At 70.6% G+C, this 57,671-nt stretch carries 47 protein-coding genes (2 of these 47 running past the window's edge); 10 read left to right on the top strand and 37 right to left on the bottom strand.

The window, feature by feature from the left end; all coding sequences use genetic code 11:
* From KB893_RS01195 to KB893_RS01165, 7 genes are all read right to left on the bottom strand, one after another.
* Nucleotides 1-464 carry the 5' portion of a cupin domain-containing protein gene (locus tag KB893_RS01195; protein WP_211925883.1) on the bottom strand. Its footprint begins 46 nt before the window's first position, so only the first 464 of its 510 coding nucleotides appear in the window; it begins with the start codon at nt 462-464; its stop codon lies beyond the left edge, outside the window.
* A gap of 97 nt (nt 465-561) precedes the next feature.
* The gene (locus tag KB893_RS01190) at nt 562-2,559 is read right to left on the bottom strand and encodes a protein-L-isoaspartate(D-aspartate) O-methyltransferase (RefSeq protein ID WP_211925884.1); all 1,998 of its coding nucleotides are present in this window, start codon (nt 2,557-2,559) and stop codon (nt 562-564) included.
* Between the two features lie 173 nt (nt 2,560-2,732).
* Nucleotides 2,733-5,705, bottom strand: coding sequence for an FAD-binding and (Fe-S)-binding domain-containing protein (locus KB893_RS01185; RefSeq protein ID WP_213173327.1), 2,973 nt, complete (start codon nt 5,703-5,705; stop codon nt 2,733-2,735).
* On the bottom strand, nt 5,702-6,802 hold the full coding sequence (locus KB893_RS01180) for an enolase C-terminal domain-like protein (protein ID WP_211925886.1): 1,101 nt from the start codon (nt 6,800-6,802) through the stop codon (nt 5,702-5,704). The genes KB893_RS01185 and KB893_RS01180 overlap by 4 nt, the downstream gene beginning before the upstream one ends.
* A gap of 11 nt (nt 6,803-6,813) precedes the next feature.
* The gene (locus KB893_RS01175; protein WP_211925887.1) at nt 6,814-8,586 is read right to left on the bottom strand and encodes a thiamine pyrophosphate-requiring protein; all 1,773 of its coding nucleotides are present in this window, start codon (nt 8,584-8,586) and stop codon (nt 6,814-6,816) included.
* Nucleotides 8,587-8,705: 119 nt separating this feature from the next.
* Entirely contained in the window at nt 8,706-9,797 is a 1,092-nt protein-coding gene (locus tag KB893_RS01170; RefSeq protein WP_211925888.1) for a catalase family protein, read from the bottom strand.
* Nucleotides 9,798-9,870: 73 nt separating this feature from the next.
* Nucleotides 9,871-10,221 carry a hypothetical protein gene (locus KB893_RS01165; RefSeq protein ID WP_211925889.1) on the bottom strand — a complete coding sequence of 117 codons (351 nt, stop codon included), beginning with the start codon at nt 10,219-10,221 and terminating at the stop codon, nt 9,871-9,873.
* A 318-nt stretch (nt 10,222-10,539) separates the two neighbouring features.
* Between KB893_RS01165 and KB893_RS01160 the strand changes: the two genes are divergently transcribed.
* Entirely contained in the window at nt 10,540-11,028 is a 489-nt protein-coding gene (locus tag KB893_RS01160; protein WP_211925890.1) for a hypothetical protein, read from the top strand.
* 120 nt (nt 11,029-11,148) lie between these two features.
* Here KB893_RS01160 and KB893_RS01155 read toward each other — a convergent pair whose 3' ends face one another.
* The 3 genes from KB893_RS01155 to KB893_RS01145 all read right to left on the bottom strand — a co-directional run bounded on the left by KB893_RS01155 (nt 11,149) and on the right by KB893_RS01145 (nt 13,112).
* On the bottom strand, nt 11,149-11,313 hold the full coding sequence (locus KB893_RS01155) for a hypothetical protein (RefSeq protein WP_211925891.1): 165 nt from the start codon (nt 11,311-11,313) through the stop codon (nt 11,149-11,151).
* Between the two features lie 133 nt (nt 11,314-11,446).
* Complete coding sequence (locus KB893_RS01150; protein ID WP_211925892.1) at nt 11,447-12,049, bottom strand: cyclodeaminase/cyclohydrolase family protein; 603 nt, start codon at nt 12,047-12,049, stop codon at nt 11,447-11,449.
* Between the two features lie 241 nt (nt 12,050-12,290).
* Nucleotides 12,291-13,112, bottom strand: a complete 822-nt coding sequence (locus tag KB893_RS01145) for an alpha/beta fold hydrolase (protein WP_211925902.1) — start codon at nt 13,110-13,112, stop codon at nt 12,291-12,293.
* 422 nt (nt 13,113-13,534) lie between these two features.
* On the opposite strand from KB893_RS01145, the gene KB893_RS01140 reads away from it, so the two are divergent.
* Together KB893_RS01140 and KB893_RS01135 are read left to right on the top strand one after the other, a co-directional pair.
* The gene (locus KB893_RS01140; RefSeq protein WP_211925893.1) at nt 13,535-15,238 is read left to right on the top strand and encodes an FAD-dependent oxidoreductase; all 1,704 of its coding nucleotides are present in this window, start codon (nt 13,535-13,537) and stop codon (nt 15,236-15,238) included.
* Nucleotides 15,235-15,543 carry a UBP-type zinc finger domain-containing protein gene (locus KB893_RS01135; protein WP_211925894.1) on the top strand — a complete coding sequence of 103 codons (309 nt, stop codon included), beginning with the start codon at nt 15,235-15,237 and terminating at the stop codon, nt 15,541-15,543. Before KB893_RS01140 ends, KB893_RS01135 begins: the two co-directional genes overlap by 4 nt.
* Nucleotides 15,544-15,856: 313 nt before the next feature.
* Here KB893_RS01135 and KB893_RS01130 read toward each other — a convergent pair whose 3' ends face one another.
* Nucleotides 15,857-17,548, bottom strand: a complete 1,692-nt coding sequence (locus KB893_RS01130) for an alpha-amylase family glycosyl hydrolase (RefSeq protein ID WP_211925895.1) — start codon at nt 17,546-17,548, stop codon at nt 15,857-15,859.
* 319 nt (nt 17,549-17,867) lie between these two features.
* On the opposite strand from KB893_RS01130, the gene KB893_RS01125 reads away from it, so the two are divergent.
* From KB893_RS01125 to KB893_RS01115, 3 genes are all read left to right on the top strand, one after another.
* On the top strand, nt 17,868-18,317 hold the full coding sequence (locus KB893_RS01125; protein ID WP_211925896.1) for a YkgJ family cysteine cluster protein: 450 nt from the start codon (nt 17,868-17,870) through the stop codon (nt 18,315-18,317).
* A 121-nt stretch (nt 18,318-18,438) separates the two neighbouring features.
* Nucleotides 18,439-19,206 carry a HipA family kinase gene (locus KB893_RS01120; RefSeq protein WP_211925903.1) on the top strand — a complete coding sequence of 256 codons (768 nt, stop codon included), beginning with the start codon at nt 18,439-18,441 and terminating at the stop codon, nt 19,204-19,206.
* Complete coding sequence (locus KB893_RS01115; RefSeq protein ID WP_211925897.1) at nt 19,193-19,585, top strand: DUF3037 domain-containing protein; 393 nt, start codon at nt 19,193-19,195, stop codon at nt 19,583-19,585. The genes KB893_RS01120 and KB893_RS01115 overlap by 14 nt, the downstream gene beginning before the upstream one ends.
* A gap of 204 nt (nt 19,586-19,789) precedes the next feature.
* On the opposite strand, the gene KB893_RS01110 is transcribed toward KB893_RS01115, so the two are convergent.
* The 5 genes from KB893_RS01110 to KB893_RS01090 all read right to left on the bottom strand — a co-directional run bounded on the left by KB893_RS01110 (nt 19,790) and on the right by KB893_RS01090 (nt 25,240).
* Nucleotides 19,790-20,638, bottom strand: coding sequence for a DUF4431 domain-containing protein (locus KB893_RS01110; RefSeq protein WP_211925898.1), 849 nt, complete (start codon nt 20,636-20,638; stop codon nt 19,790-19,792).
* 175 nt (nt 20,639-20,813) lie between these two features.
* Nucleotides 20,814-22,379, bottom strand: coding sequence for a TIGR02594 family protein (locus KB893_RS01105; RefSeq protein WP_211925899.1), 1,566 nt, complete (start codon nt 22,377-22,379; stop codon nt 20,814-20,816).
* A gap of 188 nt (nt 22,380-22,567) precedes the next feature.
* Nucleotides 22,568-23,221 carry a glutathione S-transferase family protein gene (locus KB893_RS01100; protein ID WP_211925900.1) on the bottom strand — a complete coding sequence of 218 codons (654 nt, stop codon included), beginning with the start codon at nt 23,219-23,221 and terminating at the stop codon, nt 22,568-22,570.
* Between the two features lie 524 nt (nt 23,222-23,745).
* Nucleotides 23,746-24,732: an aldo/keto reductase gene (locus tag KB893_RS01095; RefSeq protein ID WP_211927316.1), complete on the bottom strand. Its 987-nt coding sequence runs from the start codon at nt 24,730-24,732 to the stop codon at nt 23,746-23,748.
* 163 nt (nt 24,733-24,895) lie between these two features.
* Nucleotides 24,896-25,240: a winged helix-turn-helix transcriptional regulator gene (locus tag KB893_RS01090; protein ID WP_211927317.1), complete on the bottom strand. Its 345-nt coding sequence runs from the start codon at nt 25,238-25,240 to the stop codon at nt 24,896-24,898.
* A gap of 75 nt (nt 25,241-25,315) precedes the next feature.
* Here KB893_RS01090 and KB893_RS01085 point away from each other — a divergent pair, with 75 nt between their 5' ends.
* From KB893_RS01085 to KB893_RS01070, 4 genes are all read left to right on the top strand, one after another.
* Nucleotides 25,316-25,642: a nuclear transport factor 2 family protein gene (locus KB893_RS01085; RefSeq protein WP_211927318.1), complete on the top strand. Its 327-nt coding sequence runs from the start codon at nt 25,316-25,318 to the stop codon at nt 25,640-25,642.
* 4 nt (nt 25,643-25,646) lie between these two features.
* The gene (locus tag KB893_RS01080) at nt 25,647-26,420 is read left to right on the top strand and encodes an SDR family oxidoreductase (protein ID WP_211927319.1); all 774 of its coding nucleotides are present in this window, start codon (nt 25,647-25,649) and stop codon (nt 26,418-26,420) included.
* A gap of 761 nt (nt 26,421-27,181) precedes the next feature.
* The gene (locus KB893_RS01075; protein WP_211927320.1) at nt 27,182-28,435 is read left to right on the top strand and encodes a YCF48-related protein; all 1,254 of its coding nucleotides are present in this window, start codon (nt 27,182-27,184) and stop codon (nt 28,433-28,435) included.
* A gap of 43 nt (nt 28,436-28,478) precedes the next feature.
* Nucleotides 28,479-29,615 (top strand): YncE family protein, encoded by a 1,137-nt coding sequence (locus KB893_RS01070; protein WP_211927321.1) that lies wholly within the window; start codon nt 28,479-28,481, stop codon nt 29,613-29,615.
* A gap of 731 nt (nt 29,616-30,346) precedes the next feature.
* Here the strand turns inward: KB893_RS01070 and KB893_RS01065 are convergent.
* From KB893_RS01065 to KB893_RS00965, 21 genes are all read right to left on the bottom strand, one after another.
* On the bottom strand, nt 30,347-30,643 hold the full coding sequence (locus tag KB893_RS01065; protein ID WP_211927322.1) for a type II toxin-antitoxin system RelE/ParE family toxin: 297 nt from the start codon (nt 30,641-30,643) through the stop codon (nt 30,347-30,349).
* A 1-nt stretch (nt 30,644) separates the two neighbouring features.
* Nucleotides 30,645-30,929, bottom strand: a complete 285-nt coding sequence (locus tag KB893_RS01060) for a type II toxin -antitoxin system TacA 1-like antitoxin (RefSeq protein WP_211927323.1) — start codon at nt 30,927-30,929, stop codon at nt 30,645-30,647.
* 546 nt (nt 30,930-31,475) lie between these two features.
* Entirely contained in the window at nt 31,476-32,069 is a 594-nt protein-coding gene (locus tag KB893_RS01055; protein WP_211927324.1) for a DUF6933 domain-containing protein, read from the bottom strand.
* Between the two features lie 91 nt (nt 32,070-32,160).
* Nucleotides 32,161-32,691 (bottom strand): RES family NAD+ phosphorylase, encoded by a 531-nt coding sequence (locus KB893_RS01050; RefSeq protein WP_211927325.1) that lies wholly within the window; start codon nt 32,689-32,691, stop codon nt 32,161-32,163.
* On the bottom strand, nt 32,688-33,074 hold the full coding sequence (locus tag KB893_RS01045) for a DUF2384 domain-containing protein (protein WP_211927326.1): 387 nt from the start codon (nt 33,072-33,074) through the stop codon (nt 32,688-32,690). Before KB893_RS01045 ends, KB893_RS01050 begins: the two co-directional genes overlap by 4 nt.
* A gap of 705 nt (nt 33,075-33,779) precedes the next feature.
* On the bottom strand, nt 33,780-34,427 hold the full coding sequence (locus tag KB893_RS01040) for an XAC0095 family protein (RefSeq protein ID WP_211927450.1): 648 nt from the start codon (nt 34,425-34,427) through the stop codon (nt 33,780-33,782).
* A 281-nt stretch (nt 34,428-34,708) separates the two neighbouring features.
* Complete coding sequence (locus KB893_RS01035; protein ID WP_338026826.1) at nt 34,709-35,539, bottom strand: DUF429 domain-containing protein; 831 nt, start codon at nt 35,537-35,539, stop codon at nt 34,709-34,711.
* Between the two features lie 346 nt (nt 35,540-35,885).
* Nucleotides 35,886-38,336, bottom strand: a complete 2,451-nt coding sequence (locus KB893_RS01030; protein WP_211927451.1) for a hypothetical protein — start codon at nt 38,334-38,336, stop codon at nt 35,886-35,888.
* Between the two features lie 100 nt (nt 38,337-38,436).
* On the bottom strand, nt 38,437-41,565 hold the full coding sequence (locus KB893_RS01025) for a type I restriction endonuclease subunit R (protein WP_213173326.1): 3,129 nt from the start codon (nt 41,563-41,565) through the stop codon (nt 38,437-38,439).
* 2 nt (nt 41,566-41,567) lie between these two features.
* Nucleotides 41,568-42,746, bottom strand: coding sequence for a Fic family protein (locus KB893_RS01020; RefSeq protein ID WP_213173325.1), 1,179 nt, complete (start codon nt 42,744-42,746; stop codon nt 41,568-41,570).
* Nucleotides 42,747-43,003: 257 nt separating this feature from the next.
* Nucleotides 43,004-43,681: a hypothetical protein gene (locus tag KB893_RS01015; RefSeq protein ID WP_213173324.1), complete on the bottom strand. Its 678-nt coding sequence runs from the start codon at nt 43,679-43,681 to the stop codon at nt 43,004-43,006.
* Nucleotides 43,678-44,325 (bottom strand): hypothetical protein, encoded by a 648-nt coding sequence (locus KB893_RS01010; protein WP_211928188.1) that lies wholly within the window; start codon nt 44,323-44,325, stop codon nt 43,678-43,680. The genes KB893_RS01015 and KB893_RS01010 overlap by 4 nt, the downstream gene beginning before the upstream one ends.
* A 49-nt stretch (nt 44,326-44,374) precedes the next feature.
* Nucleotides 44,375-45,277, bottom strand: coding sequence for a GIY-YIG nuclease family protein (locus KB893_RS18640; protein WP_211928189.1), 903 nt, complete (start codon nt 45,275-45,277; stop codon nt 44,375-44,377).
* A gap of 55 nt (nt 45,278-45,332) precedes the next feature.
* A complete protein-coding gene (locus tag KB893_RS01000) occupies nt 45,333-47,186 on the bottom strand; it encodes a GmrSD restriction endonuclease domain-containing protein (RefSeq protein ID WP_213173323.1) in 1,854 nt (617 codons plus the stop codon).
* 70 nt (nt 47,187-47,256) lie between these two features.
* Entirely contained in the window at nt 47,257-48,015 is a 759-nt protein-coding gene (locus tag KB893_RS00995) for a hypothetical protein (RefSeq protein ID WP_211927935.1), read from the bottom strand.
* Nucleotides 48,012-48,776 carry a hypothetical protein gene (locus KB893_RS00990; protein WP_211927936.1) on the bottom strand — a complete coding sequence of 255 codons (765 nt, stop codon included), beginning with the start codon at nt 48,774-48,776 and terminating at the stop codon, nt 48,012-48,014. Before KB893_RS00990 ends, KB893_RS00995 begins: the two co-directional genes overlap by 4 nt.
* Nucleotides 48,773-50,128 carry a restriction endonuclease subunit S gene (locus KB893_RS00985; RefSeq protein WP_211927937.1) on the bottom strand — a complete coding sequence of 452 codons (1,356 nt, stop codon included), beginning with the start codon at nt 50,126-50,128 and terminating at the stop codon, nt 48,773-48,775. Before KB893_RS00985 ends, KB893_RS00990 begins: the two co-directional genes overlap by 4 nt.
* The gene (locus KB893_RS00980; protein WP_213173322.1) at nt 50,125-51,972 is read right to left on the bottom strand and encodes a type I restriction-modification system subunit M; all 1,848 of its coding nucleotides are present in this window, start codon (nt 51,970-51,972) and stop codon (nt 50,125-50,127) included. The genes KB893_RS00985 and KB893_RS00980 overlap by 4 nt, the downstream gene beginning before the upstream one ends.
* Nucleotides 51,973-52,118: 146 nt before the next feature.
* Nucleotides 52,119-55,421 carry a DEAD/DEAH box helicase gene (locus KB893_RS18515; protein ID WP_338026825.1) on the bottom strand — a complete coding sequence of 1,101 codons (3,303 nt, stop codon included), beginning with the start codon at nt 55,419-55,421 and terminating at the stop codon, nt 52,119-52,121.
* On the bottom strand, nt 55,337-56,980 hold the full coding sequence (locus KB893_RS00970; protein ID WP_213173321.1) for an EH signature domain-containing protein: 1,644 nt from the start codon (nt 56,978-56,980) through the stop codon (nt 55,337-55,339). The genes KB893_RS18515 and KB893_RS00970 overlap by 85 nt, the downstream gene beginning before the upstream one ends.
* An 11-nt stretch (nt 56,981-56,991) precedes the next feature.
* Nucleotides 56,992-57,671, bottom strand: partial view of a flagellar motor protein MotB gene (locus KB893_RS00965; protein WP_246505152.1) — the 3' portion only. The gene runs 25 nt beyond the window's last position; only the last 680 of its 705 coding nucleotides appear in the window; its start codon lies beyond the right edge, outside the window; its stop codon occupies nt 56,992-56,994.

Raw genomic sequence — 57,671 nt, 5'->3', positions numbered from 1 at the left:
GGGTCGCTGTCGGGGAAGTCCAGCGCGGCGATCCGCGCGCGCATCGCCGGATCGGGCGCCTGCCTGCAGATGTCGAAGTCCTGGCCCGGCGGATAGGCGCCGACGACGAGGAAATCCGCGGTCGCGTCCACGCGGCAGTGCCCGGTGCCGGCCGGCAGCACGACGACGTCGCCCGCGGCCAGCGCGACCTCCTCGCCGCCGGGGCCGCCGAGCACGACCCGCGCCGATCCCGCGGCGATGCCCAGGACCTCGTGCGCGGTCGAGTGGTAGTGGTGGTAGTCGAAGATGCCGTCGCGCCATTGCGGCGGCCAGCCGTTCGCGGCGAAGCGCTCCTCGCAGGCCCGTGCGCAGGCCTCGCCCGGCGGCGCGCCGACGGCGCCGCGGTACAGCAGCACCGGCAGCGACGGATGGTTGGGCACCCAGTCGTGCGGCGCCAGGCGCAGGGTCTCGGGCTCGTCGCTCATGGCGCAACTCCGCTGGCAGGGCGGCGGTCAGCCTGGCCGACGCGGCGTCCAGGCCGCATGAGGCGACGGCCGCCGCCAGGGCCCTCGCGCGCCGCGCTCACAGCCCGAACGGCCAGGTCTCGGGCGCGCCTTCGCCGGCGTGCTGCGGGCCGAGCGGCGTCACCGCCCGGGTCTCGTCGAACCAGACCCAGGCGTCGAACTGCTGCGGCAGCGAGGCTTCCGCATAGTGGCTGTGGAGCTCGGTGGCCGGCCGATAGATCACGCCGATGAAGCGCTCGAGCCGCGATTCCAGCAGGCGCCGGCGCAGCGGCTCGTGCACGTCGCGGCGCAGGTCGAGCAGGCCGAGGGCGATGCCCGCATCGTGGAACAGGCGCTCGACGCTGTCCGCCCGCGACGGCCGCACGCGCATGACCTCCATCTCGCCGTCCCAGTCGCTCGCCGCGGCGACCGTGCCGGCGTGGGTGCCGAAGCCGATCAGCGCGGCCTCCTCGCCGAAGTGTTCGCGGCAGAGCTGGCCGATGTTGAGCTCGCCGCGCATCGAGCCCATCTCGGTGTGGCGCGCATCGCCGATGTGCGAGTTGTGCGCCCAAACGATCGCCTTCGACTGCGGGCCGTGCGCGTCGAGCAGATGCTCGAGCGTCTCGAACATGTGCGTGTCGCGCAGGTTCCAGCTCTCGGCGCCGCCGTAGTACATGACCCGGTAGTAGCGCTCGGCGGATGCGACGAGACGCGCGTTCTGCGCGGCGTCCAGGAAGCGCTCGCCGTCCTCGCCGGCGTAGTCCAGCTGCCGGGCCAGGAGCTCCTGGCACTGGCGCACGACGTCCCGCTCGCACTTCTCGTAGCCGCCGCGCAGCACCGCCCGGCCGTAGGTCGAGGGCTCCTTCTGCCAGGGCGTCAGGCAGCCGTAGCGCTCGCGCGCGACCTTCGCGGCTTCCGGATCGACGCTGTCCAGGTACTCCAGCACCGCGCCGATCGACGCGGCTATGCTGTACATGTCGAGGCCGTAGAACCCGGCCTGGCGCTCGCGCCCGCGGCCGGCGTTGTGCGCGTGCAGCCAGCCGATGAGGCCGAGCACGTCGGTGTTGCGCCACATCCAGGTCGGGAAGCGCTGGAACACCGGCCCGGTCGCGCGGCGCGGCGGCAGGTGGCGGACGTGGCGGTTGAGCGCGGCGGCGTCCGGCCAGTCCGCCTCCACCGCGACGATGGTGAAGCCGTGGTGCTCGACCAGGTGGCGGGTGATCGCCGCCCGCGCCTGGTAGAACTCGGAGGTGCCGTGGCTGGCCTCGCCCAGCAGCACCACGCGGCGTCCGGCGAAGCGTTCGAACATGCGCCCGAATGCGGGATCGTCCGGGTCCGGCAGCGGCTCCATGGCCTCGGCGACGAGCGCGGACAGACTGCGTCCGCGCGACTGCCCGGGGACGTGGCTGCTGGCCGCGCGGCTGCCGTCCTCGGCCCAGCCGTGCTCGCCGACCAGCGGCACGAACATGACGCCGCCCAGGTCCTCCTCCTCGTACTCGTCCTCGCCGCGGCGGGTGATGCGCAGCAGGCGCTGCGAGCGCTCCTCGTCGCCGACAGGGATGACCAGGCGGCCGCCGATGGCCAGCTGCGCGCGCAGCGCCGCAGGCGTGGCCGGTGCGCCGGCGGCCACCAGGATCGCGTCGAACGGCGCCGCCTCGGCCCAGCCGCGCGTGCCGTCGCCGACGCGCAGTTCGATGTTGCGGTAGCCCAGCCGCCCGAAGCGCCCGCGTGCGGCCTCGCCGAGCGAGGCGTGGCGCTCGATCGCGTGGACCGTGCCCGCGATGCGGCTCATCACCGCCGCGGCATAGCCGGAGCCGGCGCCGACCTCCAGCACCCGCGTGCCCGGCTCGAGCCTGCCGGCCTCGATCATCAGCGCGACGATGTAGGGCTGCGAGATGGTCTGCTGCTCGCCGATCGGCAGCGGCGTGTCGTCGTAGGCGAACTCCTCGAAGCCGGGGTCGACGAAGGCATCGCGGGGCACCGTGCGCATCGCCTCGAGCACCCTGCCGTCGCGCACGCCGCGCGCCGCGAGCTGGCTCTCCACCATGCGTCGGCGCGCCTCTGCGGGATGGATCATCGCGGAGCTCCTGGACGGGGATCGCCGCTGCTTGTTTCCATGCGTCCGCGCCGGGGGCGACGACGGTCGCGGGAGCCGCCGCGCACCGGGGACGCGCCGCCGGGGGCGGCGGACCAGACTCGGGCGCATGCGGTCGAGACCGCGTCAAGCGGGCGCGGAGGCGCCCGGACGGCTCACCCGTCGCGGTTCCGCTCGCGCTCCGGATTGCGGCGGGGGCCGGCGATGGCCATGTCCAGGACCTCGGCCAGCGTCAGCGGCAGGCCGCCGGTCGCCTGCCGGATCTGTTCGCGGCAGGAGAAGCCGTTGGTGATCACCAGCGTGTCCGCATCGGCCCCGCGCAGCGCGGGCAGCAGCTGGAGCTCGGCGATCTTCTGCGACACCGGGTAGCTCCCGGCGCGGAAGCCGTAGGTCCCGGCCATGCCGCAGCAGCCGGCGTCGAGCAGCTCCGCCTCGATCCCGGCCCGCGCCAGCACGCGCATCTGCGCACCGGTGCCGATCACCGCGTGGTGATAGCAGTGCGCATGCACCAGGGCGCGCCGCGCCAGGCGCGACGGCTGGAAGCCGTCGCGGTCGAGCAGCTCGCCGAGCAGCAGGCTGGCGCCGGCGAGACGGTGCGCGCGCTCGTCGCCGGGAAACAGCGCGGGCAGTTCGTCGCGGAAGCTGGTGACGCAGGCCGGCTCCAGGCCGACCAGGTCGGCGCCCTCGCGCAGATCGTCCTCCAGCGTGTCGAGCACGTCGCCGAGCTGGCGCCGGGCGAGCTCGAGCATCCCCTCCGCGTACAGCGGCCGGCCGCAGCACAGCGAACGCGCCGGCAGGCGCACCGCGTAGCCGGCCGCCTCCAGCACCCGGGTCGCCGCCTGCAGTCCCGCGGGCTGGAAGAAGTTGCCGAAGGTGTCCGGCCACAGCACCACCGGCCGCCCTCCGGGATTGCGCGTACCGCGGCGGCGGAACCAGGCGACGAAGGTCTCCTCGGCATAGGCCGGCATCTCGCGCTCGGTGGCGATGCCGCCGATGCGCTTGATCAGGGTGCCGGTCGCGCGCCCGCGCAGCAGGCCGTTGGCAAGCCGCGGCATGCGTGCGGCCAGGCGGCTCCAGTACCAGATCAACCCCATCGAGTAGGCCGAGCGCGGACGCAGCCGGTGGCGGTAGTGGCGGGCCATGAACTCGGCCTTGTAGGTGGCCATGTCCACGTCGACCGGGCAGTCGCGCTTGCAGCCCTTGCAGGCCAGGCACAGGTCGAGCGCCTCGTGCACCGCCTCGCTGCGGAAGCCGTCGGCGATCGGGCCGCCCTTGACCATCTCGAACAGCAGCCGCGCGCGGCCGCGGGTCGAATGCTTCTCCTCGCGGGTGGCGCGGAAGCTCGGGCACATCACTCCGCCGCTGTCGTTGCGGCAGTTGCCGATGCCGACGCAGCGGTTCACCGCCCCGGCGAAGCTGTGCCCGTCCTCGGGATAGTCGAAGTAGGTGCGCAGCAGCGGCGGGTGGTGGTCGGGCCCGCTGCGCAGGTTCATGGTCATCGGGAAGGGATCGATCACCTTGCCCGGGTTCATGCGCCCATCCGGGTCCCAGATCGACTTGAACTCGCGGAAGGCCTCGACCAGCTCGGGCCCGTACATCCGCCCCAGCAGCTCCGCGCGCACCTGGCCGTCGCCGTGCTCGCCGGAGAGCGAGCCGCCGTGGCGCACCACCAGGTCGGCCGCTTCCTGCATGAAGGCGTGCCACTTGCGCACCCCGTCCTCGGTGTCGACCTGGAAGTCGATGCGGCAATGGATGCAGCCGTCGCCGAAGTGGCCGTAGACCGCGGCGTCGTAGCCGAACTGGTCGAGCAGCGCGCGGAAGTCGCGCAGGTAGGCGCCGACATGGTCGGGCGGCACCGCGGCGTCCTCCCAGCCCGGATGCGAGGGGCGTTCGCCGGGCACGTGGGCGGTGGCGCCGAGGCCGGATTCGCGCAGCAGCCACAGATCCTGCTGCGCGTCGGGATCGACGAAGAGCTTCATCGACGGCGCGTCGTCGGCGCCCTCCAGCGTGGTCATCAACCGGCGCGCGTGGGCCTCGGCCTCCTCCGGGGTGCCGCCGCCGAACTCCACCAGCAGCCAGCCGTCGCCCGCCGGCAGCAGCGCCCGCTCCTCGGTGTGCATGCCCTTCTTGCGCATGCCGGCGACGAGATGGCGGTCGATGCCCTCCAGGCCCACCGGCCGCGCGGCGAGCACCTGCGGCACGTGGTCGCCGGCATGGAAGACGTCCGGGTAGCCCAGCACCAGCAGCACGCGCGCCGGCGGGCTCGGCACCAGCTCGAGCTCGGCGGCGAGGATGGTGACGCAGGTGCCCTCGCTGCCGACCAGGGCGCGGGCGACGTTGAAGCCGTTCTCGGGCAGGAGCTGGTCGAGGTTGAAGCCGGACACGCGCCGCGGGATCTGCGGGACGCGCTCGCGCACGAGCCCGGCATAGCGGTCGCGCAGGTCGCGCAGGCGCGCGTAGATCTCGCCGCGGCGGCCGCCCGCGGCGACGATCCGCTGCAGCTCGTCCTCCGGCGTCGGCCCGACCCGCATGCGCAGGCCGTCGTAGGTGAGGATCTCCAGCGCGTGCACGTTGTCCGCGGTGCGCCCGCCCATCACCGAATGCACGCCGCAGGAGTTGTTGCCGAGCATCCCGCCGATGGTGTTGTGCGCGTGCGTCGCCGGGTCGGGGGCGAAGGTCAGGTGGTGTTCCTCCGCCGCCTCGCGCAGCCAGTCGAGCACGCAGCCCGGCTGCACCCGGGCGCGGCGTGCCCCGGCGTCGACGCCGAGCACGCGGTTGAGGTGGCGCGAGAAGTCGACCACCACCGCCACGTTGCAGCACTGCCCGGCGAGGCTGGTGCCGCCGCCACGCGGCAGCAGCGGCGCGCCCGCCTCGCGGCAGGCGGCGACCAGTTCCACCACCTCGGCGTCGGACTCTGGCCAGGCCACCGCGATCGGCACCTGGCGGTAGAGCGAGCCGTCGGTCGCGTAGAGCGCGCGCGCGCCGGCGTCGAAGCGCACCCGGCCCGGCAGGCGCGAGTCCAGGCGCTCGCGCAGGCGCTGCACCACGGCCGCCGGCACGAACGGCGGCCCGGTACGCAGGCGCTGGGCGCCGGTGGGGTCGGTGGCGACGGGGGCGACCCGGGTCATGGGGTGATCCGGTAGCGATCGGCGGCGTCCGTACGCAGCGCCAGCCCGTGCCCGGGGCGGCCGCGGTCGACGCACAGAACCCCGTCGACGGGCGCGGCGACGCCCTCGAGGAGCATGGACTCGATGCGCACGTGGTCGTGGAAGTACTCCAGGTGCGCCAGCCGCGGCGCGGCCGCGCAGACCGGCACGTGCACCGCCGGTGCGCAGTGCGCCGACAGCGCGATGCCATGCGCCTCGCACAGCGCCGCCGCCTGCAGGAAGCCGGTGTAGCCGCAGCGCGTGGCGTCGGCCTGCAGCACGTCGACCGCACCGGCCTGGAGCATGCCGCGGAAGTAGCGCGCGTCCCAGCCGTATTCGCCGGCGGCCACCCGCATTCCGGCCGGCATGCGATCGCGCAGCCACGCCAGTCCCGCGGGATCGTCGGAGGTCACCGGCTCCTCGAACCACTCGACACCCTGCTCGGCGAAGTCGTGCGCAGCGGCGAGTGCCTGCTGGCGGTCGAGGGCGCCGTTGGCGTCGACCATCAGCGCCACCCCGGGCCCTACCGCCTCGCGGGCGATGCGCACCCGCGCCGCATCGCGCGCCGGCTCGGCGCCGACCTTCATCTTCACCGCGCGCAGGCCCTCGCCCGCCCAGCCGCCGAGCTGCGCGGCGAGGCGCGCGTCGTCGTAACTGGTGAAGCCGCCGCTGCCATACAGCGGCACCGCCTCGCGCACCGCGCCGAGAAGGTCCGCCAGCGACACGTCCAGCAGGCGCGCATGCAGGTCCCAGAGCGCCTGGTCCACCGCCGCCACCGCCATCGTCCCGAGGCCCGGTCGGCCGATGTTGCGCAGCGCGGCGTTCATCCGCAGCCACAGGGCGGCGCGTTCGCGCACCGGCTGGCCCAGGACCAGCGGCGCGAGGGTGTCGCGCACCAGGACCTCCGCGGCATGCGCCTGGGTATAGGTGTAGCCGAGCCCGGTGCTGCCGCCGGCATCGAGCTCGACGACCAGCATCTCCGTCGTGTCCCACGCGAAGCTGCCGTCGGCTTCCGGCGCATCCGTGGCGATGCGCAGGCCGTGCAGGCGCAGGTCCTCGATGACGGCCGCGGCGGACATCGGCCGCGGCCTCAGCTGGAGAACATCTGCTTGATGCTCTGGCGGATCACGCCGGCCCGGTCGGGGTCGTCCTTGAGCATCGAGCTCATGTAGGCCCTGGCCTGCGTCCAGGTGATGTGCGGCGGCAGCGGCGGCACGTCGGGATCGGCCTGGAACTCGATCAGCACCGGCCGGTCGCTGCGCCAGGCCTCCTCCCAGGCGCCGGCGATGTCCTGCGCCCGCTCCACGCGGATCCCGCGGAAGCCCAGCAGCTCCGCATAGCGCGCATAGGGGAACGGGATCACGTCCTGGGCCGGGGCGAACTTCGGGTCGCCGGCGAGCGCGCGCTGTTCCCAGGTGACCTGGTTGAGGTCGTTGTTGACCAGTACCAGCACCACGAAGCGCGGGTCCTTCCAGCGCTGCCAGTACTCCTTGACGGTGACCAGCTCGGCGTTGCCGTTCATCTGCATGGCGCCGTCGCCGACCATCGCCAGCACCGGGCGGTCCGGATAGGCCATCTTCGCGGCGATCGCATACGGCACGCCGCTGCCCATGCTCGCGAGCTTGCCCGACAGCGAGCCCTTCATCCCGCGGCGGATGCGGATGTCGCGTGCGTACCAGTTGGTGTGGGAGCCGGAGTCGCCGCAGAGGATGGTGTTGTCCGGCAGCCGCGGCGAGAGTTCCCAGAACACGCGCTGGGGATTGATCGGCTCGGCATCCTCCATCGCCTTGGCCTCCATGTTCTTCCACCAATCAGCAACCCAGCCCTCGATCCTGCGCCGCCAGCCGTCGTCGGTCTTCTTCGTCAGCCGCGGCAGCAGGTCGCGCAGCACCTGCCCGGCGTCGCCGATCAGGTTGACCTCGCTCGGATAGCGGATGCCGACGTTGCGCGGCTGCAGGTCGATCTGCACCGCGCGTGCCTGCCCTTCCTCGGGCAGGAACTCGGCGTACGGGAAGGTGGTGCCGATCATCAGCAGCGTGTCGCAGTGCTGCATCAGCTCCCAGCTCGCCTTGGTGCCGAGCAGGCCGATCGAGCCGGTCACCCAGGGCAGGTCGTCGGGCAGCGCGGCCTTGCCGAGCAGCGCCTTGGCCGCGCCGGCGCCCAGGCGGTCGGCGACCTCGATGATCTCGTCGGTGGCGTCCAGGCCGCCCGCGCCCACCAGCAGCGCGACCCTGCTGCCCGAATTCAACACCTCGGCGGCGTGGGCGAGATCGTCCTCGCTCGGCCACGGGTTCGGGCGCACGTAGCCCACGCTCGAGAAGTTGGTGCCGTGGGTGCGCGGCGGCGACGGCACCGCCTCGAGTTCCTGCACGTCGTTGGGCACGATGATGCAGCTTACGGTGCGTTCGGCCGCGGCGATGCGGAAGGCGGAGTCGATCACGTGCCGCGCCTGCGCGGGGGTGACAATCATCTGGCTGTAGGCGGCGACATCCTTGAACACCGACAGCAGGTCGACCTCCTGCTGGAACTGGCTGCCGATCGCGCTACGCGCCTGCTGGCCGACGATGGCGACCACCGGCACGTGGTCCATCTTCGCGTCGTAGAGGCCGGTGATGAGATGCAGCGCGCCGGGACCGGAGGTGGCCATGCACACGCCGACCTCGCCGGTGAACTTGGCGTGCGCGCCGGCCATGAACGCCGCCATCTCCTCGTGCCGCACGCGCACGTACTCGAAGCGCTCGGCGGCGCGCCCCATCGCGCCCATGATCCCGTTGATGCCGTCCCCGGGGTAGCCGAAGATGCGCCTGACGCCCCATTCGGTGAGACGTTCGAGCAGGTAGTCGCCGACTGTCGCTTTGGCCATGGGAAGCTCCATGCAGGCAGCGGCCGGGCGAGGTCCGTCGAGGCGGGCCGCGGACTGCCGCTGCGATCGAGGGACCCCGGATGCTGGGACGGGCGCCGTCCCCGCACCGTGAACCGGGTTCAGCCCTGCGGCGGCGCCACCCGCGGTTCGCGGATCGGGCACCCGTTGTGCTCCGCACGGAAACCCGCCGACATCTCGTAGGCGGGCCTGCGCGACCGCATCACGCCGCCGAGCGGCCGGTGCGCGGCGATGCCATGCCAGGGGCTGAAGGCCATGCCGTCGTCGATGCGGGCCGCACGCTCCGGGTTCCAGGCATCCTGCGCCGGGACCTCGATGCGGGCGACGGTGACGTAGGGGCTCGCGTCCTCCGGCCAGACGGCCGAGGCGTCCTCGATCGGCATCGTCTCCGGGTCGGTGGCAAGCTGGACCCGCACCTCCCATGCCCCGCCCTGCTCCGCGAAATAGGCGCGTACCGCTTCGCGGATCCCGTCCGGCCTGCCCTTCAGATCCAGCGGCGCATCGGTGAGCGCGGTCAGCGCCGGCGCCACCGGCGCGACGCTGAGCTTGGCGTAGTACGGCCCGTAGAGGATCGGCACCGCCGTGTAGAAGGTCTCGCCCAGGATGTGCGTCTCGGGGTGGCCGCCGAGGCTCTTCAACGCCGCGCTCTCGCCGCCGACCGCCTCCACCGCGCGCTCCACCCCGCGCAGCACCGCCGACAGCGCCCGCTTCGACCGCGGTGCCCGATCGGTGGTCCTGGCCAGCAGTTTCAGGTTCTTCAGGAAGGCCTTCGGCGTCGCCGCGCTGAAGGCCGGCGCGTTGATCATGACGAAGTCCTGGGTGCTGGCGTCGGCGCTGCCCGGCAGGCGTTCGCCGTCGACGCCGACGAGCTTCAGCGCCAGCCCGCGCGGGGTGGAGACGTTGTCGTCGAGAATGTCGCCGGGGTTGGTCGAGAACCGCAGCACCACCGGGTAGTCGCGCGGCCTGGCGAAGACGCCCTGGGCGTACTCGGGCGGCAGGTCGTCGCGGACCCGCAGCCTGCCCTCGAGCAGGCCGTGGCTCTTGGCGTGCACGCTGCGCACGGCGTGGCCGTAGTCGCTCCAGGTGGTCTCGATGATCTCGCGGAAGCCGGCAACGAGTTCGGCGGTGGTCTCGGCCTCGTCGTCGGGGACGGCTTCGAGGGCGGGGTCGAACAGCAGGGGGCGGGGCGACATGCGGGCTCTCCAGCTGGCGTGCGGATGGCGCACCGACTCTCCACCTGCAGGGTGAAGCGGGCGTGCCGGCGGTTCAGGCCGCGGGGTCGTCGCCGTCCTCGACGAACTCCTCGAGCGCGATCCGCCGCTGCGGTGCGCCTTCGACGTCCACCTGGTCGCTGACGTCCGGCAGGCTGGTGAACTGCCCGTCGAGGAACACGAACGTCAGCTCGTCCTCGAGGCGCCGCAGTACCGCGTCTTCGCCGTCGAGCCCGTCGGCGCCGGACTTGTCGCCGTCGAGCACGTAGCCGAAGCGGCCGTCCTCCTGGCGCAGCCCGCCGAGATCGACCAGATGCCCGTCCGGGTTGCGCGCGTAGATGCGCCGGTTCGCGAGATAGAGGGTGAAGTGCTGCAGGTTGCTGCGGTCGGTGTTGGCGTTGGCCATGGACGTGCTCCGGGACTGGGTCGCAACGACGCTACCGTGGGCAGCGTCAGCGTCGGATCCACGCGAGGGTCATCCGCGCCCCGCGTCCGGCTCACCGCACGCGCACGGACGCACCGCTAGTGTCGCGGGTCGCGCCCGCCGCGCCCCGAGAGGCCCGGCGCCGGGGCCGCGCCGCCGGCAGCCCGTATGCCCGGGACGGCCGGCCGGAGCGCCGACACCGCGCGCGCCCACCTCGCCGGAGTCGAGCCGGGCCACGGGCAGATGTTCGGTATGGAAGGCGGCGGGCCCTTCGACCCCGTGAAACAGCAGAGGCCGCCGATGAGCGACAGGACCGAGATCCCCCCGCTCGACCTGATGAAGTTCTACAGCGCCGAGATCGAGCACGAGAGCCAGCTCGCGGCGAGCCGGATGAACTCGCTGCTGAGCTCGCAGTCGTTCCTGGTGATCGCCTACGCCTCGGCCATGTCGGCCTCGGAAGGCCGCTGGGGCAGTCTGTTCCCGATCCTGCTGCCGCCGGCGCTGGCGGTGCTGGGCATCGTCCTGGTCCTGCTGGCGCGGCCGGGCATCCACGCCGCCTACGCGCTGGTGGGCCGCTGGCGCGACCGCTTCGGCGAGCTGCTCGACCGCCACCCCGAACTCGGCGCCTACACGCTGGGATTCGGGGAAGGCACCTTCCGCGATGTCGTCCACCGCCGGCGCGAGGGCGCGCTGTTCGCCAGGCGCGCGCCGGTGGTGTTCCTCGTCGCCTGGTCGCTGTTCCTGGCCCTGCCGGTCGGCCTGCACGTCGAGGCCCTCCTGCGCGGCTGAGGGCGACGCTTGTTCCAGCGCACGGAATCCGTCCCCTTCCTGGCGGGCGGATGCCGGGACGGGGCCGCGCGCAGCGCGCGCGTTGCGGGCGTCCCCGAAGCACAGGCGACGGCGCCGCCCCTACTTCGGCGGGAGGTGGCCGTGGCGGATGCCCTCCTCGCGTTCGGTCTCGTCCTCCTCGATCCCGTCGCTGTGCTGGCGGCCGGGGTGCGGGCCGGGGATCGGGTCGTTGCTGCGCGGGTCCATGTCCGAGGGCGGGATCGGACCGTTCGGCGAAGGCGTCATGACGGGCTCCGGGCGGTGCGGTCCCGCGAGGATCCGCGCATACCGCTCAGGAGGGCGCGAAGAGGTGCGCAGCGACGGGAGCCGCCGCTCGCGGCGTTAGCCGCGGCCTGCGGCCCGCCACCGCACCTGGGGGTCAGCGAGCCGTGTCGGTCAGCAGCGCCTGGAGTTCGCGCATCCGCGCCTGCGCATCGTCCCGCAGGCGATCCCGCGCCTGCAGCGCCTCCGCGCGCGCCCGCGCATCCTGCAGCGCGGGTGCGTCGGCCTCGACGTTGACGAGCACAGCACGCAGGCCCGCGTCGAGCAGCAGCGCCCCGGCGTGGACGTCGCTGCGCAGGGCCGCCGCGCACAGCGGCCATGCCGCGAGCGCGAGGCCCAGACCTTCGAGGCAGGCGTGCGCGGTCGCCAGCGGCACCGCACACGCGTTGCGGTGCGCCTGGCCTTCCGCACCCGTCACGTCCGCATCGTCGGCGCGCAGGTGACGCGCGAAGGCGCGCACGTCCTCGTCGGCGTAGGCACCCAGGCGCTCGAGCAGGGTCTGCGCGTGGCCCGCGAGGCGCCCGCGCGAGGCATCGGCGCCGTGCCGGTCGCTGATGCGCAGGGCCTTGATCACCAGGGCGAGGCCGAGGTCGGCCGCCACCGCCGCGACCGCGCCGCAGCCGGGCGTGGGCGCGTCGCCGGCGACGGCGGCACGGAAGCCGTCCAGACCCTGGCCCCAGATTCCCGCATCGCCTGCCATCCGCCGTACCCGCCGAAGAAGAGGCACCGACGATGGCTGTCGTGGGGCGATGCGGATGTGGATGCCGATGCGATGTGGATGTGGATCGGACCGCACCCACCCGGAGGCGGAACAGGCCTCCTGTAAGAGGGGGCTTCAGCCCCGACGGCCCGCCGCTGCGGACACGCCCGTTCGGGGCTGAAGCTCCTACCTACAGGGGAGGCCGGAGCGGAGCGGTCGCGGCCGAAGCCGCGCCCGACCCTCAGGCGCGGATGAACTCCAGCAGGTCGGCGTTGATGACGTCGGCGTGCGTGGTGCACATGCCGTGCGGGAAGCCCTTGTAGACCTTGAGCGTCGAGTTCTTCAGCAGCCTGTCCGACAGCGGTGCGGAATCGGCGAACGGCACGATCTGGTCGTCGTCGCCGTGCATCACCAGCACCGGCACGTCGATGGCCTTGAGGTCCTCGGTGAAGTCGGTCTCGGAGAAGGCCTTGATGCAGTCGTAGTGCGGCTTGGCGCCGCCCATCATGCCCTGTCGCCACCAGTTGGCGCGGACCGCCTCGATCACCGGCGTGCCCTCGCGGTTGAAGCCGTAGAACGGGATCGGCACCTGCCAGTAGAAATCGGCGCGGTTGGCGGCGAGCTGCTTGCGGAAGCCGTCGAAGACCTCGATCGGCAGGCCGCCCGGGTTGGCCTGGGTCTTGAGCATGATCGGCGGCACCGCGCCGATGAGCGCGGCCTTGGCGACGCGTCCCTTGCCGTGCTTCGCCACGTAGCGGGCCACCTCGCCGCCGCCGGTGGAATGGCCGACGTGGATGGCCTCGCGCAGGTCGAGCGCGGCGGCGAGCTCGGCCACGTCCGCGGCGTAGGTGTCCATCTCGTTGCCGGTCGCGGTCTGGGTCGAGCGCCCGTGGCCGCGGCGGTCGTGCGCGATCACGCGGTAGCCTGCGTCGAGGAAGAACAGCATCTGCGCGTCCCAGTCGTCGGCGCTCAGCGGCCAGCCGTGGTGGAACACGATCGGCTGTCCCGAGCCCCAGTCCTTGTAGTAGATCTCGGTGCCGTCCTTCGTCTTGATGCTGCTCATCGTGTGGGTCCTTGCGGTGTGGGAGGCGGTTGGCGAAGCGGTCTGGCGATGCGGGGCGGCGCCCGCGCCGAGCGGCAGGATCGACAGCGCGACGGCGCCGAGGCCGCCGACGAGAAGATCCCGGCGCAGCGCATCGGCGGGCGCGTCCTGGCGTGGGTCGGTCATCCTGGTCTCCTGCGGACACCCGGCGGAGCGGCATGCCCCGCGCCCGGAGGCGTCGATGCGCAGGAGGCTAGCGACGCGCCCGGGCTCCACCTAGGACGATGTTGCGAGGCTGCCGGCGGCCTCCTGCCCGGCGCTCCGGCGCCGGTGGCGATCGCGCCGTCGCGTACAAGCGCGCCGTCCATCCGGACGCGCATCCTCGGGCGCCCCATCGTCGCGCGCGGGGCAGGATGTCCGCCGCCGCGCCCGGAGAACGCACCATGAGCCTGGTCGATACCCGCCGCCACCAGATGTTCCCGCAGCTCGACTGCACCCAGGTCGGCACCGCCCGCCGCTTCGCCAGCGACGCGCCGCGCCGCTTCGCGCCCGGCGAGATGCTGTTCGACGTCGGCGAGCAGCATGCGCCGGTATGGCTGGTGCTCGAGGGCGCGATCGCGGTCGTGCGCCGCGACGGGCTCGGCCGCGAGAAGCCGGTCGTGGTCCACCATGCCGGCCAGTTCACCGGCGAGGTCAGCCAGCTCGCCGGCCGCGCCTCGCTCGCCGCCGGCCGCGCGGGCCCGCACGGCTGCACTGCGCTGCCGTTCGACGCCGCGCACCTGCGCGCGCTGATGGTGGGATCGGCCGAGATCGGCGAGGTCGTGATGCGCGCGCTGATCCTGCGCCGGGTCGGCCTGATCGAGGGCGACGCCGCCGGTTCGGTGCTGGTCGGGCGCCCGGGCGAGGCGGCGCTGACCCGGCTGCAGGGCTTCCTCACCCGCAACGGCTATCCCAACACCGTGGTCGACGCCGAGGGCGACGCCGAGGGCCGCGCGCTCGTCGAGCGGCTCGGCATCCTGCCCGAGGACCTGCCGCTGATGGTCTGCCCCGACGGCACCGTGCTGAAGCGGCCCAGCGACGGCGAGGCCGCGCAGTGCCTGGGCATGACGCCGGAGCTCGACCCGGACCGGCGCTACGACGTGGCCGTCGTCGGCGCCGGTCCGGCGGGACTGGCCACCGCCGTGTACGCGGCGTCCGAAGGGCTGTCGGTGCTGGTGCTCGACCAGCGCGCGATCGGCGGCCAGGCCGGCGCCTCGTCCCGGATCGAGAACTACCTCGGCTTCCCGACCGGGATCTCCGGCATGGCGCTGGCCGGCCGCGCCTACAACCAGGCGCTGAAGTTCGGCGCCGAGCTCGCCATCCCGGTCGACATCGCGCGCCTGGACTGCACCGCCGCGCACCCCGCCGACCGCCGCCTGCGGCTGGAGTACGGCGCCGGCCGCAGCGTACAGGCGCGCACCGTGGTCATCGCCTCGGGCGCGCGCTACCGGCGCCCGCGCATCGAGAACCTCGCCCTGTTCGAGGGCGCCGGCGTGTCCTACTGGGCCTCGCCGGTCGAGGCGCGGCTGTGCGAGGGCGAGGAGGTGGCCCTGGTCGGCGGCGGCAACTCCGCGGGCCAGGCGGTGGTGTTCCTCGCGCCGAAGGTCCGCCGCCTGCACCTGGTGGTGCGCGGACCGGGGCTGGAGGCGTCGATGTCGCGCTACCTGATCGAGCGCATCGCCGCGCTGCCGAACGTCGAGCTGCACGTGCGCACCGAGATCGTCGCGCTCGAGGGCGACGCCGCCGCCGGCCTGCAGGCGGCGACCTTCCGCGACCGCGACACCGGCGAGACGCACGCCTGTCCGCTGCACCACGTGTTCCTGTTCGTCGGCGCCGATCCCAACACCGGCTGGCTCGCGGGGTGCGTGGCGCTGGACGAGGCCGGCTTCGTCGTCACCGGCCGCCCCTGCGGCCGCGGCCTGCCGACCCTGCCGCTGCAGACCGACCGCGCCGGGGTGTTCGCGATCGGCGACGTCCGCGCCGGCTCGACCAAGCGGGTCGCGGCGGCGGTCGGAGAAGGCGCGGCGGTGGTCGCCCAGATCCACCAGTACCTCGCGGCGACCGCCGCGGCCGCCCCCCTTCCCGCCCAACCGATGACCGCCCCATGACCGCGCCGCACTGCACGCATCGATCCGACATCCACACCGTCACCCCGAGCGCGCGCGGCTGCGAGGACTGCCTCGCCAGCGGCGACACCTGGGTCCACCTGCGCCTGTGCCGCACCTGCGGCCACGTCGGCTGCTGCGACGACTCCCCCAACCGGCACGCCAGCGCCCACTTCCACGCCACCGGCCACCCGATCATCGAGGGCTACGACCCGCCCGAAGGATGGGGCTGGTGCTATGTCGACGAAACGATCGTCGGCCTCCCCGACCAGACCCCGCAGCTGGGCCCGATCCCGCGCTACGCCTGAGGAGCTCGGCATATCCCACGCCCTCGGCGCCCGGCTTGTAGCGCTTCTGGCCCGTCCCCCCGCCTGCGGGAAAGGGAGCCTGGCTTCCGCCCCTTCCCCCGCCTGCGGGGGAAGGATGGGATGGGGGTGAGGCGCGCAGCGCGCTGGGCATCTCCCACGAACGAGAAGCCGCGGCTGCGCCGCGCCCCCACCCCAACCCTCCCCCGCCGTGCGGGAGAGCGAGCGGGCCGCGCTTCGCCTGGCGCCCCTTCCCAAGCCGTAGAGCCAGGCGCCTGGCTTTCGCCCCTTCCCCCGCCTGCAAGGAGCTGCACCCTCAGGCAGGCAGCTGCGCCACTGCGGCGCTGTGGGGGGCCAGGACCCAGGCGTCGGGATCGTCGTCGGCCGTCCCGGCCGGCGGAACGGGAGCGTCCGGGAAGGGAGTGGCCGCACGCAGCAGCGCCGGGCGCGGCACGAGCACGCGGTCGCCGCCAAGGTTGAACATCAGCACGAGACTGCCCGGCGCCGGCTGCAGCGGGTCGCGCGGCAGCGGCCCGCGCTCGAACAGCAGCACGCCCTCCGGCGCCTCGTGGAAGCGGATGTCGTCGACCCGCAGCCGTGGTTCGTCGCGGCGCCATGCCAGCAGGCGGCGGACGTGCCGGAGCGTGCTGCGCGGATCCGCCTCCTGGCGGTCGACCGCGCGCTCGGCGTGCGAGCCGGCCAGCGGCAGCCAGGGTTCGACCGCGGTGAAGCCGCACTGCACCGCATCCGCCACCCACGGCATCGGCGTGCGGCAGCCATCGCGGCCAGGGAACTCCGGCCAGAAGGCGATGCCGTAGGGATCCTGCAGGCGCTCGAACGGCACCTCGACCTCCGGCAGGCCGAGTTCCTCGCCCTGGTACAGGCACACGCTGCCGCGCAGGCAGCACAGCAGGGTCAGCAGCAGGCGGCTGAAGCCATCGTCGACCGCGCCACCGGGCGCCCAGCGCGTGGCCACCCGGGTCACGTCGTGGTTGGACAGCGCCCAGCAGCCCCAGCCGCCGGTCCGCGCGAGCTCGCGCTCCAGCAGCTCGACCTCCTCGCGGATGCGCGCGGCCGAGCCGTCGCCCTGCAGCAGCTGGAAGCTGTAGGCCATGTGCAGGCGCCGGCCGGCGGCGGTGTAGTCGGCCATCAGCGGCGGCGCGTCCTCGTCGCCGATCTCGCCGATGCTGGCCACGCCGTACTCGTCGAGCACGCCGCGCAGGCGTTCGAGGAAGGCGAGGTTCTCCGGCCGGCTCTTGTCGTTGACGTGCCACTGCAGGTGGAAGGGGTTGTCGCGCCTGACCGTGCTGGTGCGGGCGCGCTGCTGCGTGGTCGACACCGGGTTGTCGGCGAGCGCGGCGTCGTGGAAGAAGTTGTTGCAGGCGTCGAAGCGGAAGCCGTCGACGCCGCGCTCGCACCAGAAGCGCACCACGTCGAGCACCGCGGCCTGCACCTCGGGATGGTGGAAGTTGAGGTCGGGCTGGCTGGCGAGGAAGCCGTGGAAGAAGTACTGCCGGCGCCGCGATTCCCACTGCCAGGCGCCACCGCCGAACATCGCCAGCCAGTTGTTGGGCGGGCTGCCGTCGGGCTTCGGGTCGGCCCAGACGTACCAGTCGGCCTTCGCATTGTCGCGACTGGCGCGGCTCTCGACGAACCACGGGTGCAGGTCGGAGGTGTGCGAGAGCACCTGGTCGATCAGCACCTTGAGACCCAGGGCGTGCGCACGCTCGACGAGCGCGTCGAAGTCGGCCAGCGTGCCGAACAGCGGGTCCACGTCGCGGTAGTCGGCGATGTCGTAGCCGAAGTCGCGCATCGGCGAACGGAAGAACGGCGAGATCCATACCGCGTCGCAGCCGAGCGCGGCGATGTGCTCGAGCCGCGCGGTGATGCCCGGCAGGTCGCCGACCCCGTCGCCGTTGCTGTCGGCGAAGCTGCGCGGATAGACCTGGTAGATGACGGCGCCGCGCCACCACGCGTCGAGCACCTTGGGTCGCAGGGGAGATCGCATCGGCGCCTTGGTCCACGGAAAACGGTGCTCCTCACCCTAGCGCCCGCCCCCATCCACGCCCGATGACGGTGGCGGACACGCATCGGGCGGGCCTGTGGGAGGGGCTTCAGCCCCGACGGGGTCGGCGCATCCCGCTCCGGGACGCTGCGGGCGCGGCCAGCGACCAACCTGGTTGCGGCTTCAGCCGCGTCCCACAGGGGCCGCGTCATGAACGCGCGGCCCACTCCGTGGCCGGCGCCCTGCCCGCCGCACGCGGCTTCGGGCAGAATCCGCGCCCACGCCCGTTCCGCCCCTTCCGCGCACAGCCCGGTCCCTCGCCATGCACCCCTGCCTGACCTGCGGCGCCTGCTGCACCATGTACCGCGTCGGTTTCCACTGGTCCGAGGCCGAGCCGGAGCTGGGCGGCGTGGTGCCGCGGGAACTGACCGAGGTCCTCGACGGGCACCGCCTGGCGATGAAGGGCACCTGGGCCAAGACCCCGCGCTGCATCGCGCTGGATGCCGAGATCGGCACCTACTCGCGCTGCTCGATCCATCCGGTGCGCCCGAGCGTGTGCCGCGACGTGCCCGCCTCGTGGGAACACGGCGCGCCGAGCCCGCAGTGCGACAAGGCGCGCGCCGCCTATGGCCTGCCGGTGCTCACCGCGGCCGACTGGCCGGTGGTGCAGGCGCCGGGCAGCGACGCGGCACCGGCCAACGAACCCGTCGCGCCGGAACTCGACCACGACGACGACCCCTCGCCGCCGACCCGGCCGCCGCTGGCGGCCTGAGCGGGGCGCGTCGTCGGCACCGGTGGTGCCTCACCCTGCGGCCGCGGTCGGTGCGCATGCATGCGCCTGGCCGGACGTGGCCTCGTCCCGTGCGCCCGCCCCGTATCCTTGCGCGATGCTCCTGCGCACCGTCGCCGTCACCCGCTACGTCACCCCGCTCCGCGAGGGCGGCTCCATGCCCGCCATCGTCGAGGCCGACGACGAGGGCCTGTACGTCCTCAAGTTCCGTGGCTCCGGCCAGGGTGCCAAGGCGCTCGTCGCCGAGCTGCTGTGCGGCGAGATCGCCCGCGCCCTGGACCTGCCGGTACCCGAGATCGTGCTGGTGGAACTCGACCCGGAGCTCGCGCGCACCGAGGGCGATCCCGAGATCCAGGCGCTGATCCGCGCCAGCGGCGGCCTCAACCTCGCGCTCGACTACCTGCCCGGCGCGATCAACTTCGATCCGGTCGCCGAGCAGCCGGATGCCGCGCTGGCCTCCAGCATCGTGTGGTTCGACGCCTTCGTCAGCAACGTCGACCGCAGCGTGCGCAACACGAACCTGCTGGTCTGGCACCGGCGCCTTCAGCTCATCGACCACGGTGCGGCGCTGTACTTCCATCACGGCTGGACCGGCGACAGCGCCGGTGCCGAGCGTCCGTTCCCGCAGATCCGCGACCATGTGCTGCTGCCCTGGGCGAGCGAACTGGCCGCGGTCGACGCAGGCCTCGCACAGCGGCTCGGCGACGCGACCCTGGAGGGCATCGTCGCGCAGCTGCCGGACAGCTGGCTCGAAGGCCCGGACGCCTTCGCCGACGCGGCCGGACAGCGGCAGGCGTACCTCGCCTATCTGCGCCGGCGCGTCCGGCACCGCGAGGCCTTCGTGCAGGGGGCGATCGATGCCCGCGCATGACAGCTACGACTACGCCGTGATCCGCGTGGTGCCGCGGGTCGAGCGCGAGGAGTTCATCAACGTCGGCATCATCCTGTCGTGCGAGCGGCGCGGCTTCCTCGAGGCGCGTATCGAACTCGAGCCGGCACGCGTGCTGGCGCTGGACCCGCAGGCCGATCTCGAACAGTTGCGCCGCCACCTCGACGCAATTCCCGCCATCTGCCGCGGCGGAGCGGACGGCGGCCCCATCGGCGCCCTGCCGCCACGCGCGCGCTTCCACTGGCTCACCGCCCGGCGCAGCGCCATCATCCAGACCTCGCCGACGCACATGGGCAAGTGCACCGACCTCGACGCCGCCGTCGAGCACCTGCTCGAGCGCATGGTCCGCCCGCCGCGCTGAGCCGACAGGACTGCGGGGCTCCGGTAGGAGCGGCTTCAGCCGCGACCCGTGCCGCCGGCGCCACCGCCACAAGCCCGCCATGCCGTAGCACCGCCGGCCGCGGACCGGTCCGCGCTGCTCCCTCCCGCCAAGGGGACAGGAAGCCGGACGCGTCTCAGGGAGGCAGGCGCTCCGGTGGAACAGGTCTCCAGCCGGCTGCGAGGCTCAGCGCCGGTGGTAGTCGGTCCAGCGCCAGCAGCCGTCGGTGTCGTCGCGGCGGAACAGCAGTGCGCCGACGCGGGCCTGGTCCTCGATGCCGGGGCCGAGGCGCCAGGACGGGGCGCGCGCGGCCTCCGACGCGGCGTAGGCGGCGAGCGGCTGCGAGGGCCGCGGCAGTCCTGCGTCGGCGTCGAGCCAGCGCGCGCAGGCGGCATCGAAGCCGTCGCGACCGATCGCGCGGGTGGCGTCGTCGTCCAGCACGCCGTGGCTGTGCAGGGGCAGGCGCGCGTGCCTGCGCAGGGTCGCGCAGTCGCGGCGGGCCAGATCCTCGCGGAACGCCGGCCAGGCCTCCTCGAAGCTGCCGCCGCGGCAGGCACCGCCCGGTCCGGACTGCGGCGCCGCGCCGCATCCGTCCGCGGGCTCGGCCGCCGCGACCTCGATCAGCACCGGCGTGTAGTGGTGCCCGGTCTCGGCGGCGAACAGGCGCCCGCGGATGCGTCGGCAGCCGGTGCCGACGTCCCGGGCACCGGTGCCCGCGAGTTGCAGCGCATCCACGCTGCGCTTCGTTCCCGCACCGCCCGCGGCTGCCTCGACGATGAGCGGCGCGGCGAGTTCGAGCACCGGCACGCGCACCACCGGATCGTCGGGCGATTCGCCGAAGCCCGGCGGGCCCTGCTCGTCGCGCAGGACCACACGGCCCTGCACCACGGCGCCGGGTGCTTCCAGCCGATACGACCGCCCCCCGCCACCGGGGGCATCGACCGCCGCACCCGGTGGCGGTGCCGGGGAGGCCCCTGTGGCATCGCAGCCGACGAGCGCGGCGAGCACGACGGCGAACGCGGGCAGACGGATCATGGCTGGGGATGTCGTTGGACGGCCCGGCAGGCTAGCAAGCCGCTGCGATGACGCCGCGAAGCGCAGGCCGCCTCAGGCAGCGAAGCGCGGGCGCGTCGTGCGGGATCCGCCTGCGCCGGCCATCACCGCCGCCGGGAGCGAGGTCGGGATGGCACGGCTCACCGCGCACCTGCGATCACTGCCGGGCGACGCTGCCTTCCTGCCAGCCCTCGACCACCTGGATCGCATCGACCACGCGCGACAGCTCCGCCGCCGACAGGCTGGCGATCGTGCGGCCGGTGTCGAGGCCGGTAAGGTTCTCGATCGTGCGCTGGTAGGACGCGGTGTCGTTCTCGACCGGCGGCGCGTAGCGGCTGATGGCGTCGTTGACGCTCAGGTTGCGGTAGCTGTCGCCCTGCAGCAGTGCGCCGATGGCCTCCACGCCGGTGGCGCGGTCGGGAAACACCGCGAAGCCGCTCGGCCCGGTGCCGATGGCGCCGTGGGCGTCGGCGAAGTCGCCCGCGCGGATGTTCCCCGGGTTGTTGTTACGCCAGGCCAGGGTGCCGCCGCTGCGCGTCTCGACGCTGCCGTCGGCGTGGCTGATGACGGTATCGCGGCCGTCGGCACGGGCGCTGGCGCCCTCGTCCACCGGCGCCGGCGCGTGGTCCACCGGTGCGGTCGGCGCCGCACCGGCGGTGCCGGCGGCGGGCACGGTCACGAACTGCCCGGGATGGATGAGGTGCGGGTTCGCGGCGAGGTGCGGATTGGCCTGCAGCAGCGCCGGCAGGCTCACGCCATGCGCCTGGGCGATGTCCGAGAGCGTGTCGCCGCTGCGCACGGTGACCGTGGTGCTGGCGGCGCCCGGCAGCGTCACCGTGTCGCCGGGGTGGATGAGGTCGGGGTTGCCGCGGAACTGCGGGTTCGCCGCCAGCAGCGCGTCGAGCCCGACGCCGTTGCGCCCGGCGATCGCCGAAAGTGTGTCGCCGGCCTGCACCGTGACCTGCCCGCCGGGAGCCGGCGCGGGCGACGGCGCGGGGGCGGAAGGCGCACCGCTGGGCCGGCGGATCGCGATCGCGTCGTTGAGGTCGAACGGCGCCACGTTGACGCTGTTGCTCTGGTTGCCGCCGAGCAGCTGCACGGTGTCGCCCTGCACGCTGTCGACGAAGCCGACGTGGTTCTGGAACACGACCACGTCGCCGCGCTGGATCGCGTCGCGCGGCACCGCATCGCCCCAGTTCGCCCACTCGCGCGCGCGGTAGGCCTCGTTGGCGATGGGGTAGCCCGCCTCCTTCATCACGAAGGACACGAACGAGCCGCACCAGGCGTTGGCGGCGCCGCTGTCGTCCGGGCCCCAGAAGCCGGAGGCGTCGTGGTACTCCATGATCCGCGCGTTCGACTGCGCGCCCGCCACCTCGCTCTGCCCCAGCTCGCGCTCGGCGATGCCCATCCAGCCGGCCGCGTCGGCGCCCCCGTCGTTGGCCGCCAGCTGCGCGTGGATCGCCGGATGCACGCCATCGCCCGCATCCGAGGCGGTGTGCGCCTGCGCCGACGCCCGCTGCGGCGGCGCATCCGGGATCGTCAGCGCCTGCCCGACCTGGATCCGGTCCGCATCGCGCACCTGCGGATTGGCATCCAGCAGGTCGGCAAGGCCGACGCCGCTGCGCTCGGCGATGGACGACATGGTGTCGCCGGCACGGACGACGTAGTCGCTCGACGCGAGCGAGGCCTGGCTGCTGGAAGCGGAAGAGAGGGCGTCGACCATGGGGGGCTCGGGCACGAAGGACTGCCCGCACCTTCGGCCGTCTCCGCACCCCGGGACAATCCGGGCGGACCCCACCTCGGGTCGACCCGAGGTGCGGGCTCCGCATCGGCCCCGCGCCGGGGACGACTCATTCTCGTCGCAGCGAGACCGGCGGCCGCGCCGCCCCGCATGCATCCGCCGCCCGTCCCTCAGTCCCGGTCCGGCGCCCCCAGCGGGAACAGGCTGCGGTAGGGGCGCGCCTCCTCCACCGCCCGGGCGAAGGACGGGCGCGCGATGAGTCGCGTGCGGTACGCGCGCAGCGTCGGGAAGTGCGCGCCGATCCGATGGATCCAGTCGGCGTAGAACAGCGACGGCGCCGCTGCGCAGTCGGCCATGCCGAAGGCGTCTCCCGCGGCCCAGGTGCGTCCGGCCAGGCGCCGCTCCAGCCATGCGTAGGCGATCTCGAGCGCCTGCGCGGCCTCCCGCGCCGCGTCCACGCGGCCGTCCGGCCGCAGCGCCTCGAACACCGGGACCTGCATCGGCGTCATGACGTGCTGGTCGAAGAAGCGGTCCATGAAGCGCACCTCCAGCGCCCCGGCCGGATCCGCCGGCAGCAGGGACACCGGCCCGCGGTGATGCAGGTGCAGGTGCTCGATGATGATGCTGCTCTCCACGACCGCGCGGCCGGCGTCCACCAGCACCGGCATCTTCTTCAGGGGCCACGCCTCCGACCACTCCTCGGTGTGCCGCGGGTGCTCGGGCCCGAGCATGCGCAGCTCGAACGGCAGTGCGTTCTCGTACAGGGCGATCTCCACCTTCTGGCAGTAGGAGGAGAAGGGGTGGCCGTAGAGGACGAGCGACATGGATGGCCTCGGGTCGTGGAGGTGCTGCGTGGTTGTCGAACAGACGCCGGCGGTTTCGACACCCCGCGCCCGGCGAAGCTTGCCGCCTCGCCGGGCCTTCGCACGCTGCTTTCGTGCAGGAAGGATCTACGTCCCGGCGGACCGGTCCACGCGGACGACCTGGCTCGCTTCTGTCTCTTCCCCCTCTTTCGGGAAGGCTGGGATGGGGGGATGTGCGCAGCGCGGCGTTTCGGTGCTGCGAGCAACGCGGCGGCTGCGCCGCCATCCCCTCTCCCCGGCCCTCTCCCGCAGGGGGAGAGGGAGCCGGCCCCTTCCCCCCCTTGCGGGGGAAGGCTGGGATGGGGGGACGCGCGCAGCGCGGGCGTTTCGCTGCTTCGAGCAACGCGGCGGCTGCGCCGCCATCCCCTCTCCCCGGCCCTCTCCCGCAAGGGGGGAGGGGAGCTGGGTGCGCCTGGCCTCATCCCCCGCGAACGGATGCCGCACCGCCACCGCTCCCGTCCCGGAAAGGCGGGGCTGCGTGCACCTCACCAGCGCTGGTGCACGTGCGGGCGGATGTGCTCGTCGTAGATGCCGGCCAGTGCCTGCATGACCTCGTCCGACAGCGGCGGCAGTGCGGCCGCGGCGGCATTGGCCTGGGCCTGCTGCGCGTTGCGGGCGCCGGGAATGACCACGCTCACCGCGTCGAACATGAGGATCCAGCGCAGCGCCAGCTGGGCCATGGTGGCGCCGTCGGGCACCAGCGGGCGGATCTTCTCCACCGCGGCCAGGCCGACCTCGTACGGCACGCCGGCGAAGGTCTCGCCCACGTCGAAGGCCTCGCCCTTGCGGTTGAACTGGCGGTGGTCGCTGGCCTCGAAGCGGGTGTCGGGCCGGAACTTGCCGCTCAGCAGCCCGCTCGCCAGCGGCACCCGCGCGATGACGGCCACCCGCTTCGCCTGCGCCTGGCGGAAGAACAGCTCGGCCGGGCGCGGGCGGAAGGCGTTGAAGATGAGCTGCACGCTGGCCACGTTCGGGTACTCGACCGCCTTCAGCGCCTCCTCGACGCGCTCGACGCTGACCCCGTAGTGCCGCACCTTGCCCTGCTCGACCAGGCGCTCCACCCGCTCGAAGACCTCCGGGTGGTAGTACAGATCGGTCGGCGGGCAATGCAGCTGCAGCAGGTCGAGCGTGTCGGTCTCGAGGTTGCGCAGGCTGCGCTCGACGAAGGCGGTGAGGTTCTCCGCGCTGTAGCCGGCGACGGTCTGCTGCGGCAGGCGGCGTCCGGCCTTGGTCGCCACGAAGGGCCGCTCGCCGCCGCGTTCCTTGAGCACTCGTGCGATCAGCCGCTCCGAGCGGCCGTCGCCGTAGACGTCGGCGGTGTCGATGAAGTCGACGCCGGCATCGAGCGCGGCGTGCAGCGCGGCGATGGCATCGGCGTCGTCGACCTGGCCCCAGGCGTCGCCGATGGCCCAGGCGCCGAAACCGATCTCGCCGACGGAGCGGCCGATGCGGCCGAAGGGTCTGGATTGCATGTGCTGGTCCTTTCGTTGGCGTGGTGTCGTCCGCTGCGAGCCTGCGCTTCGCACCGGTGGAGTCGGGATGAGCGGCCGCCTGCAGGTGCCGCGGCATCGCGGTGGAATGAGCCGGCGCAGACGCCCGCTTCGCATCCGCGGGTGGCGAGCTTTCCCGCTCGGCTCAGGCTGCCAACGGCCGCTGCTCCGCCCAGCCGAGCAGCGCGTCCAGCGCCGGGCACAGCGCCTGGCCCCACTCGGTCAGGCGGTATTCCACCTTCGGCGGCACCTGCGGATAGACGGTGCGGTGCACGAGGCCGTCGGCCTCGAGCTGGCGCAGCTGCTGGGCGAGCATCTTCTCCGAGATGCCCGGGATGAGCCGCGACAGCTCCGAATACCGCTGTACCTGGCCGCCGAAGAGATGGAACAGGATCAGCAGCTTCCAGCGCCCCTCCAACAGGCGCAGGGCGTGCTCGACGCCGCTGGCGGCGGTGTCCGGGGTGTAGCTCGGGCGCGGCGGCTCGTTCACTTACTTTTCGGTGCGTTCTTGTCGGCGGGTAAGTCTGCCGCGAGCATCGCAGGCCGGCAACCCGAGGATCTCCCGATGTCATCCGAACTCCCCGATTGCGTCGCCCGCTACTTCGCCGCCGACGACACGACCGACGACCGCGACCTCGCCGCCTGCTTCAGCGACGACGTGCGCATCCACGACGAAGGTGGCGAGCATCACGGCACCGCCGCCGCCCTCGCCTGGTGGCACGCGGCACGACGCAGGTACGACTTCCACGCCGAGCCGCGCGAGGTGCAGCAGGACGCCGACCGCTTGACGGTGCGCGCGCAGGTCACCGGCACCTTCCCCGGCAGCCCGATCATGCTGGACCACGTCTTCACCCTGCGCGGCGGTCGGATCGCCGCGCTGGCGATCGGGTGACGCCATGGAGCCCGGACTGGAGGGCCTGCGCGCACTGGTGACCGCAGGCACGCAGGGCATCGGCGCGGCGACCGTCGCCGCGCTGCGGGCAGGCGGCGCACGCGTGCTCGCGACGGCGCGCGGCCGGCCGGCGGACCTGCCCGAGGAGCTGTTCGTCGCCGCCGACCTGACCACGGCGGAGGGCTGCAGCGCCGTCGCCGAGGCCGTGCGCGGGCGCATGGGCGGCGTCGACATCCTCGTCCATGTGCTGGGCGGCTCGTCCGCACCGGGCGGTGGATTCGTCGCGCTGGACGATGCGCAGTGGCAGGCCGAGCTCGCGCTCAACCTGCTGCCGGCCGTGCGCCTCGACCGCGCCCTGGTGCCCGGCATGCTGGCGCAGGGCGGCGGTGTCGTGATCCACGTCACCTCGATCCAGCACAGGCTGCCGCTGCCGGAATCGACCACCGCGTACGCGGCGGCCAAGGCGGCGCTCTCGACCTACAGCAAGAGCCTCTCCAGGGAGGTCACGCCCAGGGGCGTGCGCGTGGTGCGCGTGGCACCGGGCTGGGTCGAGACCGAGGCCGCCGTGCGCCTGGCCCAGCGTCTCGCCGACGAGGCCGGTACCGACTACGAAGGCGGCAAGCGCATCGTCATGGACGCGCTCGGCGGCATCCCGCTCGGCCGCCCCGCGAAGCCGCAGGAGGTCGCCGCGCTGATCGCCTTCCTCGCCTCTCCACGCGCCGCCGCCATCTCCGGCACTGAATACGTCATCGACGGCGGCACCATCCCGGTCGCGTGACCCGGAGCCTCGAGCCCATTCGTCCTCTCGCGGTACGAGACGGGGCAGCTTCGGCCCCTTCCCCCCGCGGCTGTTGACCCCCTTCCCCCGCCTGCGGGGGAAGGTTGGGATGGGGTGAGGCGCGCAGCGCGGCCTCCTGTAGGAGAGGCTTCAGCCCCGACGGCCCTCCACCTCGTACCACCGCCCGTCGCGGCTGAAGCCGCTCCCACAACAGCGCGCATCGCTCCTGCCCCTTCCCCCCTTGCGGGGGAAGGCTGGGATGGGGGGAGGCGCGAAGCGCGCCCGCCGCCGCCGGCACACGAAAAGCCCGCGGCTGCGCCGCGCCCCCACCCCAACCCTCCCCCGCTGCGCGGGAGAGGGAGCCAAGCCCAGCCGCCCCGCTTTCAGCCCCTTCCCCCCCTTGCGGGGGAAGGCTGGGATGGGGGGAGGCGCGAAGCGCACCCGCCGCCGCCGGCACACGAAAAGCCCGCGGCTGCGCCGCGCCCCCACCCCAACCCTCCCCCGCTGCGCGGGAGAGGGAGCCAGGAGCACACCCGCCGCGCTGTTGGCCCCTTCCCCCGCCTGCGGGGGAAGGTTGGGATGGGGGTGAAGCGCGCAGCGCACCGGGCGCCCGTTACGAGCGAAAAGCTTCGGCTGCGCCGCGCCCCCACCCCAACCCTCCCCCGCTGCGCGGGAGAGGGAGCCAGGACGGGGCCGACGGTGCGCTCACGCCGCCTTGCTAGCATGCCCGGCTCCTTCGTTGCCGGGTGCCCGCGTTGTCGTTGTCCGTCGTACGTCGTTGCCTGCTGTGCTGTCTCGTCCTCTCGCCCGCCGCGTGCGCCGCGCCGCCCGGGCTGGAGCAACTCTCCGAAGTCGCCGAGGGCCAGCGCTACCCGCGCTGCCTGCCCTGGCAGGAGCTGGAGCGCCTCGGCGGCCGCTGCCACGACCTGCACGAGATCACCAGCGAGCCCGAGCGCCAGCACGTCGAGCGCGTCGACATGACCCTGCACGAGGACGGCCGCGCGGTGACCGCGTCCGGCCTCACCGACGTGGCGGGCTGGTTCCGCGATGTCGAGGTGCTGCCCTCGGGCGAGGTGGTCGCCGTGGGCGGGCGCGGCCTCAAGCTCGCGCGCAGCGACGACGAGGCGCGGAGCTGGACGGTGACCTCCTATTCCGGCTTCGCCGACCTGGTCCTCGGCCTGGCGATGCGCCCCGACGGCCGCGGCTATGCGGTGAGCCAGAACGGCGGCACGATCTTCGATACCCATGACGGCGGCCGCAGCTGGGAGCCGTTCAACCGCGTGTTCGCCGGGCTCGACGATCCCGACTACCACGCGCTGCACGTGTCGGCGGGGCTGTTCGACGTCGCCTTCGCCGATGCCACCACCGCGGTGGCGGTCGGCTACGAGCGCATGCTGCGCACCACCGACGACGGCATGGACTGGGCGCCGGTCGAGCTGCCGGTGCCGATGGACGACGTCAACCTGCAGGAGGTCGCATTCACCGGGCCGCGCGAGGGCTGGACGGTCGGCAGCGGCGGCACCGTGCTGCGCACGCGCGACGGCGGCGCGCAGTGGGAGGCGGTCGACATCGGCGCCGGCGACACCCACCTGATGGGGCTGGACTTCGTCGACGCCGAGCACGGCTGCATCGGCGGCGGCTTCAAGGTCTGGTGCACGACCGATGGCGGCGCAACCTGGCACACCGCCGAGCTCGAACCGCCGCGCCCGATGGCCTGGGAGCCCGCGATCGGCGTCAGCCGCCTGCGCCTGCGCGATGCGGAGGAAGGCTGGCTGATCACCGAGGACGGCCTGGTCTACGCCAGCGCCGACGGCGGCCGCAGCTGGACGCTGTGGCTCGACCTCGCCCGCCCCGGCCGCGAGGACTCCGACGGCGTCAGCCTGATGGGCCTCGCGCTGGGCCGCGACCGCGCCTGGGTGGTCGGCTCCGGCACGCTCAACCCCGGCCCCGACGCCGACCCGCGCTGGGACACGCGCCGCTCGCCGCTGCTGCTGTCCTGGCCGCTGGATCCCTGACGCCGTACGCGGCGCCACGACTTCGCTCGACCAAGGAGACTTTGTGACCCAGCGACGTTCCGCTCCGACCCTGCTCGCCTGCGTGTTCGCGGCCATTCTCGCCGGCTGCGCCACCGGCGGCGGCCGCAATGCGCTCGACGCGCCCACCACCGTCGCCGAGGAGGCCAGCCGCGGCGCGAAGATCGATCTCGACGTCCAACCGGCAGGCATGACGCTCGCGCCCGACGGCGCGCGGCTGTACGTCGCTGACGCCGAGGGCAACGCGATCGTCGTCGTCGACACCGCCACCCGGGCGGTGGTCGGGCGCATCGAGGGCGACCGCTTCCCCGACGCGGACGACGGCTGCCCGGACAACATCTGCCGCGGCCAGGGCGCATCCGACATCGCCATCGCCGCCGACGGCCGGCGTGCGGTCGCCAGCTCGATGACGAAGGACGCGGTCTCGGTGCTCGACCTCGAGCAGGGCACGGTGACCGCACGGGTGCCGGTCGGACGCTTCCCGCGCGCGCTGGCGATCACCGCCGACGGCCGCCGCGCCTGGGTGGTCAACGCGGTCGCCGACACCGTGAGCGAGATCGACGTCGACGCCGCGCAGGCGGTGGGCGAGCCCATCGCCATCGGCGACGGCGACGCCTCGCGCCAGCCCTTCGGGCGCATGGTCGGCCTGTGGCTGTCGCCGGACGAGCGCGCCCTGTTCGTCTACGACGCCTTCGGCGATGCCATCGCCGCCTTCGACACCGGCACCCGCGCACGCCGCGAGGCCGCCGCGATCGACGCAGAACTGGGCGGCCTCGCGCTTGCCCACGACGGCAGGCGCGTCGCGCTGCAGGACCACGCCGCCTTGGCCGTGCACGCCACCGGCACCGACCTGGATACGCTGCACAGCGTGCCCACCTGCGCCCCCGGCGGCCTGCCGCCGACCCGCCTGGCGCTGGCGTCCGACGGCCGCCACGTCGCCGTGGCGCACATGTGGGGCCAGCGCATCCATCTCGTCGACGTCGCCACCGGCCGCACCGTCGCCAGCTACGGCCAGCACGACGGTATCGCCGCTCTGGCCTTCGCCCCCGACGACGGCACCCTCTACGCCCTCGGCTTCGACGGCAGCCTCGCCTTCATTGACCCCAGCCGCAGCGCGGGGCCGCCGGAGACGCCGCTGTTCTGCCCCGCACCCGCGGCCTGACCGCCACCCGCCGCGCGTTCGCCTCGTCCTCCCGCTCGCGGCCGTTGCCCCCTCCCTCGCCTGCGGGAGAAGGCAGCGCGGCCTGCTGTGGGAGGGGCTTCAGTCCCGACAGCCTCCCACCTCGTACGACCGCCGGTCGCGGCTGAAGCCGCTCCTACAACAGCGCATGCGGTTGTTGGCCCCCTTCCCCCGCCTGCGGGGGAAGGTTGGGATGGGGGTGAGGCGCGCCAGCGCGGCCTCCTGTAGGAGGGGCTTCAGCCCCGCCAGCCTTCCACCTCGCACGACCGCCGGTCGCGGCTGAAGCCGCTCCCACAAAAGCGCATACGGCTGTTGGCCCCCTTCCCCCGCCTGCGGGGGAAGGTTGGGATGGGGGTGAGGCGCGCAGCGCGGCCGAGCGCTCGCAAACAAGCGAGCAGCCCCGCGGCTGCGCCGCGCCCCCACCCCAGCCCTCCCCCGCTGCGCGGGAGAGGGGGCCAGGAGCAAGTAGGCAGTCGTGCGCCCGAAGCCCGCCGGCGATGAACGTGCCCTGCTGCCGACGGATCCCGACCTGCACCCGTAGGGACTGCTCCACAAACTCCCAGAGGCTCTCGCCTTCATGCAGCGCGGCTTCGGCGGCTTCGCGCGGCGCAGGATCGAGACCCAAGGAGTGGCGGGATGCAGCCTTCACGTCGCATGGGTTCCGGCGCTGCAGGTGCCAGGCATGCTGGCAGCCAGCGCAGGGTCCATCTCGATCATGGGTGGGCGTAGCCAGCCTCTCGTTGCGCGCGGATCGCCAGCACCAGGACCGTGTCTAGCACCGAGAGATAGCGATACAGCGCCACGTAGCCAGGACCATCGCGGCCGATCAACAGCTCGCGCCGGTCGTCGCCGGCCGGGCGACCGATCAGGGGGTTGTCCGCGAGTACGTCCAGGGCGCTGATGATCTGAGCCCCGCGGACGTCGGCCGTCTCGACGTCGTGCTGGTGCAGGTGTTCGACGATCCTGTCCAGATCGTCGAACACGCCCGGCGCAAGGCGGACGCGCGCCACCTCAGCCGGCCTGCTTCCTGCCCAACGGCCGTTTCACGCGCTTCCCGGCAAGCCGTTGCTTCAGCCAGCTGCGCGCCTCCTCCCACGGGATGGCCTCGCCGGATTCCAGGAACTGCTCGTAGCGTTGATCTGCCACCGCATGGAACACGGCGCGCTGCTCGGCCTGCGAGGCCTTCTCGGCGATCGCTTCGAGGATGAAGTTGTGCGAGGTGGTGCCGGCCGCTTCCGCCGCCCGGGCGACACGGGCCTTGAGCTCGTCGGACAGGCGGATGGTGGTGGTGCTCATGAGCGGCTCCCCCGGAATGGGTTCGCCAGAATCGTAGCACACGTGTGGCACAGATTGCCTCGGCGCGGGGGACAGGCTTCGCCCCCTGTCCCCCGCCTGCGGCTGTTGGCCCCTTCCCCCGCCTGCGGGGGAAGGTTGGGATGGGGGTGAGGCGCGCAGCGCACCGGGCGCCCGCAACAGGCGGAAAGCCCGCGGCTGCGCCGCGCCCCCACCCCGGCCCTCCCCCGCTGCGCGGGAGAGGGGGGACAAGAGCAAACGCCGCGCTTTCAGCCCCTTCCCCTCTTGCGGCTGTTGGCCCCTTCCCCCGCCTGCGGGGGAAGGTTGGGATGGGGGTGAGGCGCGCAGCGCACCGACGCCTTCAACAGCGAGAAGCCGGCGGCTGCGCCGCGCCCCCACCCCAGCCCTCCCCCCGCTGCGGGGGAGAGGGGGCCAAGAGCAAACGCCGCGCTTTCAGCCCCTTTCCCCGCCTGCGCGGGAGAGGGAGCTAGAACGGCCCGCCGCACCGTTGGCCCCTTCTGCCGGGGCGGCGATGGCGCACGTGACGCGTCAGTGGGATGCGCCTGTCCCGCGCCGCGACACGTAGTCGCCCGCCAGCGCGCCGCCCTGGCTCCACCAGTCCCTGAGTTCGGCCCAGTCCTCCGGCTCCAGCCGCGGCAGGCCGAAGGCCTCGCGCACGCGGTTGGCCGGACTCCCGATATGCATGGGCTTGAGCACGATGCCCTCGGCCATGTGCCGGGTCAGCGACAGCGACGAGTTGCAGATGCCGTAGCGCAGCGCCGCGTCGATGTCCTCGGCGTAGTGGTTCAGGTTCGCCAGGACCGATCGCGAGTCGCTCGCCGCCGGCACCAGCGGAGTCATATGTGCTATCTCGTCCGCCGCATCCTCCAGGGCGATGCCGAGTTCGACCAGCATCAGGCCGATCGCATTCGGCAGGCGCCGCAGCAGCGTGGCGTAGGGCGCCGCGTCGACGACCACCGGCAGCCGCGTCGCCCCGTTCGCGGCAACGACGAGCTGGATCCGCGACACCCGGATCAGGTTCGCAGTCCAGTCGCCGAGGCGGCTTGCCGGTACCTCGGTCGGCTCGACCGGCGTGGCCTTGAGGGCCTTGAGCAGGCGGGCGGTACAGCGCAGCGCAGGCATGAGGCAGATTCTTGCGGCGATGGAGGATGAGGATAGCGGGCAGCGGTGTCGAGTCCGGCCGGCGATGCACTCTCTCGCAGCATCGCCGCGCTTACGCCTGGTCGTGCCAGGATGCCCGGTCGCGCGGCAGCAGCCCTTCGGGATCGTGCACCTCGAATGCATCGCCGACTGACAGTACGTCGGGATAGATCACCAGGTTTTCGCCGCTTGGCTGCTTCGTCGATGGAAATGCCAGCCCGGCAGCACCCGACGTCAGCACGAGGTCGGCCATCTCCCAAGTCGGGGGCTCGATCCGTTGACGGAACCACAGGTCCTTCCACGCGCAGTCCCAGTCCCGCCACAGCGCGTCCCAGCGTGGTGAATAGCCGCCACTGAAGTCGACGATGCGAGCAAGCGTCACCCGATAGCCGGCCAGCGTGCCGGGCGAGAACAAGCGCTCGGCCTGGCCGTATTCGGCGATGGCGGTTCCCGGCGCGGCCGACAGGTACACCGCATGCGTGCCTGGGCGGTTGAAGCGACCGCCTTTTGTCGCCGCGCCGGCGCCGCTCCTGGGCTGAAACGCCCAGCTCGGTGTGAGCACACGGTAATAGGTCGCCTCCGGCCCGACCGTGGCGACGATCATCCCGTGGCGCCAGCCGACAGGTTGATCAGATAGTCGCGCACGCCCTCGGCCGCCCCGTCGGCGACGAGCTGCTCCGCCGTCCGCCCGTCCAGTTCCAGCAGCGGAACGTTGCGGAACCAGAACACGGCGCGCTGCCGGTCGCCGCCGCTCAGCTCCACCGCGATCGCCAGGATGGTGGCGGCGCCGCGCAGGAAATCCTGCAGCTTCTCTGCGTCGGGCGAGCGGGTGGTTGTAGTCCGATGCACCTTCGCCAGCTCAGCCAGCCGCTGGGCGCTGATGTGCAGGATGCTGCTGAAGGCGGAAGGCGAGAAGTACGCCGCCCCCGGCTCCCGCAGGTCCTCCAGGAACTGGGTGGCGTAGTCGTGGTTGAGGATGGCGTTCATGCACAGGCACTGACGACGATTCGATGCAAGTTTGATGCATTTATGTTACTTGTCAACGGTCCCGCCCCGTTGCGCTCCCCGCTGCACGAGGGAGGGGGTCAAGCCACGTCGTCGGGGATGCCGAGCGGTGCTCGGGCGGGCTGCACACGGCGCTCGTCGAGCTCGAGGCGAACGAGCTTGAGCAGAAGCAGGATGTCTTGACCTTGCATGGCTTCCGTAGCCCGCAATTCCTGTGTCCTCGAACAGCGGACGACTTGACCGGGATACCACCCGTAGACACCACACGCCGCCCCGCTCTAGTCCCTTCCCCCGCCTGCGGGGGAAGGTGGGATGGGGGTGAGGCGCGCAGCGCACCGGACGCCTCCAATAGCAAGAAGCCCGCGGCTCCGCCGCGCCCCCACCCCGGCCCTCCCCCGCTGCGCGGGAGAGGGGGCCAAGAGCCACGCCGCGCTTTCAGCCCCTACCCCTCTTGCGGCTGTTAGCCCCTTCCCCCGCCTGCGGGGGAAGGTTGGGATGGGGGTGAGGCGCGCAGCGCCCGGCGCCTCCAACACGCGAAAAGCCCGCGGCTGCGCCGCGCCCCCACCCCACCCCTCCCCCGCTGCGCGGGAGAGGGGGCCAAGAGCCACGCCGCGCTTTTGGCCCCTTTCCCCCCTTGAGGGGGAAGGCTGGGATGGGGGGATGCCGCGCAGCGGCAGCCTCCACCCCCTAAGCAGCCACAAGCCGCCCCGGCTCAGCAGGCTCAGCAGGCTCAGCAGGCGCACCCGGCCACCCAACCCAGACCCGGTACTCCGCCCGCCCCTCTTCAACCCGCGAATCGAACCCGCGCGTGTCACCAAGCCACTGCCCCTCCACCTCACGCAGCACGCCGCGCACCGCCTGCGCCGCGTCGTGGACCGCCTCGCCGAGCGTAGCGAGCGTCGCCCCCTCCAACTGGCGATTGACCCCGGCAGCCAGCACATCCCCATGCGCGCTGAGCGTCTGGAGCTGCTCCACCAGCGCATCGAGCTGATCCACGGTCACGCGGAAGCCGAAGCCCCCGGCAGGCGCAGCATCCGCCTCCTCGCGTCCATCCGGGCCAGCATCGCCCGCAACGCCCATCCCATCGCCCCGCACCGCCGGCCAGGACACCTCGTCCAGCACGCGCCCCACCTGTTCCGCCAACAGCTCCAGGCAGAACGCCAGCTCGCCCGTGCCGATCTCCGGCGCCCCCTCCGGGCGCCCATCCGGCACGCGCGGCCGTGCCAGCCCCGCCAGGAATCCGATGTGGTCGCGCAGTTGTGCCAGCCGCAGCTGGCTGTCCTCCGGCAGGAAGTAGCCGGGCATCCCCAGATCGTCAAACTCGTACGTCGACATCGCAGCCTCCTCACTCCATCGAAGTGGCCGCCCACCGCGACGCGGCGGACGGGAAGTCGGGAGGCTCGAAACCGCACACAGCCGGCGGGCGTATTCCCCTTGCGGGTGTTGTATTAGCCGCCCTCCCGACGCAGGCATCGCGTCGGTTGCGTCTGCAAAGGATGCAGGCACAAAAAACCCACCGGTTTGACGGAGGTGGGTACCGCTGTGTGAGGAGTTTCGAGGCTCCGTGAGGTGAGCCTGCTACGCCTGAGCGGCCACGTCAACGGCCGCGATACCGATCAGTAGTGGATTGCTCTGCGGCGCCCCGTCGAATCCACCTCGGGTGGGTTCGGAAGGCTCTCATGCTGGCCGACAGCAATCCGCCTCGCGCTCCACAACGCAGCCAGCGCGTCGAGAACGTCGTCCGGAGCAGCAAGTCGGCGCGGCACCCGCGCCAGAAGATCGGAAACTGCCGCATCGCCGAATTCCGCGTGCAGGAGCGCACGCCGCCGCGCTGCGCCCTCCGGCGTCTTCTTGCTCTCGACCAGCCCCTTGCCTCCCGCCAATGCAGCGAAGCAGACCTCCGGGTGCACTTCGTGGACGCGCGCTGCGAAACCGGCGTCCGCGGCAAGGCAGCCATCCCACTCGCGGATCTTGGAGAGGATGGCGAACGCCTGCGCGCCGTAGCCCCGGGTGTCGATGTCCCGATGCAGCCGCGATGCCTCCGCCTGCGAACTGGCTCCGAGGACGCCACGGACCGGGGACGAGAAGATGCTCGATGCGCGCACGCCACCCACGAACTTCCGCGCAAGCACATCTGCCGTGCGCGGCCCGGCATCGCTCAGCCCGATGGGTACGTCGACGGCGATGACCGCGGCATTGGCATGCGCGGCACGAAGCGCCCCGACGTCGGCATGAACCTCGAACCCCAGCTGCGTGTCCGTGGCCCAGACGGCGAGCCACCCGCTCTTCGCACCATCGACGCCCACCAGGGAGCCGCGTGGCCCGCCAGCAGAAGCCGCCGCCTGCGGCAGCCCGAGAATCCGGCGCAGCACATCGTCGGCACTTTCATCGCCGACTGCGCGGAGGCGCAATGCCTGAAAGACTTCATCGGAGATGGTCCGCTTCAAGCTGTCTCCCGTTCCGTACAAGACATGTTTCCTGCACCTCCATCTTCGACGAAGGGTGCAGCATCCGCGGCCCGGTCGTCGGCTCACTCCACCTGCGTATACCCGCCATCGTCGTCGAAGACCCACGGATCCGCATCGCTGTCATTGGGGCACAGAGAGCGATAGCAGAAGCAGTCGCCGACCCGCATCGCGAACTCCTGCGGATCGAGATGGCTCGTGCATCGGCGGAGGCGTCCAGCACCATTTCCCACTCTTCCGCTGCATCTATGTCCGCATCCCTAGCTGTGTAAACCGCGCCTGCCCTCCAAATTTGCCAACCCAAGCAGCCCGAACTTGATGGCGGCCATCAACCTCTCTTCTTGTCGCTGCTACTACCCATCCCGGCAGAGAACCTGCGAACGATGGTCCTGATGCCTGTGCTTGCCGCCTCCACTGTCTCGCCGGCGATGCCGGAAACCCTGTCGACAGTGGAAGGCCGGCGCCGAAACATAGTGCCGAGCGCCGTGACTTCGCGCTGGCAAGACGACGGGTGCAGCGTGCTCGTGCTCAGCCACACAAGCACGCGCTGAGCCACGCGCTCGATCGGCTCAGCCGTGTCATCACTGATGCTCTTCAGCCGACAGTGGGCCTCCCGCAAAAAGCACAGCTCATCGTCTACCCGCCATTGAAGGTACTGCACCACAACTGCCTGCGCCTCGAGCGGCCGACGGGATCGCACCAGGCCGATCTTCCGCCTGAGCAGATATCCTGCCCGGGACACCAACTCCGACAGGGCACCGCACGCCGCCGCGGCCCAGGCGCGGTAGCTTGCATCCTGCGCCCACTGGTCCAGCATTCCCCTCACTCGGCCGGACTGCAGTTGGCTGACGATCGGCACCACTGCACCAAGCACCAACGCCCCAGCCGGGCCGAACACGACGAGGCCGATGCCCGCTCCCATGTAATTCCCGGCGACAGCGAGGCCGGCGCGGGTTCCGCCGTCCAGAAAAAATTCCTGTACCGCCTGGCTACCGGTGACTTCTCCACGGTTCATGCGCTGGAGGTTGCGGACGCCGCTCAACAGCAGCGCAAACAGCGGCACGTCCGGATGCAGCATGTCGGCGCCCGCTTCGAGGGAGGATCGGGTGAGATGTTCGACGATCTCATTGCTGTAGCCCTCGACGAAGTGGACCCTGTCGGCCCACTCGGGGAGGGCTTCGCCGGCGCGCGAGGCAAGCTCAGACGCGAGTTCGCCATTGGCGAATACGGGGTAGTCGTAGCCCCGTTCAAAATGGCGCTGCAGGCCGGACAGGTCCGTCGTGTCCTTGATCTGGAACAGCGCCCCGTCCACCGAGATATCCCAGCCCGCCTCGTTGGCCGTCCCGGGGAATTCGACCACGTGTCCCTGCTCGACCAGTCGGGCCGCCACTACCCGCTCCGCGACATAGCCTTTCAGACTGCTGAAGGCACCGAGCCGGGCGTCGGGGCTCATCGACTCGATCCCATGCGCGAACGCCGCGAATGCCACCGGATCCTCGAGATCCTCGACGCGGGAGAAGTCCGCCGCCTCGAGCACGCCGGGGGACAGGCTGTACGCGTTGTAGAGGATGTCGCCGAGCGTGAGCGCCGACAGCGCCAACGGGTCATGCAGTTCGCGTGCTCCCGCCAGCAGCTGGCCGAATGGGTCGCCCCGCGCCGCGCCGCCCGCGCGGCTCTCCATCAGCTTTAGGACCGACGCGTCCACCTTGGCCGGCTTCCGTCTGCTCCCAGCGATACGAGCCCAATCCGCCTGGTACGCAGCGAGGGCTTCTGGACGGAGGCTGCGCACACAGGTAAGGCGGCCGACAGCCGCGAACGCCCCCAGCATGTTGCGTACACCAGCCGCGCCCCCTTCAAGCCCATTCAGCGCCAGCAGTGACAGCACTCGTACGCCGATGGATCCACGTACCTTGTGACTGACCGAGTGGGCGGCCCACCACCCCATCCCGACGGTTGCAGCGATGACTGTGATTGGATTCGAAAGCACCGCCACCAGCGAGACCAGTGCAGGCCCACTGACCAGTGGGATCAGGGCCGAAGCTTGCGCGGCAAGGATGTAGGTCGAGAACCCGGCGAGGCCGACGCTTGCGCTGAAAACTCCCAATCCGCCACCCGTGAGCAGGACGCTTCGTAGCGCAGCGTCGTTGAGGTCATCGACGCCTGCAGCCTGCATCAGCCGCGCCCGGTCTTCCGGTGGCAGCTCCGCCAGGCGGGCGCGGGTGTCGGCCAGAAACCGGTCGCACGCCTGCCGCGAGCGTGCGTCGCCGGCCTCCAGGGACGACATCATCTCCTGCATCGTCCTGCGCGCCAGAGCATCCAGCGTCGCTGGCATGCTCCGGCCTTTCGTCAAGCCCAACTGCTGAGCGAGCTTCGCGCGTGGCGCTGGCTGCAGCAGATGCAGAGCCCGCGCCACGATGTCATCTGCGGCGGTGCCAGCTGAACGCATGGAGGCGAAGGTCGCGGCCGGCAGGCCGAACGCGTCGCGCAGGTACATCCACAGCACGACGCGCAAAGCATCATTGGACAGCGGCGAAGCCTGCCATCTCCACACGCTGTCCTGCACCGCAGCGATCGTCGCCGTATCGGCCGACGCGGCGGCCTCATGCTTCCTGGTGCTCCACTGCTGGACGAGGGTGCTGATGCGACGCTGCAGGGTGCTGTCGTCGAACAAGGCCAGGCAGGTCGCCAGCAGCTCACGCGGCGCAGCGCCCAGCCCTGCCACGACATGCCCGGACGCGAGCACCGGAGGAATGGCGGCGAGGTCGGCTTGGCTTTCCATCAGTTCTCCCTGCGTCTCGGGCGCCGTAGTGCATACCTGGCGGAGAGCGCGCCAAGACCGGGCACCAGCCGCAGGCCCTGTTCCGACCCGATGCCGACGCTCAGGCCGACCCTCCCCCCACTCCCGCCCCAGACCGCATATTCCCACTCTTCGCCCGCAGCGCCTCATAGAGCTGCGCCGGCCCGAGCAGGATGTCCCTGAGCCCCTCCCGCACGCGCTCCGAGCCGAGCGCCTGGCCGCTCATCGTCGTGTGCGCCTCGAAGGCATCGATGATCGCCTGCATCAGCGCGTCCTTGAGGTCGGGCGAGTTGGCGAACTGCTCCTTGCTGTTGCTGCCCGCCTGCTGCACGAGGATCTCGTTCTCAAGCAGCTTGCCCTTGAGTACGCCGTTGACGTAGACGAGCTGGTCGTCGTCGGTAAGCTGGCCCTCGAACAGGCCGTTGACCTTCTCGATGATCTCGGCGAGGTAGGCCTTCTGCTTCTCCTGCACGCCGCCGCTGCCGACGGCGTCCATGGGCTTCAGCGGATAGCTGCCGTCGGCGTTCAGCGCCATGGTCTGCCTGCCCAGGCTGCGCAGGGTGTGGTGGGTCAGCACCACCTTCGACAGGTCCACGCTGTCGCGCTCGCGTCCGAACTCCAGCAGCGGGACCAGGCGCTTGTAGAACAGGAAGCGCTTCTCGATGCCGGTGTTGCCGTAGTCGAACATCTGCGACAGGAAGGCATACAGCCGGCCGAACGATTCCATGTCGCCGCGGAACAGCAGCAGCGTGTCCATCACGTCCTTGGCGGCCTGCGCAGCGGCGTCATCGCCCGCCTCGAGCGCCTGTGCGCGCGAGAGCTGGGCCGTGCGGTAGCGCTTCAGAAGGCGATCGGCCACCGGTGCGATGGCGCTGCTGAGCTGCGCCTGCATTGCCTTGGGATCGACCTCGACCTTCGCCACGCGTTCCACCTCGAAATCGTCGTAGTGCCCGCTGGCGTCGAGTTTGGCGCGCAGGTCGTAGACGAGTTCCGGATCGGTCGTCGCTTCCAGCGCGGCGGTTTCGTAGTAAGTCTTGAAGGCGGCAAGGATCTCCGGCGCCTCGTTGACGAAGTCGAGGATGTAGGTGGTGTCCTTTCCGGCGTGCGCGCGGTTCAGGCGCGACAGCGTCTGCACGGCCTGGATCCCGCCAAGCTTCCTGTCGACGTACATGCCGCACAGCAGTGGCTGGTCGAAGCCGGTCTGGAACTTGTTGGCGACCAGGAGCAGGTGGTAGCCGGGTTCGGCGAACGCCTCGCGGATGTCCCGACCCTTCAGTCCAGGATTGAGGTCGGCGCTGTTCTCGCCGACCGGCGCCGGATAACTCTCCGGGTCGTCCACCTCGCCCGAGAAGGCCGTCAGCACGCCGAGCCCGTAGCCGCGCCGGGCGATGTAGGCGCCGATCGCCTTCTGCCAGCGCACCGCTTCCTTGCGACTGGCGACGACGACCATGGCCTTCGCACGCCCCTCGAGCAGCGGCTGGACATTCTCGCGGTAGTGCTCGACGACGATCTGCACCTTCTGCGCGATGTTGTAGGGATGCAGGCGCACCCACTGCATGATCCCCTTGGTCGCCGCGCTCCGCTCGACCTGCGTCTCGTCCAGTTCCCGGCCGTCGTGCGCGAGCCGGAAGGCGAGCTTGTAGGGCGTGTAGTTCTTCAGCACGTCGAGGATGAAGCCCTCCTCGATCGCCTGCCGCATGGAATACACGTGGAATGGCTGCGGCCGCCCGTCCGCGCCCTGGCGCCCGAACAGCTCGAGCGTCTTGGACTTGGGCGTGGCGGTGAAGGCGACATAGGTGAGGCCGCTGGACGCGCTGCGCGCCTCCATCTGCGCCGCGAGCAGCGCCTCGGTATCGACCTCGCCGCCGTCCTGCAGGGCCGCCCATTCCTCGGCGCTCAGCAGCTGCTTGAGCTTCGCCGCGGCCTCGCCCGTCTGCGAGCTGTGCGCCTCGTCCGCGATGACCGCGAAACGCTTGCCCTCGGTCGCCGCCAGCTCCTGCACCGCCTTCAGCGCGAAGGGGAAGGTCTGGATGGTGCAGACGATGATCTTCTTGCCGTCCTTCAGCGCCTGGCCGAGCTGCTCGCTCTTGCTGCCGTGCTCGCTGGTGATGGTGGCCACCACGCCAGTCGTGCGCTCGAAGTCGAAGATCGCTTCCTGCAGCTGCGCGTCCAGCACGTTGCGGTCGGACACCACCAGCACGCTGTCGAACAGCTTGCGGTGGTCCGGCCCGTGCAGGTCGGCGAGGAAGTGCGCGCTCCAGGCGATGGAGTTGGTCTTGCCGGAGCCGGCGGAATGCTGGATCAGGTAGCGCTGGCCCGGCCCCTGCGCGAGCACGTCCGCCACCAGCTTCCGTGTCGCATCGAGCTGGTGATAGCGGGGAAAGATGAGCGACTTCAGCTGCCTCTTGCCGTCGCGCTTGCCGATCAGATAGCGGCCCAGGATCTCCAGCCAGCTGTCGCGCTGCCACACCTCTTCCCAGAGGTAGGCGGTCGCGAAGCCTTCCGGATTGGGCGCGTTGCCGGCCGCGCCGTGGTTGCCGCGGTTGAAAGGCAGGAACCAAGTCCCGGTACCGGCCAGCCGCGTGCTCATCATCACTTCCGCCTGGCTCACTGCGAAGTGGACCAGCGCGCCGCCCGGGAACGACAGCAGCGGCTCGGCAAGTCCTCCCTTCGGGTGGGGCTGACGGTCGAAGCGGTACTGGTTGACAGCGTCATGCACCGACTGGGTGAAATCGGACTTCAGTTCCGCCGTTGCCACCGGGATGCCGTTGACGAAGAGGACGAGATCCAGCGCGTCCTTCGGGCTGTTGAGCGAGTGCCGGACCTGGCGCACCACGCGCAGGCGGTTTGCCGCGTAGTGCGCCTGCGTCGTCGCGTTGAGGGCCAGCGCGGGCTTGAACTGGACCAGCGTCAGCCTCTCCTTGAGGCCGAGCATCTCCACGCCGCGCCGGAGCACCTCAAGCGTGCCGCGTTCGTCCAGGTTCTTGCGCACGCGCTCAGCGACGCGCTCGCCCATCGCCGCGCCATGCGTCTTCGCCAGGCGCTGCCAGCTGTCCGGCTGCGTCGTTTCGATCCACGCCAGCAGGTCCGGCATGTACAGGGCGCGCTGGCGGTCGTACCCGGCTGCGTCGCCATCGGCATGCAGCCAGCCGTGCGCGGCAAGGTGCGCGCAGATCTCGCGCTCGAAGTGATGCTCCTGGTGCAGGTTCATGCTCAAGCCGCCCCTTCGGCTGGAACTTCGTCGGTGAACAGGCGCACGTAGGCTTCGTATCGGAACCTGCGGTTGCGCGCGTAGCCGGTCATCTCCACCAGTACGCCAAGCTCGACAAGCCTCGCAACGAGATTGTTCGCAGCCGGATAGGTGGTGCCGGTCAGGTCCCTCACGTCGGCAACGGTGAGGATCGGGCGATCGAACAGGCGCTCCAGCACCCTGTGGCCGTTCCCTGCGCCACGTCCAAGCCGGTCGGTGATCGCGGTGCGGTGCTGCTCACGCAACAACTGGATACGTCGCGCGGTTTCCGCCGCTTCGCCCGCCACCTCGACGACACCCCGCAGGAAGAACCCCAGCCACGCTTCCCAATCGCCGCTGTCACGAACGGCCTGCAGATGCTCGTAGTAGGCCTGCCGGTGCCTTCGGAAGAAGTGCGAGAGGTAGAGCACCGGCTTGTGCAGCACACCGCACTCGGTCAACAGGAACGTGATCAGCAGACGTCCCACGCGACCATTGCCGTCGAGGAAGGGATGGATGGTCTCGAACTGCACGTGGGCCAGGGCGATCTTCACCAGCGGTGGCAGATCGTCGTCCCCGTGCAGGAACCGCTCGAGATCCGCCAGCGCCTGCGGAACCTCCTCATGCGGCGGCGGCACATAACTGGCGGTGGCCAACGTGCAGCCGGCCGGACCGATCCAGTTCTGGCTGTGCCGCAGTTCGCCCGGTTGCAGGCGCCCGCCACGGACACCGTCCAGCAGCTGCGCATGGATCTCGCGGATCAGCCGCACCGACACCGGCAGGTCGGCGAGCCGTGACAGGCCATGTTTCATGGCCCGCACGTAGTTGACGACCTCGTCGACGTCGCGCGGCATCGCTTCGTCGAAAAGATCGGCCTCGGCGGCGAGAAGATCCTGGAGGGAGCTCTGCGTGCCCTCGATCTGGCTGGAGAGCACGGCTTCCTTGCGGACGTACATGAAGACGAACAGGTCCGGGTTCGGCAGCGTCAGCACCGATCCGTCCAGCCGGCCCAGCGCCCGGTCGGCCTGGGACAGCAGGCCGGGCAGCTCGCCCGTCAGGGCGACCTGCGGGTCCGGCGGCAGCGGGGCGGGCATGAAGGCCCGATAGCCGGTGGGTTGGCGGACATAGCGGCCCGCACGGTGGGAGCCCACCTGCTGGTTCATGCGAAATCCCCGATTGAACATGAAGCCAGCGCAGCTCCATGCGATAGCTTCGCTTTACTATAGCGACTGAGTTTGTCTGTACTCAAGCGAGCTGCGGACAGGAACGGATGGGCGCTCGCCCTCCCTGCCCGAACCTTCAGCTCCTAGTAGCTACGAGCGGGCAAAGGCAGGGCCCCATCCAAGTCCGCCAGTGTTCGCAACGCCAACCTGAGATCGCCCGTGGCCACATTCCAACGTTGAGGTCGCAGGTCGCGCAATCAGAAACGAATCCGCCCTGCCACCGCGGGTTGAGCGAGTTGGCACGCCCGCAGGACTGCGTCCCGAACGCCCAGCCGGCGCGATCCTGGGACCATATGTTCAGGGGTGACTCCATGGTCGGGAAGAACCGGCGCTGCCCGCGCATGTTGTTCGGTACGCCGGATGAGCGAAGGCAGGTCTGTGTCCCGAAAGAGCGCGACGACGGTGCGGTGGATCCGCTCCTCCTCGCAGAGACCTTGCATGCCGACATCGATGCTCGCCAGCTCCTTCGCCACGAGCACCTCGACCAGGTCGAGGTAGTCGATCACCTGCGACAACGCAGGCCATCTTTGCCTGGGATCGAGCCTCCAATCGGAGGGAACGTCCAGCAGTTCCGCCACCCGCTGCCAACCTTCGCGACGGGCGGTCCTGCCGATGGCCATCACCGGAACCGCCGTCTGCGGGAGCATTGCCGGCAGCGCGCTGACGCGGGCGAGGCAGTGCCACGCGGTGTCGTCCATCGCCGGCACCCTCGGCCCCAATGCTTCGAGCAGCTCCGCAAAGAAGTCGACGTTGAAGAATTCCTCGAACCCGGCCGCGGCCATATGCCATGCGGACAGATCGAGAAGCCGGCGCATGATCCAAGGCTCGACATCGACCCGTGCCGCGAGCCGCCGAACCGCCGCATCCCCGATCATCGCGCGCCGCTCCGGCTGCCCGCCAGCCAGGCATCGACCTGGTGCTCGATCGCGCGCTGGTCGCTTTCGGAGATCCACCGGCGCCCGTACGCGAACGTGTTGGCCAGCAGGATGCGCCGCGGGTGGCACACGAGGACTCCGGGAGCACCGTCCAGCGACTCGACCTCTTCCTCGTCGCAGAGCTGCCCGATCACGCCGTGCGTCCGCCACCCGGCCTTGCCATGGAAGACAGCTACCCTGTCCTGCTGCTCCCTGAGCAGTTTTCCCAACAGCGGAACCCGTTCGTTCTGCACACGCTGCCGGTACGCCCTGCTGTCCAGGCCACCCGGGAGGATGACCCTGATGTTCCTCCTGGCAACCGGCGCGATGTTGGACATGAAATAGCTGGGGATGCCACACGCCTGGGCGATTCCGCGGCACATGGCCCAAACCCGATTGCTTTCTCCGGAGGGCAGCGTCGGGTCGTGGTGCAGCTCAGGCCCATCGCGTTCCACATTCTCGTGTGAGCTCCGAGCCGGAGGCTTGACTGCGTCCGGACCGCCCTGCTGACCCTCCTCGATCCCCACGAACCACAGCCGACTCTTCGGATCCCCATAGCCGACGAAGCGAAACAAGTAATCGATATCTTCTTCGCTCAGCGCCATGAGCAGACGTTCCTTCGGTCTCGAATGCTCCAGATGAAAGCGGCCGAAATCATGCCTGTCGCGCTTCCACGCCTCTGCCCGCTGCTTCGGCCTGGGCCATCTGCCGCTCCACCGTGTCGAGCGAACGGCCTGCCGCATCCTTCCAGTGGTCCCAGCCGTTGGACGGGCGCCCCAGCAGGACGGTGGACGCAGCGCTTGGGGAGCGGAACAGATGATCTGTCTCGAACCTGATCTGCGTCCCCCGGATCGAGATCACACCCTGCCGCAGCAGGTCCTCGCGCATGAGGCGGGAACGTTCTGGAAAGGACGCAACTGTCTCCAGTCTTCCGGTGGAGCCTGTCAGCACCACCAGGCCTTCCGTGGTGTACTCGGCAATCCCTTCGGTATCCGGTCCACGGCAGTAATAGCGAAGCTCCTGGACTGCGGCGGACTGTGGCGGCTTCCTCAACGGCTCGAAGATCGGATACCCCAGCGTCGCCAGCAGCGTTCGCAGAGTGTCGTGGATCTCGCGGCAGTCGGCCTCCATGGGCGCGGGCGTATGCGGGCGGCCGCCGGCTGTACCGTTGTGCAGCTGATAGCGCCCTGCCTCCTGTGCCTGCTGGATCGAGCACCACTCCAGGTAGATGGCATGGGTGTTGGTCAGGTTCTGGGTCAGCGAGACGGCTACCACCGCGCGGCTCCAGAAGTCCTTGCTAGTGTTGTGGGTGGACAACCGCTGTCGCAGCAGACCGGTCTGGCCGATGTAGGCCTGCTCGCGGCCGCTGGCCTCGTCCTCGCCGAAGAGGAAGTAAACGCCCACCTGGTCCGACTCCGGCATCGCCAGGAAAGCGCCCATCAGGCGGCGCGGAACTTCGACCACCCTGACGATGCGCGTGGTGATTTCGGCGACACGAATGCCCTGCGGGTCTCCCGAGGGCAGGAAGATCTGGATGGTCTGAGGGTGGTTGCTCACTAGACGGGCCTCGCAGCGCGAGCAGGCGCGACAGCGTCACGATCCTTGCCGAGCTTCATGCCTGCTGCTCCTCCGCTTCCTCGTCGACCGCCTCGTTTCCGCTCAAGCCGGGGTCGACCGGCTGTACGTCCTTTCCCATCGCCCGGGCGATCAGCGCCAGCAACGCCTGTTTGCGCGCGGCATAGAAGCCGTGGAAGTCGTCGCTGCGAAGCAGGCCCGGATCGATGGCGTGGGTCCTGAGGATGGCGTCCATCGTGGCGTCGTCGATCCTGACCTGCTCGTGCTTCTGCAGCTTGGCCAGGTAGATCGACGGTGCCACTCCGCCGATCATGCGGTTGGCCCTGTAGGACAGCGGTGTCTTGTTGACGACGGTGTTGAACTGCTTCCTCGGAATGCTCTGCTTCTCGCACCAGGCCTGCGGAAAGATGTGGTGGATGTCGAGCGCGGTTTCCTCCGCGTCCAGCTCCGAGATGGTGCCCTTCCAGAAGAAGTCGGCTGCCCTCTCGCGGAGCAGCAGCACATTGAGCCCCTTGTAGGCGGCGCTCTGGCGCGAGCTCATGCGGTCCAACCGGTCGGGACGGAAGGCCGCGTCGTGGACGGTGCGAGGCTCCGCTGCCGCATTTCCGCCGTCGATCCAGGCCAGGAGGTCCTCCACGTCGTTGGCGATGCGGGTCTCGACCGCGCCGCCGTACAGCTCGCCCAGTACGCCGCACCAGTACCAGCGCGCCAGCCTGTCGTAGATGCGCGGCTCCCTCCAGCGCTCCTCGAGCAACGTCAGTACAGCGGCCAAGGGCGCGAGCTGGGTGCGGTACGGCAGGTCCCGCGCGTCGCGCACGCACTCGCGCCTGAGGAACCTGGCGGCACGCCTGAAACCCTCTTCGGCGGCGTTGGCCCATCCGCTGTACGCCGTTAGCGGCAGCTCCAGGATCGTGGCGCGTTTTGCGCTGACGGGTGTCACCTGCTTGCCCATCCTGCCGGCGACGATGTCGTCCTGCCGACACTTGAGCGTGTGCAGCATGGCGATCGCCTGCAGGAAGTCGGTCGACTCCAGAACGGCCAGCACCGGTTCCCTGGCCAGCCGTTTCTGGCGCGACCCGACTTCGCGCTCTGCGCTGCCGAACCAGTCGTCGCGCAGGTTGTAGCCATCGGCCGCGTAGGTGGCGGTGACCAGCTCGAAGACGTTGAGCGGCACGCCGCCGGTGTTGACCTTCTCGAACACCAGGCATACGGCTTCCTTGCTCGTGGCCCTGTGCAGCTCGATGACCGGCAGCTGATACTTGCGGAATGGCTCCAGCACCTTCTCGCGGAACTCCATGTAGACGGCGAAGTGCTCGGGACAGGTCTTGAACAGCCCCTGCTCCCACGCACTGGAGTTCATGATCTGCCGGCAAGGGAAATACAGCTGCTGGTACTCCTTCTCCGGCGTGGACAGGTCCAGCCTGATGTCGCGACCGAAGTTCTCGTGCAGGCGCTTGTCGGCCTCCACTGCGACGATGGCTTCATCCAGCGACTCCACCCCCTCCAGGGCCCGCCGGATGTCCCAGTAGTAGTAGCGCTCGATGGCGCGACCCTTCTCGTTGCGGGTGGCCACCGGTCCGTCGATCGACAGCACCTGGGTCAGCGTGGTCAGGCGCTGCTGGCCGTCCAGGATCAGCAGCTCGGCATCAGCGACGTCGTGCGGCAGCCTGACGCCTTCCACCGGCCGGATCTGGAAGCGCGTCTGGCCGCCGGTCTCCAGCAGCATCACCGCGCCCACCGGAAATTCCCGCGCGATGCTGACCAGCAGGCTGCGTACGTGGCTGTCGTCCCACACCCAGCCGCGCTGGAAGTCCGGCAGCTGGATCTTGCCGGCCTTGACGTCCTTCAGCACGTCCTCGAGCGAGCGCTTGGTGCTGTCGAATTGACTCATGCCTTCCTCCTTGATGTTCCTGCTCGTGTGGTGGCGACGGCGGCTGCTCCCCGGGTCGGAGAGATGTGCGTCATCGGCCGGGAATGCCCTGCATGTGGACCGCATGTCGTCCCGTGAACCAGCGCCCGCTCACGCGGCTGCGGCGGTACTCGCCCAGCCAGCCGCCGAGACGGTCGAACACGTCGACGCGCCACGAGCGCTCGCCCAGCGATGGCAGCGCCTGTCCGGCGGAGTGCAGGTCCGCATGCCAGGTCGCCAGCTCACCCGCCACCAGCACTGCACGATGCTCGCCAGGTTGCAGCATCAGCCGAGCCCGCGGTGACGGCGCGGCGCCCTCGTCGCCACCATGCGCCGACAGGTGCAGCGGGTCGCTCCCGCCGTAGAACGGGTCGTGGCGCCTGACTGCGCCGCGGCGCAGGAAGGCGCGCCACCAGTCCTCGTCCCGCCATATGGCGTGCTGCGCCAGCCAACTTGGCGACGGGTGATGCGTGGGATCGGTCGACTGCGGCCGCAGCCAACCCACATCTTCGGGCTTCCAGGCCCATGCGGCGTAGTAGTCGAGCAGGTCGTCGCGGCCCCAGACGCGTTCGACCAGCGCCAGCACGGGCGAATCGACGACAGGCCTACCGGCCGCGTACCACCATGCCAGGCCGCGCCCGACATCCTCCCATCCCAGCAGGCAGCGCAGGGCATGGTGCAGGGCGCCCCAACTGGCGCAGGCCTGCTCCAGGCCGCCGTTCCCCGGCGACGGCATCGCGACATCGGGATCGGCCAGCGCCCGGAACAGCAGCGGCCACTGCGCCTGCCAGGCATCGAGCGCGTCGCTCATGGCGACAGCAGGTTGACCAGGATGCCCTGCCCGATCTCCCGCGCTTGCCGGCCGAGCCGGGCCAGCGCACCGGGCGGCGCATCCAGTTGTGGGAGATAGATGTCGCAGCCGGTCTTGAAGCGGAAATGCTCGGCCATGAACCACAGCTCGGCGGCAATCGCCTCCTCATCGGCGCCGACGCCATGCAGGCGCACGTAGCGCTCCAGCGCAAGGGTGGCGATGTCGCCGCCATCCACCTCGCTCGCGCGCGCGACATCACCCTGCCAGAGAACGCGCACGGTGCCACGTTCCTCGTCCCACTCCGATTCGTCCACCGGCAGGATCAGTGTGCCGTCCTGCAGTGAACGCGCGCACCAGAGGCCGTCGCATTCTTCGCCGACATACAGCGGCATCAGGTTGGCGAGGAATCCAACGACCGCTGCGCTCCTGCCCTCGCACGGGGCCGCCAGGCTGGACAGCCACGCCTGCAGACGCGGCGACAGGGTCACGCGATCAGCCTTGTTGAAAGAGATCGTGGTCTGGCGCCCGTTGGCGCGGTAGGCGGTCGCAGCAAGGTTCGGCTCGCGCCGGGCCAGGCGCTGCAGGAAGGTTGCCACCGGGACGAACCCGCCATGCGGGGTATAGCGCTCGTTGTGCAGGTAGACCATGGCCACGCCATCGCGCCGGGTGACGCGCGGATGGACCACTTCTTCCGGCGCGTCGGTGCGGTAGGTGATGTCAGGCAGGCCACTGTCGTCGATGAAGTCTTCGGCGCGGGTCATGCGGCGGCGGATTCCACTTCGCCGCGCACGTCGATCTGGCCGGTGACGGCGGCGGAGATCAGGGCGCTGCGGCGCTCTTTGAGCAAATCCACAAACCTTTGCTCAGCCTCAGCGAGCAGGCGCAACGATGCCGTTTCGGTATGGGTGCTCTCGACTATCGCCCTCTGCTCAGACTTCGGCGGAACGCAGAGCCAGAAATCCTTGATGCTGGATTGCGGAAGGTTATTAGCGAGTCCCTCCGCACCCCCGATGGCCTGTTCAATCTGCTGACGAAGTGGCTGCGACCTCATCAGCAGCGAAAAGAACTCAGGATCGACGTCAGCAGATAAACGGAGACGAAAGATCTTGTCCGACAACATCAGCTTTGAAGGAGTATCGACGATGTACGCCACAGAGCCGATCAGCTTTGGGGACCCGCTGGCGCGGGACATCAGGACGTCTCCAGACTCCACTTCCAACTCCGGTCTCGGCTGCTGCGATGATGGAAGTGCTTTGCTCTGCGCGGCGTCGAACACACCGCCATTCACGCAGCCAGCCTTGAGCACCCCCCATTCGCCCTCTTCCGGCACCCGAGATTCGCATTCGGGGCTCCAACCTTGCTCGAAAATGGCGACGAACCTGCGCAACATCGCTACCGTCCAATGCGCCGGCACCTCACCCAGCCACGGGATACCGGAGTCCTTCATCGGGGCTTTGGGGTCGAGGCCGCGGGTGACGGCGTGGGAGATGGTGACCTGGTGCTTTTCGGCCAGCAGTGCCAGCAGCTTTTCCTGTTCGGCGATCAGTGCGTCGATCTTGGGGGTTTCGCGGTCTAGGAACCTGGCAATCGCCGCCTGTTCCTCCCTCTCAGGGAACGCGAGCCGGAAGCTAGCTAACTCGTCGCCCGACAGCTCCAAGAAAGTCGTTCCTTTGCCACGCACATTAAGCGCCGACCCCGCGATACTCAGGGTGTATGCGGCGAATCTGGACACTTCGCCAGACTGCGGCACGAGAGCTTTGCAGCCTTGGTTCGTGCACATCTCCATAGTCGCCAGACCCAGCGACCCGATAGGCGCGCGCGTCGAAAGAATGAGGCTGCCGCTAGGAACGAGCGACGTGCGGCACGTCTGTAGCCCTACATCCGTAATCGTTCGAAGCGATCCACGTATCTCAAAGCCCGACAGTCTCGAAAGGTCCGCAGGAGTGACCCAGTGGATGTCACCGTCCCAGTACTCCGGCACATCAGACTTTGGTGTTGAGCCTCCTACAACTGCGTAACGGCTTTTCAACGGCTGTACCTGCCAGTGCGCCGGCACTTTCCCTAGCCAGTCAACCCCACTGTCCTTGTACTCCGGATACCTCGGCAGGCTCATTCCGCCAGCTCCCCCAGCATTCGCATGATCTCCCCGGCCACCTGCTTCAACTCGGCGTCGATCTCCTCCAGCGGGCGCGGCGGTTCGAACACGTAGAAGTGGCGATTGAACGGGATCTCGTAGCCGATCTTGGTCTTGCTCTCGTCGATCCACGCATCCGGCGCGTGCGGCAGCACCTCGCGCTCAAAGTAGGCCTGCACGTCCTCGCCGAGCGGCACGTTCTCGGTGTCGCGCAGGGAACTGTCCGGCTGCGGCTTGCCCTTCTGCCTGCCCTTCTGGCCGAGGACGATCTGGCCGACCTCGTCGCGCAGGGGACGCTCGACGGTGATGGTGGTGTACCCGAAGGCCTCGTTGTCGAAGATGCGGGAGATCGGCACGCGCTTGAGCTTGCCGCCCTCGGGCACCGCCGGGGGATTGTCGGTGCCGGTGATGATGCGTCGCTCAATCTCTCGGCCGTCAGCATCCAGCACGGTGACGCGCTCGGCCTCGGTGAAGTCGCCGAACAGGCGGGTGACGGTGGCGATGTCGTCCTCGCCCATTTCCTTGCGCTTGCTGCCCAGGCTCTTGCGCATCTTGCGCCAGAAGCCGCTGGCGTCGATCAGCTGCACCTGCCCGCGGCGGTCGTCGGGCTTCTTGTTGCTGACGATCCAGACGTAGGTGGCGATGCCGGTGTTGTAGAACATGTCGGTCGGCAAGGCGACGATGGCCTCGACCAGGTCGTTCTCCAGCAGATGGCGACGGATCTCGCTCTCGCCGCTGCCAGCCCCACCGGTGAACAGCGGCGAACCGTTGAGCACGATGCCGAAGCGGCTGCCGCCCTGCCCGTTCACCACCGGTGCCATCTTCGACACCAGGTGCAGCAGGAACAGCATCGAGCCGTCGGACACACGCGGCAGGCCGGGGCCGAAGCGGCCGTCGAAGCCCTTCTGTTCGTGCTCGGCGCGCACCGCCTTCTCGACCTTCTTCCATTCCACGCCGAAGGGCGGATTGGACAGCATGTAGTCGAAGTGGCGGCCCACATGGCCGTCCTCGCTCAGGGTGTTGCCGGCGACGATGTTGCCGACGTCCTGGCCGCGGATCAGCATGTCGGCCTTGCAGATGGCGTAGGACTCGTCGTTGAGCTCCTGCCCGAACAGGCTGAGCCGCGCGGCCGGGTTGTGCTCGATGAGATGCTCCGCCGCCACCGAGAGCATGCCGCCGGTTCCCGCGGTCGGATCGTAGATGGTGCGCACCACGGCGTTGCCGGCGGCAAGTACGTCGTCGTCCTCGATGAAGATCAGGTTGACCATCAGCCGGATGACTTCGCGCGGGGTGAAGTGCTCACCTGCGGTCTCGTTGGAAAGTTCGGCGAACTTGCGGATCAGCTCCTCGAACACGTGCCCCATCTGCGCGTTGTCCACGCGGTCCGGGTGCAGGTCGATGTTGGCGAACTTCTCGGTCACCAGGTACAGCAGCTTGTCCTTGGCCAGTCGCTCGACCTGCGTATAGAAGTCGAACCGCTCAAAGATGTCGCGCGCCTCCGGCGAGAAACCCTGCACGTACTCGTAAAGATTCTCGCGAACGTGGTCCTGGTCGCCGAGCAGCTTCGGCAGGTCCATCGGCGAGGTGTTGTAGAAGCGCACCTCGCCGACGAGGCGCCGCAGGAACGGGTCGGGGTTGATCCCGGCGTCGGTCTTCCTCTTGTGCTCGGCGAGCACCTTGTCCTTGGTGGGCGCCAGCACGCAGTCGAGCCGGCGCAGCACGGTGAAGGGCAGGATGAAGCGGCCGTATTCGTGCGGCTTGTAGTTGCCGCGCAGGAGGTCGGCGACCGACCAGATGAAGGCGGAGAGGGCGGATTGGTTCACTTGATTCTGTCCTTGTTCCCAGCCGCGGCGATGCGCCTGCGGCTCCTGGCGCCGGCCACCGCGCCGGCAGCCGGCGATTGTCTCCAATGCCTTCGCAGGAGGCGAGACAGTGCCGGCACCGCACCTGGTCCAGGCCCGCCTTCCGCTCAGCCCTCCAGGTCGGCGAACTCGTCGATCGCGATCCCCTGCTCCGGCGACAGCATGTCGCGCGACAGCCCCCGCTTCGTCGCCAGCCGCTCCGCGACGCGCTGTTCGAAGGTCTCGAAGCCGTCGCCCACCACCGTCGGGCAGTAGACGAACACCTCGCGCTCCTGGCCGATGCGGTAGGCGCGGTCCGTCGCCTGGTCCTCCTTGGCCGGGTTCCACGGGCGCGTGAAGTGGATGACGTGGTTGGCGGCCTGGATGTTGACGCCGAAGCCGACCGCAGTGGTCGACAGCACGATGACGCCGAAGCCCGGCTGCGCCTGGAAGCGGTCGATGATGGCCTGCCGGGAAGCCTCGGCATCCGGGTCGACCGAAGTGCTGCCATTGACGATCGACACGTCAATGCCGAAGCGCCCCGCCACCGCACGCTGCACGAGGCGCTGCATCTCCCGGAATTCGGTGAACACGATGGCCTTCTCGCCGCGGCCATCGGCGCCGCCCTTGCTGATCTCCTCCAGCTTCCCGAGCAGCCAGGCGAGCTTGGGAGAGTGTCTGAGATGCTCCGAGACCGGCAGGTACTCCGCCTTCGGGTCGTCCGCCGCCAATGGATTCGCGCAGATCACCCGCAGGCGGTGCAGGAGCCCGAGGATCGCCGCGCCGCTGCCTGCCTTGCCGTCGCTCATGGCATCCCTGACAGCGCGGACCGCACTCCCGTAGAGGGCGCGCTGGCGCGGCGACATCGCCAGCTCGCACGGCACGTCGGTCTTCGGCAGGAGGTCGGCCACGTCGCTCTTCATGCGCCGCAGGACCCAGGGCGCGATCTGCCTGCGCAGGGATTCGACGAGCACGTCGTGGCCGTCCACGCGCTGCTCGATCGCCTGCCGGAAGACCTTGGTGAACCGCGTCAGGGAATCGAGAAGGCCCGGCTGGAAGAAGTCGAACAGGCACCACAGGTCCGCAAGCGAGTTCTCGACCGGTGTGCCGGTACAGGCGATCTTGAAATCCGCCTGCATCGCCTTCGCGGCTCGGGTGACCATCGCACCGGGGGTCTTGATCTTCTGCGCCTCGTCGCAGACCAGCACGCCCCACTGTTCCCGGGCGAAGGACAGCTGGTAGTCGCGCAGCGTCTCGTAGGTCGTGAGGACGAAGGCCGCGCCGCCGGCGAATCCCGGCCGCAGCGCCTTCTTCAGGCCGCGCTCGCGCAGGTCGGCCGGCATCTCGTGCGGCGCGAGCCGATGCGCGGCGAGTTCCTGGCCATAGAGTGCGGCGGTGCGGCCCTGGGAGCCATCGAGGAACTTGGCGATCTCCGAGCGCCAGTTCTCCAGCAGGGACACGGGCGCGACGACCAGGCACGGCCGCGGCACGGGCGTGCTCTGCCGGTACCACGCCATCAGGCAGAGGCTCTGCAGGGTCTTGCCCAGTCCCATGTCATCGGCAAGGAGGATGCCGCGCACACCTTCCTCCCGGCGCGCGAGACGCTGCTGCATCCAGGCGAGGCCCTTCAGCTGATGCGGAAGCAGCCTGACCTCAGGGCGCAGGGCCGCGGGCAGGACGGGATCCTGCGCATCCTCATCGAGATCGACGCAGTCCTGGCGGTAATCCAGCTGCTCGATGTTGTGGAGGATGCGCAGCGAGAGCGTCTCGCTGGGCTTGGGGTCCTTCGGAACCGTTGGCGGCGCGGGCTCGCGACGCGACGCCTCCTTCAGGCCATCGACCCATGCCCGCGCCTCGGCGGTCGGGATCTCGTCCTCGAGCCCCGGCACCCGCACCTTCGCGGCGCCAGTGCGCTCCGCCTCCGCCACCCGGTCGGTCAGTTGGCGCACATCGCCCGGCTGGAGCCTGACGGTGCTGACCTCACCGGTGAGCGGATCGACCCGCTCCACATCGATGGGGATGCCGTCCGGCGCCCATTCCTGCCCATCGTCCCGACGCGGCACCCTCGGCACGAGCACGGGCTTGCCGTCGAAGCCAACGACGCGGTCGCTGTAGCCGGCGAGGTCGAACAGGCCGCCGTCGGAAGGCGCTGTCCCGCGCGCGGCATCTACGCTGGCCCGTTCGATGCGGGCGAGCGACTCCAGCGTCAGTCCGGCCAGGGCGATGTCGCTTCCGCGCCAGCGCAGGGCGCTCTCTCCCCGGCTGCGGGCCAGGACCGCAGCGACGAGCAGTTCCCGTCCGTCGGACAGATCGAGATCCGGCAGTGCCCGGCTCTCCTGCTCACCGGCGGGATCGGTGAGCAGGACGCCCCAGCCGCCATCCTGCGGCTCGAGGTCGAGCTCCCACTCGATCAGGCCCGCCTGCCGGCGCGCCCGTTCGAAGTCGTCCGGGCGGACGACATCCTCCGCACCGTCGCCCAGCCACGGATAGGGATTGCGGACGAAGCTGGCGGCTTCGCTGCCACCCAGGCGGCGCGCGGGCATGCGCTTGATGCTTTCGGCCACGCGCTGCACGGGTTCCGGCAGCACCACGTGGGTGACCCCGCCGTCGTCCGTGGGAACGTCGTAGCGCGGGCGGACGCTGCCGTAGCGGTCGAACTGGTCGACCCACCGGTCCGGCGCGCGCTCGGGCCTGGGCGTCACCTCGACGACGTCCATTCCGGCGGCCTCGTGCCGCTGCAGCTCGATGTCGATCCTGTCAGGGACCACGACCGGCGAACGTGCGAGATACGTATCCAGCCGTGCGCCCGCGGCCGCGGCCAGCGCCTGGATGCGCCCCATGGCCAGCATCCGGTCTTCCGGCTGGCCGTGGCCTCCCTCGGCGGCCAGCGCCTCGATCTGGCGAAGGAGGTCGTGGGCCGCTTCCGGCAACAGCCTGTCGCCGTCGTCTAGATGGAGCACGGGCCCGGTGCGGCTGATCGCCTGCTCCGCCGGTGGCTCGCCCGGCCTGAACCAGCCATCGATGCGGACCACGAACGAAGGATCCGACGGCGTGCCCAGGGCGCTGAGCGCCGGACGTTCCGCAGCTTCAGGAGGGAGTCCCAGCAGCGGCAGGCTGGCATCGTGCTGCGGATCCCGCTGCAGGGCGTAGAGCACGCTCCACGGCAGCAGAATCCCCTCGACGACCGCTCGGGCGCGCCCCTCCTCCAGCAACTGCGCGAGGTAGGCCGCAGCAGGGTCGGCGCCACCGAGCTGCACCGCATACAGCCAACCCTGCTCCGTCGGCTTGCAGGCGGTCTGCGGCGGCGCGGCCTTCGCCTTGCGACGGAAGCCGAGGTTCAATCCCATCATCGATAGAAGCCTCGCGGGTTGGCGAACCTGAAGCCGGCCTTGGTCATCTCGCCGATCAGCTCCGGCGACGGGCGCTTCCACACCTCCACCCACAGCCTTCCGCCGCGCTGGCGGTTGTCCACGTCGGTACGCCGGATGTGCTCGAGTTCGTCGGCGATCCGCTCGGGCAGTGCGAGGGAGGAGGCTCCGTTGCCGATCTCGACGATTCGGGGAGCGGCAACGCGGCGTTGCTGTGCAGCGCGGCCTCTGGCCACGCCGTCAGGCCAGATGTCCACGCGCGCCAGCGTCGCGTCGAAGCGTTCCTCCCAGTCGCCGCGATGCACCATCGTCGTTTCGAAGCCGCTGGCCTTCACCGCGTGCCGGTTCGCCAGCTGTGCGCGGTGGTCGAGGGAAATCCTCGACAGGTCGAAGGGCTTGAGATCGTCCCGATAGGGATAGCAGGCATTGCCGGTCTGGCCGAACTCGACGAACCACCAGTTCCCGATCTTCATCAGGATGGCCATGTTGTCGGAGGTGGTTCCGGTCAGCCAGCCCAGGCGTCCGCGCCGCTTGCCGATGAAGCGCCGGACGTCCGGGTGCGTACTGGTCCTGAGCGAGGGGCCAAGGATCAGCTTGGTGTAGCTCATCTGGCCTGTGAACCGCTTCCAGTAGTCGAAGCGGCGCGTGTCGTAGTCGTCGTCGAGTTCGCGCGACGACTTGATGAGTGCGAAGAAGTCCTTGAGGTCGTCCTCGGCGAGCCAGCGGCAGACGAGGCGTCGGGCCTCGCTGGAGACCTGCGACCACCGATGTGCCCGGTCCGACAGTTCGAGTTGAGGGTTGCCCCAGGCTTCCAGCAGGCACTGCAGCAAGCCTTCGTGCGGTCGCGGCGAGTCGGACGCAGCGACGCGCTCGAGCAACGCCGCAAGTATGGAGTCGGCGTGCTGCGGATGGCGCATCGCCAGATCGATGCCTCGGTCGAGGTGAGCGAGCAGCGCGCTGTCCCGGAGTCCACAGAGTGCGGCCACCACCTCGCCGACGAACTCGCCCCAGAACCAGCTTTCCTCCGGAAGATCCGCGTCATCCGAGAGTTCACGCAGGCCGACGTCGTCGCCATCGATCCAGGCTTCCGCATAGAGCCCGGCGGGCGAGTCCCCCAGCACGGCGCGGTGGCGCAGCACGGTCTGGAGCCAACCCGGTGCAGCGGGAGCCATCTCCAGCGACGCGAGCGTCGCCGTCAGGAATCGGCGCATGCCGTCCCGCTGCATCTCGTCGTCGGCATGGAAGTAGGCCAGGAATACCGATCGCCACAGCAGCGACCCGAGCATCGGATCATCGATGCGGCCCCGCCAGCGCTGGAGCAGGACAGGAAGCAGGCTCGGCTCAGCGGCCACCGAGCGGCCCTGCAACTGCGGGCGCGAGCTGCCCAGGCCAGCGGCGAGAACCAGATCGTCCCGGGGCCGCAGGGCATCGGCTCCGTGCGCCGCCAGGCGCTCGATGGCGATGTCGAGGAAGGGCTCGGTCATCGCCTTCGACGGCTGGCGCCCGACCTCGTCGCGCAGCCTGGCGGCAGCTCCGGCCAGTTGCGAAGGAGCGGCCAGCCCGCCGCGGAACGCGCCTTCCGCAAGGCGACCCAGTGCCGGTGCGAGCTGCCGCTGGAACACGCACCCGCTGTTCACAGCTGGCACCGATCGCCTTCCGGCGCCTGCGTATCGGCGTCCACATGCGGCGACGCGTGCTCTTCGCCAAGGCCGTAGAACTGTATCCGCAACTCGACCCTCCGGCTCTCGTCGGCGGTCTGGCGCTGGTTGTTGAAGGACACGCCACCGGCGAGGAACAGGCGGCGCACGCGCTCCAGCTGTGCGGGCGTGAGTTCGAGCTGCGCGTTCTTGGCAGGATCCATCAGCAGGCAGAGCACCCACTCCGATCGCTGCAGGCTCAGGTGCAGGTTGTAGAGATAGCCGCCGACGGTATCGGTGTAGCCCTCCACCACGACCTGCTTCAGCCAGCGCCGGCCCAGCTCTCCGTCCGCAGCGTCCAGGACCGCCGGCACCAGCCTGGCCAGTGCCGCGTCGGCCTCCACCGGCAGGCGATAGCTGTTGACGGCGAAGCGGCCGACGTCGCCGAAGCTGATCCTGTGGTCGGCGCAGTTGATCCTGATGTCCGGCACGTCCCCCAGCTCGCGCTCCAGCTCTTCGCAGACGGCCTTGATCTCGCGCGCTCTCGCTTCCGCCGGCCCCTCCACCACGCGGGTCACCGCGGCGATCGTCACCGCCATCGCGCTCAGGAAGAGCACCATCATCGCGGTCATGAGATCGGCGTAGCTGATCCAGAACGGCTTCTCGCCATCGTCCT

The organism is Coralloluteibacterium stylophorae, assembly GCF_018122625.2.
GTDB lineage: Bacteria > Pseudomonadota > Gammaproteobacteria > Xanthomonadales > Xanthomonadaceae > Coralloluteibacterium > Coralloluteibacterium stylophorae.
The sequence above is the reverse complement of the archived record's forward strand: the minus strand, read 5'-3'. Positions and strand labels throughout refer to the sequence as shown.

Coding starts and splice junctions, on each gene's coding strand:
- KB893_RS01190 (WP_211925884.1), bottom strand. CDS start 2,559: ATGATCCATCCCGCAGAGGCGCGCCGACGCATGGTGGAGAGCCAGCTC.
- KB893_RS01185 (WP_213173327.1), bottom strand. CDS start 5,705: ATGACCCGGGTCGCCCCCGTCGCCACCGACCCCACCGGCGCCCAGCGC.
- KB893_RS01180 (WP_211925886.1), bottom strand. CDS start 6,802: ATGTCCGCCGCGGCCGTCATCGAGGACCTGCGCCTGCACGGCCTGCGC.
- KB893_RS01175 (WP_211925887.1), bottom strand. CDS start 8,586: ATGGCCAAAGCGACAGTCGGCGACTACCTGCTCGAACGTCTCACCGAA.
- KB893_RS01170 (WP_211925888.1), bottom strand. CDS start 9,797: ATGTCGCCCCGCCCCCTGCTGTTCGACCCCGCCCTCGAAGCCGTCCCC.
- KB893_RS01165 (WP_211925889.1), bottom strand. CDS start 10,221: ATGGCCAACGCCAACACCGACCGCAGCAACCTGCAGCACTTCACCCTC.
- KB893_RS01160 (WP_211925890.1), top strand. CDS start 10,540: ATGAGCGACAGGACCGAGATCCCCCCGCTCGACCTGATGAAGTTCTAC.
- KB893_RS01155 (WP_211925891.1), bottom strand. CDS start 11,313: ATGACGCCTTCGCCGAACGGTCCGATCCCGCCCTCGGACATGGACCCG.
- KB893_RS01150 (WP_211925892.1), bottom strand. CDS start 12,049: ATGGCAGGCGATGCGGGAATCTGGGGCCAGGGTCTGGACGGCTTCCGT.
- KB893_RS01145 (WP_211925902.1), bottom strand. CDS start 13,112: ATGAGCAGCATCAAGACGAAGGACGGCACCGAGATCTACTACAAGGAC.
- KB893_RS01140 (WP_211925893.1), top strand. CDS start 13,535: ATGAGCCTGGTCGATACCCGCCGCCACCAGATGTTCCCGCAGCTCGAC.
- KB893_RS01135 (WP_211925894.1), top strand. CDS start 15,235: ATGACCGCGCCGCACTGCACGCATCGATCCGACATCCACACCGTCACC.
- KB893_RS01130 (WP_211925895.1), bottom strand. CDS start 17,548: ATGCGATCTCCCCTGCGACCCAAGGTGCTCGACGCGTGGTGGCGCGGC.
- KB893_RS01125 (WP_211925896.1), top strand. CDS start 17,868: ATGCACCCCTGCCTGACCTGCGGCGCCTGCTGCACCATGTACCGCGTC.
- KB893_RS01115 (WP_211925897.1), top strand. CDS start 19,193: ATGCCCGCGCATGACAGCTACGACTACGCCGTGATCCGCGTGGTGCCG.
- KB893_RS01110 (WP_211925898.1), bottom strand. CDS start 20,638: ATGATCCGTCTGCCCGCGTTCGCCGTCGTGCTCGCCGCGCTCGTCGGC.
- KB893_RS01105 (WP_211925899.1), bottom strand. CDS start 22,379: ATGGTCGACGCCCTCTCTTCCGCTTCCAGCAGCCAGGCCTCGCTCGCG.
- KB893_RS01100 (WP_211925900.1), bottom strand. CDS start 23,221: ATGTCGCTCGTCCTCTACGGCCACCCCTTCTCCTCCTACTGCCAGAAG.
- KB893_RS01095 (WP_211927316.1), bottom strand. CDS start 24,732: ATGCAATCCAGACCCTTCGGCCGCATCGGCCGCTCCGTCGGCGAGATC.
- KB893_RS01085 (WP_211927318.1), top strand. CDS start 25,316: ATGTCATCCGAACTCCCCGATTGCGTCGCCCGCTACTTCGCCGCCGAC.
- KB893_RS01080 (WP_211927319.1), top strand. CDS start 25,647: ATGGAGCCCGGACTGGAGGGCCTGCGCGCACTGGTGACCGCAGGCACG.
- KB893_RS01060 (WP_211927323.1), bottom strand. CDS start 30,929: ATGAGCACCACCACCATCCGCCTGTCCGACGAGCTCAAGGCCCGTGTC.
- KB893_RS01055 (WP_211927324.1), bottom strand. CDS start 32,069: ATGCCTGCGCTGCGCTGTACCGCCCGCCTGCTCAAGGCCCTCAAGGCC.
- KB893_RS01050 (WP_211927325.1), bottom strand. CDS start 32,691: ATGATCGTCGCCACGGTCGGGCCGGAGGCGACCTATTACCGTGTGCTC.
- KB893_RS01045 (WP_211927326.1), bottom strand. CDS start 33,074: ATGAACGCCATCCTCAACCACGACTACGCCACCCAGTTCCTGGAGGAC.
- KB893_RS01040 (WP_211927450.1), bottom strand. CDS start 34,427: ATGTCGACGTACGAGTTTGACGATCTGGGGATGCCCGGCTACTTCCTG.
- KB893_RS01030 (WP_211927451.1), bottom strand. CDS start 38,336: ATGGAAAGCCAAGCCGACCTCGCCGCCATTCCTCCGGTGCTCGCGTCC.
- KB893_RS01025 (WP_213173326.1), bottom strand. CDS start 41,565: ATGAACCTGCACCAGGAGCATCACTTCGAGCGCGAGATCTGCGCGCAC.
- KB893_RS01020 (WP_213173325.1), bottom strand. CDS start 42,746: ATGAACCAGCAGGTGGGCTCCCACCGTGCGGGCCGCTATGTCCGCCAA.
- KB893_RS01015 (WP_213173324.1), bottom strand. CDS start 43,681: ATGATCGGGGATGCGGCGGTTCGGCGGCTCGCGGCACGGGTCGATGTC.
- KB893_RS01010 (WP_211928188.1), bottom strand. CDS start 44,325: ATGGCGCTGAGCGAAGAAGATATCGATTACTTGTTTCGCTTCGTCGGC.
- KB893_RS01000 (WP_213173323.1), bottom strand. CDS start 47,186: ATGAGTCAATTCGACAGCACCAAGCGCTCGCTCGAGGACGTGCTGAAG.
- KB893_RS00995 (WP_211927935.1), bottom strand. CDS start 48,015: ATGAGCGACGCGCTCGATGCCTGGCAGGCGCAGTGGCCGCTGCTGTTC.
- KB893_RS00990 (WP_211927936.1), bottom strand. CDS start 48,776: ATGACCCGCGCCGAAGACTTCATCGACGACAGTGGCCTGCCTGACATC.
- KB893_RS00985 (WP_211927937.1), bottom strand. CDS start 50,128: ATGAGCCTGCCGAGGTATCCGGAGTACAAGGACAGTGGGGTTGACTGG.